The organism is Phycisphaerae bacterium, from assembly GCA_012729815.1.
Classification (GTDB): Bacteria; Planctomycetota; Phycisphaerae; order JAAYCJ01; family JAAYCJ01; genus JAAYCJ01.
Map to the genome: position 1 here is coordinate 1 of JAAYCJ010000348.1, position 44,293 is coordinate 44,293.

The window sequence follows — 44,293 nt, forward strand, 5'->3', positions numbered from 1 at the left end:
TGAAAAATGAAAATACCAAATAGCAAAGTGCAAAACCCGGGTGGGAGCGGCCACAGCGGCGGCAGTTCCCAGAGCTGAGAGCCCAAAGCCTTTCTTTCCGCATGGTCCGTGCCGGTTTCAGGGTTCGAAGCGGTGGGTTTGGAGTTTGAATTGGACGAGGCGGTCGCGTTTTTGCTTGGCGGCGTCGAGGAACTGGCGGATCTGGGCGGATCGGCCGGAGCGGACGGCGGCATCGAGCCGATCGAGCTGCTTTCGGAGGGCGGCGGTGGCGGCCAGGAGGTGGTCGGCGTTGGAGTCGATGATGTCGTGCCAGAGGTTGACATCGCCGGAGGCGACGCGGGTGGTATCGAGTAATCCGGGGCCGGAGACTTCGAGTTCGCTGTCGGTGCAGAGGTTGACCAGGGCGGAGGCCAGGACGTGGGGCAGGTGGGAGATTTTGGCCAGGATCCGGTCGTGGCGGTCGGGCGTCAGGTGCACCAGGCGCATGCCGAGGGCGGACCAGACCGATTCGACGAGGGCGAGGGCGTCGCGGCTGGTGGATCGGGTGGGGGTCAGGATGCAGGTGGCGTTGTGGCACAGGTCGGCGCGGGCGAATTCGACGCCTCGTTTTTCGGAGCCGGCCATGGGGTGGGAGCCGACGAATAAGTTCTTGTTGGGCAGGTACTTAGCGGCAAGCTGGCAGACGCGGCGTTTGGTGGATCCGACGTCGGTGACGACGGCTGAGGGTCCGATAATATTGGCGAGGCGTTGCAGGGTCGGTTGGAAAAGGCCGATGGGGGTGGCGATGAGGATCAGTTGGGCATCGGCCGTTGCGGCCAGGTCGAGGGAGCCGGCGTCGATGGCCCCGATGCGGAGGGCGGTGTCGATGGAGGCCTGGCGGTGGCCGATTCCGGTGATTCGGGCGGTCAGGCCGGCGGACTTGAGGCCCAGGGCGATGGAGCCGCCCAGGAGGCCGGGGCCGACGATCGCGATATGCTGTAAGTCGTTTATTTTGGGGATATTATCAGCCATAACGGGTGCTACGATTGTGGTGGACAGGATACCTGGGGCGGGGTGGCAAGTCCACTTTTTTCTTGAGTTGGGCGGCGGTTGTGGTTATGGTATGGTGAAAATTCGAAGTGTTCGCCGATGAGGTGACCTAGGGCTAGTTTTGGAGTGGGACTTTAGGCTAGCCCTTCATTTTTGGTTTTTGCGGTACGTGTCGCCGCGTGCGGAGCGGGTCGGGCGCCGGCTTGGGTTTGGGTCGGCGGTCCGCAGGGATTTTTGAGGACGAGACGATGACATCATCTGGTGGCAAGCGCCAGTTCAACGGCAACGGCGTGTTGGAATTCGAGCGGCCGATGGCCCAGATCGAGCAGCAGATCCAGGAGCTGGAGGCCCAGACGGACCGGGACTGCAGCGAGGAGATTCGCGAGCTTCGCTCGACGCTGGTGAAGCTGATGAAGAACACGTATTCGAGTCTCAAGCCGTGGCAGAAGGTTCAGGTGGCGCGGCATCAGAACCGGCCGCAGGTGACGGATTACATCCGGATGATCGTTCGGGATTTCTGCGAGCTGCACGGGGACCGTCAGTTTCGGGACGACCGTGCGATCGTGACGGGGTTCGGCCGGGTGGCGGGCCAGAAGGCGTTGATCATCGGTCATCGCAAGGGGAAGGACATCAAGGAGAAGGTGGAGTGCTACTTCGGCTGCGCGCATCCGGAGGGGTATCGCAAGGCGCTGCGGAAGATGCAGCTGGCGGCGAAGTTCGGGCTGCCGGTGGTGTGTCTGATCGACACGCCGGGCGCGTATCCGGGGATCGGGGCGGAGGAGCGCGGGATCGCGGAGGCGATCGCGGTGAATTTGATGGAGATGTCGCGGCTGCAGACGCCGGTGGTGTGCGTGGTGATCGCGGAGGGCGGCTCGGGCGGGGCGTTGGGGATCGGCGTGGGCGACCGGGTGGCGGTGATGGAGCACGCGTACTATTCGGTGATCAGTCCGGAGGGATGCGCAGCGATATTGTGGAAGAGTTCGGAGTACGCGCCGCAGGCGGCTGAGTGTTTGAAGATGACGCCGACGGAGTTGAAGAAGCTGGGGTTGATCGACGACATCATCAAGGAGCCGCTGGGCGGGGCGCATCGCGACCCGATGGCGGCGGCTGCGGCGCTGGAGCATTATCTGGGCGAGACGCTGTCGCAGTTGCGTCGTCTGCCGGTCGAGACGCTGGTGGCCCAGCGGTACGAGCGGATTCGGCATTTGGGGGAGTTTTTCACGACGGCGTCGAACGGGCGCGCGAAAAAAAAGATCGCGAGTAAGGCGAGCAGTAGCGGGTTGGTGACGCCGTCGGCGGCGCCGGCGCGGGCGGCCGGTAGCAGGGCCTAAGCTGCAGGCTTTAGGCTTTGGGGGTCCCTTCGGAGGTCCGGATGGTGAGACGGCTGCGATTCCACAGGAACGTACGGATGGCCTTTGGTGCGTTCCGCCAGACTTTCTTTGGTGATCAACGATCAGGAATATTTCAGATAGTCCTTGACATCCCATGATAGTACTGCTATATTATGGTCGTGGAGCCGTGAGGAACATGGGCGTGGGAGGCTCTAGCGGGAATGGGAGTTGGTAGTGGCGCGAAGATGGCTTGAGATTATTGGCTCCAAGCAAGCGTGTCAGTGCATATGGAAATCGTATCCGCGCTTTACCTGCCTCGGGATATCGTACTCGCAGGCGTAATCGGCTGAGATGCGTTGACTCCCTGATGGAGGAGGCCGATGGCGGTGCGCAGTGAACAAGGCGGATATCCGTTGTCCAAGGCAGCGTCCCGTTCTGCGGCCGGAGTCGCGACTGCGGGGCGAGCGGGTATGGGAGTTGCGGCACAAGCTCCTCCTCGCCGACAGCCGTCAGATTCGCTGGGCCGTCGTGTGGCAGAGGGCAGGGCCGCGATGTGCGCCAGAATGGGTGAGTTGACTTTGATAGGAAGCTGCAATCAAACAGGAGACAGCCATGCGAAGGTATGACGTGTTTTTCGGTTCGGTCGTGTTCGTAGCGGTTCTATCCGTGTCGGTTGTGCTTAGCGGGGTGGTAGCATATGGAGGTATGCGGAAAGGCGAATGCGCAGACGGTCCACGTCTTTGCCCCAGTACGGAGTGTGAAGACTACCCAGGCGGGAACTACGCCAGCGGGAAGTGCACGGGCGTGTTTTTGGTCATGTATTGCGACAACTCAAGTGACAAGGATTGCCCGACTGCCTTCTCGCGGTGCTCAGAAGCCCGGTGCTATAGTGACCCCAACTGCACTGGGATACGGATGTTCCCCTGTGATTTGCCTTGCGGTGTCTGCAACGTATGTGCCGACGTTGCGTAGGTGTTTGCCGCGGATGGCCCTGTGATGGGATGGGACGTCACTGTTTTCAAACGCATTTGGGGAGGAGCAAGATGCTGTTGCGGTTGTGTGGCTATGGGCTGCTGCTGACCATGGTCCTAGCGGGATCGACCGCCCTTGGCCAGGACGCTTGGGGCGAACGAGCCGGGAAAGGTCAGGAGGAGATTGGGGACATACTCTCGAGGGTCCAGGCACACGATGAGACCTGCCGGACGCTGGATGTCACATATATGATAGGGCACCGTTTCGCTCTCGATGTGGCGGCACGGGCCGCCTACTGGAGGCGCCAGGGGCGGGAAACCAGCAGTGTCGAGACGTGGGGTCCGAAGGACAGGGACATGAAGGGTCGATTCCTGATTGACGGTGTTCGGCTCCGCAAGAACGTCACGGCGATCACTCTGGACGAGGATGGTCAGGAGACGGGAAGAGAGACCATGTACGCCTTGTACACGGGAGACTCGGTCAAGCGTCTTGAAGTGGAGAGGAAGCGCGGGTTGGTGGGGCCGCCGGAGGAGCGCAACCCGATCATTCTCCAGGAGCTCCAGCCTCTTCATTGGGGTTCTTCGTACGGCGCACAGCCGCTTGGCGAGTTTCTGGGGGAAGGGACCATCGAGAAGGTAACGCATGACCGTCTCGACGACACTCGGGTGATCATATTGGACTTCGTTTCCAAGTACGATCAGAGGTTCAGATTCTGGCTTGCTCCCGACTGTGGCTACAGGTTCATCCGGTTGGAGCGCTACCGCGAATCGAGGCTGTTCATGCGTTTTGAGGTCGAGTTGGCTGAGCACAACGGCAACTGGTTTCCGAAGCATGGAACTTGGACGGCGTACAATCTGACCGACGACGGAGGGCCCGAGATCGATCAGACCGCGGAACTCACGGTTGAGTCAGTCACCATGAACGAGCCGATCTCCGAGGAGGATATGACCTTCGAGTTTCCCATCGGAACATTGGTGTCCGACATGTTCCTCGGGATCGGGTACCGGACTTCAGACTCCGGGGCGGAGCTTCAGGGGAGTGGATTGGCGGCTGGTTTGCGGGCGCCGGAAGACGGACCGGTCGAGGAGCCCAATGCTTCGCTGTCCGAGGAGACGGTGACGGACGATGCAAACGGCGCGAATGGAGAGCCTGCCCAGGCGGCCCCCGGAAGCAGCTCTCCGGAATCGGCGGGCACCACGAGGTCCCGATCGTGGATTTGCGGAGCGTTGGTTGCCGTTGCCGTAGGAGGCGTAGTCGCGGCGGTCCTCCGGCGGAAGGGAAAGCGGGTGGGTTGATGGCTTGGCTATCGGCGGCACGGAAGGTGGTTCTGACACACTGGGCTCTTCCGGCGGTTCTGGCTGTGGCGGCGGGCGTACCGCTGGGTATGTGGTTTGTCCGCCACGTTGCATTTGCGCGCGAGCCCCTGGTGATTGACGGGCAGACCTGGGCGCAGAAGGATGTGCAACCTGGCGCGAGCCTTTCGCGCCGATTCACGATAACCAACCGGTCGGCATCGCCCGTGCGCATCGAGTCGATCGAGAGGAGTTGCAGATGCACGACGGCTACGCTGGCCCCGAATCCCATTTTGCCAGGCGAAAGCAGCGTGCTCGATTGTACTCTGCATGTTCCTCCCGGCGGTGACGGCGCCAAGGCAACGATCGTCCTGAAGACGGATAACTCGCATCAGCCGACGGTCTCGGTGCATATGGAGGCGCAGACGCGCGATACCCTCACGATCGAGCCGCTTTCGCTGTACTGGCGACAAGAGACGGCTTCGGGTCCGTTTGTTCGTCGAGTGATTCTCAGACGGTTGGATGAGAGAGGTCTCAGCACACCGAAGGTTCATCTCCCGGCGGGCATGACGTGCGAGATTCGGCGGCTATCCGATGAGGCGTGCGAAGCCGTTCTTACGGTGGCGGAGTGGCCGGAGCGGGAGGACGCGGTGGTGGAGTTTCTGACCGATGTTCGCGGTTTCGAGCGGGTATCGCTCCCGGTCTGTTTTGAGGGATTGCCTCCTGTCGTGATCTTGCCCGAGACGATTTTGATATTCGGGCCTGACGGAAGGGGCTCGGTCTGCCTCTATGGGCAGAACGGATTGGCGGTTACGTCGGCGGAAGTCATCAGGCGACCGGAGTTCCTTGCCGTGACGTTTGCGCGCGACGATGGCGCGATGAAGGTCGAGGCCAGCATGAGCGCGAATACCGGGACTCTGAGCAATTCCGATCATATCGTCATCCGCGCAACGACGGATCAAGGCTCGCACGACCTGACCATACCGGTCAGAGTCTATTTGGATTGAGGGAAAAGAGCCTGTTGTTATCTCTGGCGGGTTGGGAAGTTCCGCTCCTTCATCCGCCGAAGGCGGACGGTTCTTTCGGGGGAATCCACGGCGGTTTGCGGGACGGGCGGCTTTCCGAGGCGTCTTGTGCCGGGAGGTGCCAGCCCCGACTATCGGGTTGCGGGGGGTGCGCGGGGTAGAAGAGTCGTTGTGGCGGGTGAACCTCGCCTTCGGCGAAAACCTCCCGCCCTACGGGGAGCGGGTCCAGTTGGCGAGGTTGGATTCTTTGTTGGGGATGAGGACGGTGTCTTTGAGGTTGGCTGGGCGGACGGAGAGGATGCCTGGGGTTGAACCGGCGTGGCCGGAGTAGTTTTCGGGTTGGGCGGTGTAGATGCTGTCGTTGTCGAGGCCGGTGTAGGGGGTGGTGGACCATTGGACGTGGCTGTCGGCGAAGAGGACGTTTTGGCCGTCGCCGCCGTGGTTGCGGCTGTTGACGTGTTGCTTGAGGTCGTCCGTGTTGGGCGGCGTGCCGTTGGCTGCGTAGTTGGGTTTTGGGCCGTCGTTGGCGTCGGCGGCGATGGGCGTGTTGGGATCGAAGCTATCGGTCCAGAGTTCGGCGGAGGTGCGGCCGTCGGGGAACCGGGTCCAGGGCTGGATGAAGGAGTAGGCGATGACGGCGTCGGGGCTTTTCCAGGGGAAGTCGAGGAGCGAGCGAAGGGCGTTCCATTGGGTGTGGTCGATTTCCTGGTCGGCCTGGTCGGAGGCGGGGCAGAGGAACGCAGATGGGACGAGCAGTCTGGTCCGGCAGAGGGGCCAGAGGTTTTCGGAGACGCTGTGATGGTGGTTGCGGGGAGACAGGTCGCTGGTGAAGGCGTTTTCGGCGGCGATCGTGGCTTGGCCAAATGCGACGATGGGGAACGAGCCGCGGTTGGATGACGCGTAGGCACTGAGAGCGGCGCCGATCTGGCGGAGATTGCCGGCGCAGACGGTTCTTGGCGCGACGCCGGTTGGGCGGCTGAGGAGGTCGTGGATCGGCCCCAGGAGCACGATGATCAGCAGGAGGGCGGGCAAGAGGAAGGCTATGTCGATCAGGGCAAGGCGTCGGGCCATGGGTTGGGCTCCGTGTAGAAACTATTGGTGTAGGATACCACATGGGATTGGGATGGGGAAGAGGCGGGTGAAGCGGCGTTGGCTGGGGGATTTGGGTTGGTTTGGGTTATGATGGGTGTTGGTGTGTTGAGGGGGAGGGCAGGCACAAGGGTTGGCCGTACGGGGGAGAGGGCGGGCATGAGGCTTGCACGTACGGGAGATGGGGGAGGTATGAGGGCTGGCCGCACGGTTGATCAGGAAGGAAAGGAAATGAGAATTGAAAACAGCAAATGCCAAGGTGCAAAATGGGAGGGATTAACCGGGGTGGGGGGGGGTATAAAGATCGATAGGCTTGGGTTTTGGCGAGTTTTTGGAAGGAGTTGGCGATGCGCGGTTTGGGATGGCTGATGACGGGCGTGGCGGCGTTGGCGTGGGCTGGGTCGGCGTGCGGCGAGGTGAGCGTGCACGGGATGTTCGGCGATCATGCGGTGCTTCAGCGGGGGATCGCGGTTCCGGTGTGGGGCAAGGCGGCGGCGGGCGAGAAGGTGGTGGTGACGATCGGCGGCCAGACGGCGACGACGACGGCGGGCGCGGACGGGTCGTGGCGGGTGAATCTCGAGCCGATGGCGGCGGGCGGGCCGCTGGAGATGACGGTGGCGGGGACCAACACGATTGTATTGAAGGACGTGGTGGTCGGCGAGGTGTGGATCGGTTCGGGGCAGTCGAACATGCAGATGACGGTGGGAGGAAGCCGGGACGCCGGTCAGGAGATGGCGGAGGCGACGTATCCGATGATCCGGCAGTGTTCGGTGGCGCATCGGCCGATGGCGGAGCCAACGCCGGAGGTTTCGACGTCGTGGACGGTGTGTTCGCCGGAGACGGTGGGCGGATTTACGGCGGTGGGGTATTTTTTCGCGCGGGATCTGCACAAGGCGTTGGGCGTGCCGGTGGGGATCATCAACAGCAGTTGGGGCGGGACGCCGGCTGAGGCGTGGACGCCGCGCGATGTGATGAAGGCGGAGGGGATCAACGCGGGGATGGTGGAGTATTACGAGCAGTGCGTGGCGAACCAGGACGAGATGATGAAGAAATACCAGGAGGACCTGGCGGCGTACGAGAAGCTCAAGGCGGGAGGGAAGATCCGCGACCGTCAGGAGGACCCGGGCGACAAGGGGTTCGAGCAGGGCTGGGCGAAGGTCGATTTCGACGATTCGGGTTGGGAGCGTATCGAGCTTCCGCGGACGTGGCCGGAGTCGATGGACGGGGCGATCTGGTATCGGCGCGAGGTGACGCTGCCGGAGGATTGGGCGGGTCGCGACGTGCAGATCAGCCTGGGTTCGATCGACGACTACGACGTGACATATTTCAACGGCGAGCGGGTCGGTTCGACGGGCAATGAGACGGCGAACTGGTGGGTACACTGGCGTCAGTACACGATTCCCGGGCGGCTGGTGAAGGCGGGGCGGAACGTGGTGGCGGTGCGGGTGTTTGACGACCTGTCGGGCGGCGGGTTTACGGGGATGCCGGAGGACATGTATGTGAAGGCGGCGGGCGGCGCGGAGCGGATTTCGCTGGCGGGGCCGTGGCGGCAGCAAATGGAGTTGAGTTTGCCCGCGATCCAGGTGAGCCGTCCGCCGAGCGTTCCGTTCGGGCCGAAGAATCCGAACGCGCCGGGCACGCTGTACAACGGGATGATTTATCCGCTGGCGCCGTACGCGGTTCGCGGGGCGATCTGGTATCAGGGCGAGTCGAACGTGGGCCGGCCGGGCGAGTACGCGCGGCTGCTATCGACGATGATTCGCGAGTGGCGGCGGCTTTGGGGTCAGGAGGAGTTTGCGTTCGGGATCGTGCAGTTGGCGAATTTCCTGGCGGTGCAGCGGGACGCGAACGTATCGAGCGGATGGGCGGCGCTGCGGGATGCGCAGCTTCGCGTGTCGCAGATGGACGAGAACGTGGGTCTGGCGGTGATTATCGACATCGGGGAGGCGGCGGACATTCATCCGAAGAACAAGCAGGACGTGGGCAAGCGGTTGGGGCTCTGGGCGCTGGCGACGGTGTACGGGCGGGACGTGGAGTACTGCGGGCCGATCTATAGGTCGATGAAGGTTGAGGACGGGAAGGTGCGGCTGAGCTTCGACCACGTCGGCGGCGGGTTGACTGCCAGGGGCGACGGACCGCTGAAGGGGTTTGCGATCTGCGGCGAGGATGGCCAGTTCGTCTGGGCGGAGGCGAAGATCGAGGGCGAGACGGTGGTGGTCTGGTCGGAGCAGGTGGCCAAGCCGACGGCGGTGCGGTACGCGTGGGCGGATAATCCGGTGTGCAATCTGTACAACGAGGCGGGTTTGCCGGCGAGTCCGTTTTGGGCGCGGGAGTGACGGCGACAAGAGTGGTCCGATGAGTATAATGAAAGCTTATTAGTAATTAGTATAATGATACTTGACATTTTTTACCATTATCGGTACCTTAGGGAGAAGGAGAGAGAGTTGGCGTTGCCTATCTGAGTTTTTGAGCGCTACTCTTGGGGTAGAAGGAGGAAGGAAATGTGGCGAGGGCTGGTTGTGGTGGCGGCGGTGGCGGTATTTGTCGGGTCGGCGGTGGCGACTCCCATCAACTACGGTGATTTTACCGGGGTTACGATGCGCTACCAGCAGATCTCGGAGGACTCGGGAACGGATCCACTTCCGCTGTATAATTCGCCGACGTTGGTCGGGGATACGCTGCAGTTTAACAACCTGAGTTTCTACTCCTCCTCGAGCGGCAACGCGGCCGACACGACGGATGGGAACCTGATGGGGTGGATCGAGGCGAAGGTGGGTTCGGTGATCCAGTCGATCGCGTTTGATGAGTACGGGGACGTTTCGCTGAACGGTAGTCCGCTGAAATGGGGCTATGCGAGCGTGACGAACACCATTTTTGTGCAAGTCCACGAGATCGACCGGGTGGCGGTGGCGCCGTTCACGTTTACGATCGACATGGTGATGACCCCGTCGGACGGGGACTGGACGCTGATGGACGACGGCTACGGCAGTTGGGACTGGGAGGGGCATCTGCTGGCCGACGTGACGCAGGCGCTGCGAGACAAAGGCTATGCGACGGGGTACGCGACGAAGCTCTACTTCGAGATGGACAACACGCTGAACACGTCAAGCGAAACGGGCACATCGGCGTACATTGCCAAGAAGCTGACGGATGGGCTGAAGGTGACGGCGTCGGTGGAGGTGCCGGAGCCGATAACGGTGCTGCTGATGGGTCTGGGGCTTGGGCTGCTGCGGGTTCGTCGGGGATAGGCTTGAGGTTTTTGGGTTTTTGAATTTCAGGGTCCGCTTTCGGGCGGACCCTTTTTCTTTTTACGCTTTGCGCGTTTGTGTTCGGTTTGCCTGTTGACCGTCCGGGGTTGTGAGCGTTTGGTCGGTGTTGGCCGAGCCAGTGTTTTGATTCAGCGGGGATCAACAGCTTACGGCGTTCGGTTCCAGTCGGCGAGGCGTCACGAGAACTTCGACGAGGTTGAGGCTGCGTCGCGGCATGGGTCGGCTCCTTGCAAAAGGTGGCAGGGAAAGAATAGCATGTTTGATGGCGATAGTCGAGGGTGATGGCGGTCGTTGTGGCGGGTGAACCTCGCCTTCGGCGAGAACCTCCCGCCCTACCGGTTGTCGGTGCGCGGTGTCGGCTTTCGTGGTGTTCCGCGTGGTCCGTGCCGGCGGGTTTTGGGGCTTGCTGAAATGGGCGGTTGGGTTGAGAATGGTGCTGAGTTTAGCGGTTTGGAAGGAGATGTGTGGCGTGAGCGCGATGACGGTTCTTGGAGCGGTGCCGGTGGATGAGCTGGGCGTGACGCAGATGCACGAGCACGTGCTGGCGAACAGCGACTATGACGGGAACGACTATAACCTGGTGATGGACGACGTGGAGGTGGCGACGCGGGAGGTCGAGTATTTCAAGGCGGCGGGAGGAAACACCATTGTCGATCTGTCGTGCGTGGGTCTGGGACGCGACGCAGCGGGCCTCAGGCGGATCGCGGAGCGGACGGGCGTGCACGTGATCGCGTGCACGGGTTTTTATCGCGAGTGCAGCTATCCGGCGTATGCGCGGGAGGAGACGGCGGACCAGTTGGCGCGGCGGATGATCCGGGAGCATCGGGAGGGGATCGACGATACGGGCGTCCGGCCGGGCATTCTGGCGGAGATCGCCACGGAGTACGGGGTGGGGAAGATGAGCGTGGGGGAGGAGAAGGTTTTTACGGCGGTGGCGTACGCGCAGGTGGAGACGGGCATGCCGGTTTCGACGCACTGCTGGGCGGGCGAGCTGGCGCACGAGCAGATCGCGGTGCTGACGCGGAACGGGGTGTCGCCGGGCAAGATCGTGATCGGGCATCTGGCGGTGGATGGGACGGCGGAGGCGCGGATTCCGAAGATCGCGGAGAAGGGGGTGTTTCTGGGGATCGACTGCATCGGGTACGCGTACGAGCGGGTGGTGGTGATGAAGGACGCGGAGCGGGCGCGGCTGGTGCGACGGCTGATTGACGCGGGTTTTTTGAACCAGATCACGATGTCGCAGGACGTGGCCCGCAAGCTGCTGTTGAAGCACTATCACGGGATCGGGTACGAGTATCTGCTGCGCCGCTTCGTTCCGATGCTGAGGGACAATGGGGTGACGCAGGAGCAGATTCATACGATTCTGGTGGAGAATCCCAAGCGGGCGTTCGCCTGAGAGGGGCGCGCTAAGAAGGTTTTTCGGGGATTCCTTTCTTAGTGGCGGTCGCTAAGAAAGGTCGCCTTCGCTGGGCAGGCGGCCGCTATCATCGGCACTACTGTGTGTTCAGTTATAGTTTAGGCTGTGAAATGCTGGGTGGGCGTTGGGTGGTGCGTCGGAACGACTCACCCTACCGGGAGAGCGGGCGTCTTTGGCGAGCGGAGGGCTGGCCGGAGGGTGGCGTTGCGGAGGCGGGCGCATAGAATATGGATTTGCGGCTTGGTGTGCGTTGGCGGAGACTGGAGCGGACGGCGATGTTGACGGCGGAGACGATAGCGGAGGCGAGGCGGGCGGTTCGGACGGCTCGCGGGCAGGGCCGTCGGGTGGGTCTGGTTCCGACGATGGGGGCGCTGCACGAGGGGCACTTGTCGCTGATGGCGGCGGCGAGGGCGGAATGCGAGTTTGTGGCGGTCAGCATTTTCGTGAATCCGATCCAGTTCGGGCCGAATGAGGACTATCAGCGGTATCCGCGGCCGATCGAGCGGGATCTGGCGGCGTGTCGCGAGGCGGGCGTGGACCTGGTGTTTGCCCCGTCGGCTGGGGAGATGTACCGGCAGGAGCGGCTGACGTCGGTGGTGGTGCGCGGGATGACCGAGGGGCTGTGCGGTCGGCAGCGGCCGGGGCATTTTGAGGGGGTGACCACGGTGGTGGCCAAGCTGTTCAATATCCTGGATCCGGATGCGGCGTATTTCGGCGAGAAGGACGCCCAGCAGGCGCTGGTGTTGCGTAAGATGGTGGTGGACCTGGACTTCCCGATCGCGATGCGTTTTTGCCCGACGGTCCGTGAGGCGGACGGGCTGGCCCTCAGTTCGCGGAACGCGTACCTGTCGGCGGACGAGCGGGAGCGGGCGCTGTGCCTGAGCCGGGGGCTGGAGGCGGGCCGCCGGATGATCGCGGAGGGGCGGACCGAGGCGGCGGCGATCGCGGCGGCGATGCGGCGGATCATCGAGGCGGCTGAGCCTGAGAAGATCGACTACATCGAGATCGTCGATCCGCATACGCTTGGGCCGGTGGCACGGGTGGCGGGGCCGGTGCTGATGGCGACGGCGGTGCGGATCGGGCGCACGCGGCTGATCGACAATATTCTCGTGGACAGCCAAGGGAATAAGATTAGAATGAACGATTTGTTCCTCTAGAAGTGGTTGCGGAGATTTCGTAATGTTGCTGAAGTTCCTGCGGTCGAAGATTCATGGGGCGAAGGTGACCGAGGCGAATATCAACTACATCGGATCCATCGCCATCGACACGCAGTTGATGGAGGCGGCGGGCCTGAGGACCAGCGAGATCGTGATGGTGGCGGACGTGGAGAACGGGAACCGGCTGATGACGTACGTGATTCCGGCGCCGGCGGGTTCGAAGACGATCTGTTTGAACGGGGCGGCGGCGCGGCTGGTGAGCGTGGGGGATACGGTGCTGGTGTTTTCGTTCGCGTATTTGACGGAAGAGGAGGCGGCGCGGCATCGGGCGAGGATCGTGCTGATGGGGGAGGATAATGAGGTCAAAGAGATTTTCGATCAGTGAGGGGGGAGAAGGCTCTAGGCTCTAGGCTCTAGGCTCTAGGCTCTAGGCTCTAGGCTTTAGGCTTTAGGGTCCGCCTTCGGCGGACGAAGTGCAGAATGCAAAGTGCGAAGTGCAAAGTGCAAAATGGGGAGGAGGGGCGGTTGGTCAGGGAGCTTGAGATGGAAATGACAAAATACGGGAGGAGTTGGTAGCTTGCATCCGACACTATTTCACCTGGGTCCGATCCCGATCCGGTCGTACGGTTTCATGATCATGATCGGGTTTCTGGTGGCTGTGCATCTGGCGGGGCGTCGGGCGAGGAAGGTGGGGGCGGATGAGGAGTTCGTGCTGAATCTGGGATTGCTGGCGCTGGTGGTGGGGATCATCGGGGCGCGGGCGTTTTTCGTGATCCACCGGTTGCCGCAGTTTCTGGCCCAGCCGAATCCGGTGTTGGCGATGCTGAACATCATCGGCGGCGGGTTGGAGTTTTACGGCGGGTTCCTCAGCGCGGTGGTCGCGGTGATCATTTACCTGCGGCTGAAGAAGAAGTCGATCCGGTGGTATTTGGACATTCTGGCCCCTTCGATCATGCTGGGACTGGCGTTCGGGCGGATCGGGTGTTTGCTGAACGGCTGTTGCTGGGGCGGCGTGACGAGTCTGCCGATGGCGATCCGGTTTCCGTATTTCAGCCTGCCGTTCCAGCACCAGGTGTTCGAGACGCAGCAGTTGGCGGTGCCGGGCGAGTTTCTGGTGGCCAGTCCGGATCGCAGCCCGGACCTGTTCCACGGCGAGATTCTGGAGATGACGGACGAGGAGTTCCAGGCGGAGCTGGAGACGGCCAAGCCGGACACGCCGCTTGGCGCGATTTACGGCCGGCATCACGGGCACCTGGAGCGGTACGGGGTGACGCTGGCGGATCTGCGCGAATTGATAGAGCGGATGGATTTGCGGTCGCTGCCGGTGCATCCGACGCAGCTCTACTCGTCGCTTAACGCGGTGTTCATTTCGGTGATTTTGGGGATGTATTTCTGGCGGCGGAAGCGTCACGGGATGGTGGTGGCGTGGATGTTCGTGATCTACCCGATCAGCCGGTTTTTGCTGGAGATGGTGCGGACGGACAACGCGCAGGACACGTTCGGGCTGACGGTTTCGCAGGGGGTGAGCGTGGCGGTGATTCCGCTGGCGCTGCTGCTGATGTGGGTGCTGCACCGTCTGCCGGAGGTCTCGCCGCGGGCGAAGGCCGAGATGGAGGCGCATGCGGCGAAGCAGGCCCGGCCGGTTGAGGGGAAGTGAGGCCTGTGGAAGACGTGGCGGGCGAGCAGCGACGATCGCCGCGGGATCGCGCAGCGGTCCAGGGGCTCGCGCCCCTGGCTACACCCCTTCGCCCCGTTGGGGCGACCGCTTTGGCGCGTAGCCATAGTGTGGGACGCCACAGGTCAATCGGAAGGCGGGTCTTGGGTCGGCTTATTGGAGTTTTGGGGAGACCTCGAGGGCGGATGGTGAGTAGAGGTCGAGGCCGCCGTCGGCGAGGTGGCGGGCGATGGCGATGGTTTTTTGGATCGATTCGCGGGTGTAGTCGCCGAGGATGGGGGTGCCGAGGGGTTGGCCGAGGGCTCCCTGGCACTGGTCGCATCCGAGGAGGCCTTGTCCGCCGCAAATTTGGCAGGTGACCACGCCGACGCCCTGGCAGGTGGGGCAGGTTTTTTCGCGGTTTGAGGGCAGGTAGCGGGTTTTTCGTTTGCCCTGGACGGCGATGCGCTGGCGGATTTCGCCGCGGCCTTTGCATTCGGGGCACCGCTGCTGGCCGCTGGCGGAGCAGGCGTGGCAGTCGGCTGATCCGGTTCCGCCGCAGCGGTCGCAGACGTCGGGGCGGGCTTGGCCTTCGCATTGGGCGGCGAGGTCGGCCAGCGCGACGAGCGAGACGTGGTCGGCCAGTTCGACGGTTTGCGGCGAGCGCATAGCGGCGCGGAGGTGTTCAGCGGCTTGGTCGTAACGGCCGGCGAGGTAGGCATCGAGTCCCTCGGCCAGCGCGGCGAGCGATCGGAGGCGTTGTTGGTCGTGGGCCTCGCGGAGTTCGGCGAGGGCGGCGACCTGGTCGGCGTCGTAGGGGTCGGCGAGCACGGCTGCGCGCAGCGACGTGACTTGGTCGATCGGATCACCGCGGCCGTTCTGGCCGGAGCAGATCGAGAGCGGCAGGGCCAGGGCCAACGTCCACAGCGTGATGATGCGTACCGTTCTATCCCGCATGGCGCACCCTCCCGTCGTCTGGCCGCTGGGCGACCCGCGATTCGGCGGCTTTTTGTCTGGCGAGCACGTCGCAGAGGTGGAGGTTGTGGCAGGCGGCGGCGCGGATTTCCTGGAGCACGTCGTCGGCTTCGCGTTGGGCCTGGCGGCGGTCGTCGGCGAGCTGCGCGAGCGGTTCGGCGAGGCGACCGGTCCGGTCGCGGGCCTGGGCCAGGAGTTCGAGCAATTCGCCGGCGGCGTCCATGTTGACGGCGATCCGCTGGAGGACGGTCCGGCAGGCGGCGAGTCGGGCGTGGCGTTCGGCGCGTCGCAGGTCGAGGGCGGCGGCCTGCGGCGAGGCCGGCGCTTCGGTTCGGATCAGGAGTTCCAGTTCGGTGCAGACCTCGTCGAGCGAGGATGCGAAATCGGTTCCGACGTTGCGGCTGCGGAAGATCACGCCGGTCGGCAGGCCGGAGGGTTCGCCCGTTGCTTCGACGTTTCGCAGCAGTTCAGCCATCGCAGCGGAGAGATGGGCGTTGAGGCCCAGGAGCTTGAGCGGCGTCTGGTCCGGTTCCCACGCAGCGGGAGTTGAGTCCAAATTCGGTTCGCCCGGAGCCGGTCCGAGGTTGGTGACGATGGCTTGGAGTCCGAGGGCGGCGCCGGGCGTGCGGGTCTGTCGGCCCCACTGGGCGGCGCGTCCGCCGCTGAGCTGGCTTGTCCACCAGCGTTGGCTGACGAGTCGATCGTGCGCGTTATTGGCGAGGGCGAGGAGGCCTTCGGACCCGGCTGCGAGTCGGACGCCCGAGCCGGCGGCGAGGGTCTGGACGATCTGATGGGCGGCGAAGGGGCGGCTTCGCGCGATCAGTTGCGCCAGGTCGCGCGGGATTCGCGGGTCTTCGATGGTCAGCAGGGCGCGGAGGATGCGGCTGGTCATGCCGCGGCCTCGGGTGCTCAGGTCGGTGCATCGTTGTTCGAGAGCGGACAGGAGCAGGTCGGTCGCTTCGGGCATGGCGGCCTGTCGGAGTTTTTCGACGGCCTGGTAGCAGACGGCGTCGGATGAGGCGAGGTCGTGGGCGGTCTGTTCGAGGTCGATGGCGATTGTCGCTTGGTTCAGGTCGGCGGCTTGGACGGGTCGGAAGCTGATGCGTTCGGCCAGGTCGGTCACGCGGTCGGCCGCGCCGAGCGCAGCGGCCAGATCGTTGGGCCAGCGTTGCGGCGAGTCGTTCATCGAGGCGAGTCGTTCGCAGGCGGCGAGGAGGGCGATGGCGGTGTCGGCCAGGAGTTGATCGGCGGAGTCGGCGGGGCCGAAGGCGGCGCGGATCTGCTCGGTGAAGTCGCTTTGCGGGTCGATCGTCAGTTCGTTATCCGTGGCGATCTCGTCAGCCGCGGCCTCTTGCTCGATCGGGCTGGGCGGCGCAGCCGGCGTGTAGATCGGCGTGGAGGACGGTTGAGGAATTGCCGGCGGGACATCGGTGGGCGTCTCGATGGGCGGCGGAACCGCGGAGCGGGCCTCCGGCGTTCGTTCGTCACCGAACGCGTAGAGGATCGCCAGAAACGCGGCGATGCCGACCAGCGGGATTCCCACCGCGGCCAGCCGGTTGTTCGCGGTGCGGCGCTTTCGGGCCCGCGAGCGGGCCAGGTCGGCGGGCAGGATCGGCAGGCTGTCCGGATCGGATTTCTCCGGCACGTCGATCCGCAGGGCCGGCAGGCGGGGCAGTCGCGGTTCCCCGAGGCACTCTTCGAGAACCTGGCGGGCGGTCTGTTCCTCCAGGCCATCCACCTTGCCCAAGGCGATGAGGCGGTCCCAGTGGCTGTCGCCAGCGTAGCCTTCGGGGAACATCGCCTGGACCTGTTTTTTGAATGCGGCCCGGCGTTTCTGGGCGGTCGTATGACTTTGGTCGTTCGGCTGGGGTATCCGGGCCAACAGGGTCGGCACGTCGCAACGGGGAATGCCCAGGGCCAGGAGGCGTCGGGCCAGGTCGTCGCGTTTCTCAGCCGCCAGCGCACCCCGCTTGTCGACCGCGGCCAGGATGGCGGCGCGGGCTTCGACGACCAGCCGGCGGACCCGCTGGGCGTCATCCTCGGGTTGGGGTGCTTCGATGTCTGGTTTGGCATCGTATTCGCGTCGGCGGGCCGAGTCGCGGAGCACCGCCGCCGCCGGTTCCAACTGCTGCTTTTCAAACTGAAGCAGCAGTGGCAGCATCTGAGGCGAGCGGACCTGCTTTCGCAACAGTTGCCGTCGGCTTTCGAGGGCGGCGTCGACGATCTCAGCCGAGCAATCGCCCCGCTCCAACCCCAGCAGTTGGTAGGGGCTGGGCTGTTCGAGGGTCTCGTCGATACCAAGCTGGCTGTAAAATCCCCGCCACGGGTTCATGGTCGCCTCACTTCGCGGTGGCTATACGTAATTATATCGTATGGATGCGAAGGCGGCTAAAAGTGCAGCTTTACTTATTAAAGTTTGGTTTGTCGAGCGGTTCAGGGCAGGCCAAGGGTTTTGGCGAGCTCGTCGAACCGGCTTTGCCATTGGGCCGGTTCGATCCGCGGGTTTTGTAATCGAAAGTATGCCAGCAACTTACGGGCATGTTCCATCTTACCATCACGGCGGTGGCAGTCAATGAGGTGATACTGGGCTTCGTACCAGCCGTCGGTTTTGGCCTGGAGTCCGGCGGCGAGTTGGGCCCAGGGCTCGGTCGCCTGACCGTAGCGTTTGGCCCGCTCGCAGGCGAGGGCCAGACCTCGCAGGGCCTCGCCCGATTTTTGGCGCGGCAGGTGGGTGACCAGCCACTGGTACTGCTCGATCGCCTCGTTCGGCTGATCGAGGTCGTCCAGGACGGCGGCGAGGCGGCGTCGGACGGCAATGGTCTGGGCCGTCGGGCCGGCCTGCTGCGTGGTTGTGGCGGCGGTCAGCATCTGTCTGTAGATGTTGACGAGGCCCAGGCCCAGTTGTTTCGCCTCGGCGGGTCGGTCGGTCAGGAGTTGGCGGAAGCGCTGCTCGATCGGATCGACCAGGGCGGCGAGGGCGTTCGGGTCGGTGTGGTTGTGGTTGGCGGCCTGGTTGATCCACTGGATGGCCTGCTCGTCGTTGCCGGAGGCGATTTCGAGGCGGATGCGCAGGGCGATGCTTTGGTCGGTCGGGGCCAAGCGATCGATCGCGTCGAGGAGTTGGCGGACCCGGTCGATCGGCGGGTCGGGCAGATCCATCAGTTTCTGGCCGGTCGCGGCGGCCACGTCGGCGATGGCGTCGGTCAGTTGCGATTTGTCCGGGCTATCGGATCGGCTGGCGGTTTCGGCGAATTGCGCGACGGCCTGGGCGGATTGCACGAGGCGTTGGCGGTCGGGCGGTGCGTTCGGCTGGGTGGTTGTGGCCGTTTCAGCCAGGCGGTAGGCGGCCAGGGCGATGCCGTATTGGGCTTCGAGGTGGATCGGCGATTCGGCGGTTAGCGCGGTGAGTTGGTCGAGGGCTTGGGACCATCGGCCGTCCTGGAGCATGAGGTTGGCCCGGTACCACGGGGCGCGGCGGACTTCGTGCTGCTGCGGGAATTGTTGTTCGGCGAAGGTCAGGAAGTCGAGAAATTGCGTTCGGTCGATTGGGGTTTCGCCGGTCAGGGCTGAGAGGCCGGCGCGAACGGCGCGGCTGCACATCGATGGGGCTCGGCGGTCGGCGGGATGGCGGCGGGTGAAGGCTTCGGCGGCGGCGAAGGCTTCGTTCCAGCGGGAAAGGCTCCACAGGGCGGCGGCTCGCGTGAAGCGCAGGTCGGCGGCGACGGTGTCGGGCGTTTCGTTGGATGCGGCGTCGATGCCCTTTTGGGCCTCAGCGGCGGCTTGGTCGAGGCGTCCTCCGGCGAAGGCGTCGCGGGCCTGGACGAGGTGGCGGATGGGGCCGGAACCGCCGTGTCGGCCGAGGATCTGGGCGAGCTGTGAACTCCACGGTTCGCCGTAGCCGTAGAGGCGCTTGGCAATCTCGTCGGTGCGCTGGGTGAACTGGTCTTTGGTTTTGGATGATGCGCCCGCTTCGGCCAATGCGACGAGGGCGGCGGCGCGGGCAAGGGCCATGGTTCGTTCGAGGGCGTCCCACTCACGGTTGGGCGGCACGCGGTCGAAGTAGCTCTTGGCCGTCCGTTCCAGTTCGAGCGGCGAGGTGAGTTGCTGGTGGGTTTTGAGGCGCAGGAGCGTAATCTTTTTGAACGTTTCGGGCGGGGTGTTTTTGTAGGTGAGCGGGGCGAGAAATTCGATGACCTGCGGGTAGCGTTCCAGTTCGTAGAGGCACAGGGCCTGGCCCAGGAAGCATTCGGCGAGGATCGGGTGTTCCTGATAGCCCGAAGCGGTGAAGCCGGTGAACTGCTCGATGGCCGCTTCGAGGTGGCGCCGGCGTTCGGTTGGGTCGGGCGTGACGGAGGCCAGGCTGTACTCGGTCCAGGCGCGGGCGTAGTTGGCCCGCGAGAGCATGGTGGTGGCGTCGCGCCAGTCGGGGCTGTTGGTCGGGTCGGCGGCGGTCAGGCGCTGGTCGAGGACGTCGAGTTCGTGCTCGCACTGGCGGATGAGGAGTCCGTAGGCGTCGAGGGCGAGCAGCAGACTGCGTTTGGCCTGGTCGCGCAGGTCCGAGTCGGCTGGGCGGCGCTGGAATTCGGCGGCGAGGGCTCGGCCTCGCAGGCGGAGGATCTCGGCGCGCAGGAAGGGTTGGGTTCGCTGGTCGATTCCGCCACCGGGTTTGGCGAGCAAGGTTTCGGCCTCCTGAAGTCTGGCTTCGGCGGAGGGCAGGTCGCTGGCGGCTGCGGCGTCGGCCAGCAGGCGGTTGATTTGCGTCTCAGCCAGCGAGCCGAGGGTTGATGAACCGGTGATGATCGTCAGCGCCGCCAGCCATAGCATTGAGTTCAGCCGATGTCTCATGGTCGTTCTCCTATCGGCGCGTAGGCGACGCGGTGCAGGTCGGCGGCGTAGCAGGCGTCGAGGGCGGCGACCATGTGGCGGAAGGCGACGTCGGCTTGGCCGTCGATGATGACGGCGACGTCGGCGATGGCGCGTCGGGCCCGGAGCTTGTCGCGCAGCTCGTCGAAGGTGGCGCACGGCTGGCCGTCGCAGCGGACGAGCACGCCGGCCTCGGATTCTTCCAGATGCACCCGCACCGGCGGAAACTCCTCGCGCGGGCGATCGGCGCCGGCGCCGGTTCGCGGCAACTGGGTCGGCAGCATGGCCTCCGGCGGTCGGAACGACGAGGTGCACATGAAGAAGATCAGCAGCAGAAACACCACGTCGATCATGGCCGCCAGATTCAATTCCGGCCGCCCGACCCGACGACTTCGCCGTTTCAACCGCATTGTGCTCATCCTCCAAAATTAAACTTTCAAGACCTGACCCCATGGGGTCAGGTCTTGAAAGTTTAATTTTCGTTCAGTTGTTTCTCCAGCTCGCAGAGGCGGGAGGCCAATCTTCTGTCCTTGGTTCGCCGGTCGGCGACGGCGTGGACGATGTGAGACACTGCTGCGGAGCGGATGCCGCCGAAGTGTTGCCCGATCTGCGCTACCGGCGTGGTGGTCAGCATGCGGGCCAGGTAGATGGCGGTCGATCGGGCCTCGTTGTTTTGACGGCCCCGCCGCATCAGGATCTCCGGATCACTTCCGAGAAGTTGGCAGACTTCTCGGCTGATTTCCTGCAGAGAGGGTTGGCGGCGGAGGCGTTTGGCCTGGGGGATTTCCGGGTCGGCGGGCCGGCCGGTCAGCAGCGTCTGCATCCGCTCGATGAAGGCCGGCGAGCCGAGCAGGGCTGAGCCGACGGTCGCGGACAGCGGGCAGGTCGGCGGATGAAAGACGCCCTCGTTGAGGAAGGCCAGGTAGGCCCGCCGGGCCGAGTTGATCCCGCGGCCGTGAGACGTCAATACTTCCTGCCAAATCAGCCATTCGGGGGCGATTCGCGGATTCAGGTAGGCGGAGCAACTGCTCCAGGGGTAGACCTCGGGCCGCCCGGCCAGGCCCGCACGCACGGGGTTCAGGTGGATGTATCGCGTCAGTTCCCAGTCGTGCGACTCCTGCTCGACGAGGACGGCTTTGAATCGTCCCTGAAGCAGCGGTCCGCAGCGGCTGTGGCGGCGGTTGAACAGTGTCGCGTAGCCGGCGTTCAGGTCGTGCATGCCGGCGGAGAGGTCCGGCTGCGGAGTTCGCAGGTAGAGGTGGAAGTGGTTGTCCATCAGCACCCAGGCCAGAACCTGCCAGCCTCGGCGGCGGACGACTTGATCGAGAAGCTTGAGCCAGCGTTTGCGGTCGGCGTCATCGCGCACGATCGCCCGCCGCTCCAGTCCGCGGCTGGTCACGTGGTACAATCCATCCGCCACTTCGATTCTCAACGGTCGCGCCATGTTTCACCATCCCTTCGCATGCCTCAGCCAACTGCCCGAAAATTAAACTTTCAAGACCTGACCCCATGGGGTCAGGTCTTGAAAGTTTAATTTTCGATGCGAGTGTCGGGGGAGTCGACGACGGAGACGCGGACTTTTTGGATGTTTTCGGCGGCGCAGAGGCGCATGACGGTGGAGACGGACCGCCAGAGGGCGTCGCGGTCGCCGCGGATCAGGACGGCCGGTCCGTCGGGTCCGGCGGCGGATTTTTCGCGGACGAGGAGGGCTTGGAGCTGCTCGTCGGAGCAGGTTCGTCCGGCGACGACGATTCGTCCGTCGGCGTGGAGGTTGACGATCATGCGGCCCATCGCGGAGTCGTCCTGTCGGCCCTGCTGGGCTTCGGGCAACGCGAGCGGTTCGGCTTCGACGCGGGTGAATTGCGAGACGGTCATGAAGAAGATGATGAGCAGAAACACCACGTCGATGAGGGCGGCGATGTTGATTTCCGTGCCGTAGGTTCGGCGGGTTTTGCGAAGGCGCATGGCCGTCGTCTCCTACTGGGTCGGGTTCTGGCGGAATCGAGCCATGAGCCGTTCGAGCACGCCCTCAGCCTCCGCCACGTACTCATCGATCCGGTTGCGGAACAGCGAGACGAAGAACATGGTGGGAATGGCGACGACCAGGCCCATGCAGGTGGTGACGAGGGCCTCGGAGATTCCGCCGGCCAGTTGCGAGGGTTTGGCGGCGCCTTCGGTCACCGCGATCTGATTGAACGAGCGGATCATGCCGGTGACGGTGCCAAGCAGACCGAGCATCGGCGCGGCGGCGGCGATGAACGAGAGGTAGTCGAGCTTGCGGTACATGCGGGCGATTTCACGTTCGCCGGTCTCCTGCATCGCGTTCTGCATGTCGAAGAATCCGAACATGCCGCCGACCTGTTTGAGTCCGGAGGCGGCGACGCGGCCGAGGAATGATTCGTGTTCGTCGGCCAACCGCTGGGCCTCGTCGTAGCGTTGGGCGGCCAGGTGCTGTTCGAGGGCCCGTTCGAGATCTTCGGGCAGGAACCGCATGCGCCGGATGGTCAGGAAGTGCTCGACGATCAGGGCCACCGAGACGAGGGACATCAGGATAATCAGATAGCCGATCAGGCCGCCGGCGCGGATGGTGCTCCAGAGGGTGATGGTCTGCGGCTGGGCGGCGCCGTCGGGCGTTTGTCCAGCCGTGGCGGCGGCGAGCATCGGGATCAGCAGGACCAACATCAGGGCGATCCAGGTCCATCGCGTCGAGTCAGCGGTTTTGACCATCATCGTTCCTCACATGCTTGTGTTGTCGCGTCGTTACGGTCCACCGCCCGGCCACGGGAGTCCGCCGGGCGGAACGAATCGGTATTGTCCGCGGTTTTCCTCGGCGATCCGCTGAAGGATCGATTCGCCGCTGTTGCTGTGAAAGGCGATGGTGTTGATCTGCACCCTGGCGCCGGGATTGGCGGCGCGGATTTCATCGGCGGCGGCTTCGGCGAACTCGCCGTCGGAGAGCAGGTAGATGGCGTCGGGCCGGAGGGCGAGGGCCTCTTTCATCGCCTCGCGCGGGTCGGTGCCTCCGCCTCCGGCGGCTTGGGCGACCCAGGCGAAATACTTGCGCTTGTTGGCGGATGAGGCGCGGACCAGTCCGCGGTTCGGCATGCGGATGTACTTGTCATCGTAGAAGAAGATGTAGAACCGCGAGGTCCGGCCCAGCGCGCTGATCGAGCGGATCAGTTCGGCTTTGGCGGCGGCCACGCGGTCGCCGTTCATGCTTCCGGAGTAGTCCACGACGTAGACGAAGCTCTCGCCCTTGGCTTGGAGTCCGAAGAAGCTGGCCCCGCCGCGTCCGCCGGGGCCGCCTCCGGCGGTGACGAGAGAGGACCAGTCGCCGCCGACGGCTGATCCGCCGGCGGCGGAGAGCTGGACCGACTCGATGGGATCGGCGCCGGTGGCGCCGGCGGCGCCTCCCAGGTCGGTGATCGGTTCGATCGCGTCGCCGGTTTGGATGGCGGGGGCGGTCAGGTCGGCCGCCGCCGGTTCGATCGGTTCGGCTGGAGTTGAGAGCTCGATGGCGGGTCCGGAGTCGTCCAGGACCAGGCCCACTTCGAGTCCCTCCTGTCCCTGGTCGAGGCCGGAGAACCAGGTGACGCCGGTAAAGCCAATCAGCAACAGCAGATGGAGGAAGACGGAGGCGGACCAGCCGATGGCCGCCGCCCGCTGGCGTCGTGCGGGTTCGGTGCCCGGATCGGTCAAAGCGTTTGGAGCTTTGGGGGTCACCGTCTGGTGCTGTGGGTGCTCATGCGGGTTCATGGTCTGGCCTGTCCTTGGCCGCGGCCTGTGGGGGCGGGGCAGGCCCCGGCCGTGGTTGTTCATTAATCCAAATATCGCAAGATGTTAGCTAAATCGTCAAGTGTTTTTCCGATGTTTGCCGAGGGCGGGGAATCGGCGCGGCGGCGATTGCGGCTGATGAACGGCTGGCGGGACGGGGCCGGCATAGAAAAAACGAAGTCATGTAGGAATTTTGCCGATAATCAGTCTACTGACGGCTGCGCTGTCGCAGCCAGAACATCGAAAGGCACCGGCATGTCGAACTGCCCTTCGGTCACTGCGGGCGAGTACCGGTTTTCGGGTACCGTCGCGAACATCGGTCGGGGTCGATTCGCAGTGAGCAAGCGGATTGTGGATATTGTACTGGGGACGATCGCCCTGATCCTATCCCTTCCCGTGATGGGTCTGTGCTGTCTGATCATCAAGCTCTCGGACCGTGGTCCGACGATTTACAGCCAGATTCGGGTGGGCAAAGACGGCCGGCTGTTCCGGATGTACAAGCTGCGCACGATGGTTCACGACGCGGAGACCGAGTCGGGGCCGGTGTGGGCCCGGGACGACGATCCGCGGGTGCTTGGGGCGTGCCGGTGGATGCGGCGGAGCCACATCGACGAGCTGCCACAGTTGCTCAACGTGATCAAGGGTGAGATGTCGCTGATCGGTCCGCGTCCGGAGCGGCCGGAGATTCTGGCGGACCTGGAGAAGACGTACCCGGAGATCGGGCGTCGTCTGGCGGTGCTGCCGGGGATCACGGGGTTGGCGCAGATTCGCAACGGTTACGATCAGACGCTGGAGAGCGTGCGGTTCAAGCTGGAGGCGGATCTGGAGTACATCGCGACCCGCCGCTGGTCGCGGGAGCTGGTGATTCTGGCGGCGACGCTGCCGAAGTTTTACGACCGCACGGCCCACTGAAGATCGATCCTGCCACAGATTTTTTCCGATGCCACCGAACGTCGCGATACGTTTTGCGCGGGCGAGGTGGTCCGATAAAAAGTCGTGCGGCGTGATGGGGGCGGGGTTTTCGGGCGGCGGCGGCCGGGTGTCGGTCGGAGGCGGGGGCGGGGGCGGCGGGAGCGGCCGGCAGAGAGGCTTTAAGAATAAGGTCCTTTTTGCCGATGAACGAGTTGAAAAAGTTATCGCACCAACCGGTGCAACGGATTGCATCGGGTTAACAACGTGTCTAGTGGGACTCCTGGGGACAAGATGACCAGGGAAGCAAGTCTTGTCCATATCGGACTGGTGGCTGCGCTGTGTCTGGCGATGGCCGGATGCGAGAGCAGTGCGCGGAAAGCGGAGCGGCTCGGGGCCTTTCTTCAGGAGAAGCGTTCTCCGGTGACGGGCATCGAGTACCGCGTCCTGCCGCCGGACGTGTTGAGTTTCTCCTCCCGTTACGTTCGCGAGATCGATCAGGTCAGGCAGAAGGTTCGCCCGGACGGCAAGATCAGCCTGCCGTTGGTGGGCGAGGTGTTCGTGGCGGGCCGGACGCTGCAGGAGATCGGGCACGAGGTGGCGTGGGCCGCGAAGCGTTATTACCAGCGAGTGGACGTAACGGTTTACGTGGAGCAGTACAACTCGCAGCGGATTTACGTGTTCGGCCAAGTGTCGCGGGCGGGCCCGTTGCCGTGGACGGGGGCGGACACGCTGCTGGACGTTCTGGCGCAGGCCCAGCCGAACAACCTGGCCTGGCCGGAGAAGATCAAGGTGGTTCGGGGGGCGCCGCCGAAGCGTGGCGGTTACCTGCCGGGCGGGCAGGACGACTCGGGCGAGTTGGCCGGCGAGCTGATCATCAACCTCAAGGACATGATCGAGAAGGGGGACATGTCGCACAATATTCTGCTGTGGCCGGACGACGTGGTGTACGTGCCGCCGTCGCCGACCGCCGCGGTGGGCCTGACCCTCCAGCAGGTTCTGTTCCCGCTCTATCCGGTGATCCAAGCGACCCAGTTGCCCATCGCCGTCGATCAGGCCGCCGACATCGGCAAGGGAGACGACAAATGACTGAGACGCAGGGGAATCAGCCGCTGAGCGAGATTTTCCGCATGGTCATTCAGCACCGCCGGGTGTTCGCGCTGGGGGCGGCGGTGTTTGCCCTGGTGGTGTTGTGCGGTTCGCACTACCTGCCGCTGAAGTATTCGGCGTCGGCGATGTTCGAGCGTCGCAGCGACGGGGCGGTGGAGAGCGGCAATCCGAAGAAGACGGAGTCGTTCCAGACCGCCAAGCTCACGCTCAAGCATGAGCTGGCGGGGCAGGCGGCGATGGAGCAGGCGATCGAGGACGTGGGGTTGACGCGGGAGATGGAGCGGGACGCGGAGGGGAAGCTGACGGCCCGCGGCCTGCGTCAGCGGGAGCTGATGGCCAAGGGCCTGATGGAGGACGTGCTGATCCGCTGGACGGTCAGCAGCGATCAGGTGGATTTGGTGGAGGTGGTGTTCACGCATTCGGACCGGTCGGTGGCCGAGCAGATGCCCAACGTGTTGATTCGCAACTACATCACCCGGGTGGGCGATCAGATTCTGCACCGGTTGGAGGAGAGCCGCGACTTTCTTCAGAAGCGTTCGGAGGATTCGGACCGGCAGCTCTGCGAGTTGAAGCGCAAGGAGATCGAGTTCACCACGCGGCAGGCGGGCATGCTGCCGGAGAATCCGCAGGATCTCCAGCGCCAGTGCGAGGAGGCCCGCAGCGAATTGAACACCCTTCGCCGGCAGCGCGCGGCGGCGATGGAGCGGGCGGCGACGCTCAAGCGGCTGATCGTATCCGAGCGGGTTCGGGCGCTCCAGGAGGAGCTGGCGGAGTACGAGGCGAAGCTCAACGAGGCGATGACCGACGGTCACATGACGGAGCGGCATCCGCGGGTCCAGGCGATCCGCAAGAACATCGAGCGGATGGAAAGCGAGATCGCCCAGGCTCAGTCACGGACCGATCAGCAGACCCTGGACGACGAGCAGGGCGTGTTGAGCAACCTGTCGGTCGATCTGATCGGAGCGCAGTCGGAGGTGGAGGCCCTGGCCAGGGAGATCGAGCGGCTCGAGCAGCGGTTGGTGGACCACGAGCAGCTGGTGACGAACGCGGCGCCGGTACTCTACGAATACTCGCAGATCAAGAGCCAGGCCCGCAAGGCCAAAGAGGAGGCCGAGCGGTGGGCCGGCCAGCTCGCGGACGTGCAGGTGGCGCTGGAGGCGGAGCGGGCGAATCGTCGGACGCAGCTCAGCGCGGTCCAGGCGGCCCAGAAGCCGAGTCGGCCGCTGTTCCCGCGGATCTGGACGATCATGGGCCTGGCCATTGCGGGCGGGTTGGGGTTTGGGTACATTTCCGCGTTCTGCGTCCACACGGGCAATCCTTCGCTGGCCAGTCCTCAGGAGGCGGCGCAGTTTTTCCAGGTGCCGATCTGCGGGGTGATCGACGAGATTCCCACGTCGCGTTATCCGACGGTGCATCGGATTCGGCAGGGGACGTTGCGGCTGATCGCGGCGCTGGTGCTGGCTGGACTGCTGCTGGCGGCGGCGGGCAGCGTGATGCTGAGGCTCAGGCACCCCGAGAAATTCGAACGACTCGTTTCCTCCGTATCGCGGACCACCGTCAGCCACGCCGGACTGAACGGCCTGATGTCCCTGGAGGAGACGCCGGAATCCGGCGATTAGCGCATCGGAGCCGATTATGGCGATGAAACAGAAAGATCAGAACAAGGTCCGACGGCGGCCGTCGGGCGGCGGCGCGGCGGTGATGGCCGCTGAGGCGTCCGCGACCGAGGCGACGGCCAACGGCGCCGAGGCGCTGCTGGACCAGATGATCCGCGAGGTCGAGGGTCTGGAAGGCCTGGTCGATTCGCCGGCTGACGAACAGCCGGTCGATGAACAGGCCGTCGAGGCCGAAGGCGCGACGATGGGCGCGGCCGGCGCGGACGCCGAGATCGAAAACGGTTCGGCCTCCGACCAGGCCGTCGCCGAGGATCCCAGCGATCAGGTCCAGGACATTATCGATCAGCCGGAGGCGGCGAGCGAAGCTCAACTTGAAGACGCGACAGCCGCGGTCGAGCCGACCGAAGCGACGGAAGCCGATGCGGCGGATGCGGCTCCGACCTCGTCGGACGACCAGACGGAACTCGATCAGTTCATCGAGGAGAAGCTTGCGGACGCAGCGCCGGACGTGGGCGAGACGCCCGATGAGAATGAAGTCGATCAGTTGATCGATCAGGAACTGGCGTCGGCGGAAGAGGAAGCCACTGAGTTTTCCGCGACGGAGGAACCGGCAAGCGATGAGCCGAGTGCTGCGGTCGCCGAGGTGGAAGTCCCAGCCGAGTCCGAAGCGGCGGTCGATACGAGCGAGAGTGAACCGGCTGAGACTCCGGCGGATACGAGCACCGAGCTTCGTGAACCGCCCGCCGTCGAGCCCGCCGAGGAATCGTCGTGGACGGATGAGCCGGTTGAGGAGTCCCGGACGGTTGTCGATCGGACGCCGCTGGAGCGCGAGGAGCCCGAGGCGCCCCCGTTGGACGTCAGACCGGCGGCCGAGGAGGCGGAAGAGGCGTTTGAGCTGCCCGAGCCGCGGCAGGCGTCTGGGAAATCGGAATGCTTGCGACCCCTGGTGGTCTGCCATCAGCCGTCGAGCCGGATCAGCGAGGAGTATCGCTCGCTGCGGACCACGTTGCTGGCCCAATGCCGCGACGAGCGGCTGTGCATGGTGATCACCTCGGCCGAGGCGGGCGAAGGCAAGACGGTCACGGCGGTGAACCTCGCTTTGGCCCTGGCCGAGCGCAACGACAAGAAGACGATCGTGGTCGACGCCGACCTGCGCAAGGGGCGGATCGCCGCCATGCTCGGGCTTGCGGAGTCTCCGGGCCTGGCGGAGGTGCTCAGCGGGCAGGTCGAACTGGATCAGGCGATCCAATCGGCGCCGCAGGCGAATCTGGCGGTGCTGTCGGCCGGGGACGTTTCGCGCGGCCGCGCGGGAGAATTGCTGGCCCGTTCCGGTCTGCCGGCGGTGGTCGAGCGTCTGAGGCGGGACTACGATCACGTGCTGTTCGACACCCCTTCGGTCAACGGGTACGCCGACGCCGGGATGATCGGCCGGGCGGCCGGCGAGGTGCTGCTGGTGGTCAAGATGAACGCCACCCATCGACGGGTCATCGAGCAGGCGATGGCTTTGCTGCGGACCATTCACGTGAAGCTGGCCGGAGTCGTTCTGACCCATCGGCAGCAGGACATGCCCCGGCTGCTGAAGCGATTCTTCTGAGACGAACGTGCGAGTGCTCTTGATCACACATCGACCGCCCTTTCCGCCGGACAAGGGGGACCGGATCCGCGGCTGGCAATGGTTGATCGCCGTGGCGGGGCGGTGCGAGGTGGACCTGCTGACGGTCAGCGACGGACCGCTTCCTTCCGAAACCCGGCTGGCGCTGGAGGATTTGGCCGCCAACGTTCACGTCCACCGGGCGGCTTGGCCGCGCATGGTTGCCGGGCTTGCGGGCGGGACGAGTCTGACCGAGGCGCGGTTCGACGCGGCGGGTCTGCGTCGGCGCGTCGAGGGCCTGTGCCGTCGTCGCGGATACGATGCGTGCATCGCGGTCTGCAGCAGCGCCGCCGCCGGGCTGCTCGATTTGCCGTGCCGGCCTCGAACAGTGGTTGACCTGGTGGATATCGACAGCGTCAAGTGGGCGCGATTCGCCGCGTTTCGGCGCGGTCCGCTCCGATGGCTTTACGCCCGCGAGAGCCGGTTGATCGGCGGTCTGGAGCGGCGCGTGGCGCGGTGCGCGGACGTCCTGGTGACGATCAGCGAGCCGGAGCGAGAGCTTCTGGCGCGACTGACCGGTCGGCGGAGCGTGGCGATTCCCAACGGCTTTGCCGTCGCGGACGAGCCGCCGGCCGACCGCGAGGCGGTCGAGCCGCGGCTGGTGTTTGTCGGGCAGATGGACTACCTGCCGAACGTCGACGCGGTGGAGTGGTTCGCCCGGCGGGTGTGGCCCTCGCTGCAGGGCCGGCGGCCCGCATTGCGGTGGGCGATCGTGGGGCGTCAACCGGTTCGCCGGGTCCGCCGCCTGGCGCGTCTGCCGAACGTGACGGTGACCGGGCAGGTGGCCGACGTCAAGCCGTACCTGGCCTCCGGGATCGCGATCGCGCCGATCCGCCTGGCGTGCGGCCTGCAGAACAAGATTCTCGAAGCCGTCGCGGCGGGCCGTCCGACGGTGGTCTCGCGGGAGTCCGCGCGGGCGCTGGCGCTGGAACCGCAGCGCGACCTGCTGGTGGCGGATCGTCCGGAGGAGTGGCTGGCGGCGATCGGCCTGCTGCTGGACGACCCGCGCCTGGCCCGGCGCATCGGCGAGAGCGGCCGCGAGACGGTTTGCCGCCGTTACGACCCGGCCCGCACCCTCGAAGCGATGCTCGGCTGCGTTGACCGCGACGACGACTTCGCCGCGTTTGCGCGGTTCGAATCGATGACTTGCCCCGGCTCGACGTGAGCCGCCGGGCGACCGCCGGAGTCATGAAAGAAGTTCAACGGACAGTGCGGTCGGACCGGTCGGCCGCGGGGACGTGGCTGATCGCCCTCCTCGCCGCCTCGTTCGCTCTGCGCCTGGCGTTTGTGGCCACGGCGCCCTCGGCGCTGGCGGGCGACGCGGGCCATTACGACCTGCTGGCCAGGGCGATCCTCGATCGCGGCGAGTTTCCCAGCGCGTACCGCAGCCCGGGCTATCCGGCCTTTGTGGCGGCGGTGTACGCGGCGGCTGGACGTTCGCCTTCCGCGGTGTACCTGTTGCAGGCGGTGATTTCAACGGCGGGCGTTTACTTCGTCTATCGTCTGGGTCTGGAACTTCTGGGCCGCGGGCGTTGGCGGGCTGCGCTCGTTGCCGCGGCGTGCATCGGAGCAAACCCGGAGATTGCCGCGTACTGCGCGATGCTGCTTCGCGAGTCGCTGACGATCAGCCTGACCGCGCTGGCCGCGTGGCTGGCGGTGCGGACGTGGTTCGGCGCTTCGCGGGCGGCGTGGCCGCTGGGTGTGGCGCTGGCGGCATTGGTCTACGTGCGGGCCGAGGCGTGTCTGCTCGTGCTGCCGCTTCTGGCCGTCCACGTGCTTCGCCGGCCCCGTGTGAACCTCCGCGCCGGGCTGATCGCGATCGCTTTGCCGTTGATCCTGGCCGGGCCGTGGATGGCCTGCTGCGCGGCGTTCCGCGGCTATGGCGGCATGCAGACGGCCTTCGATTCGTGCCTGTTCAGCCGGGTCTGGTACCTCTCGCCGCAGGGCCGGGTCGCGCCGGAGCTTCGGGCGCGGATCGTCGAGGTGGTGGCGGCTTCGAAGCTGAGCGACCAGGAGGTCCGGCGCTACATGATTCCGCCGCGGCTCGTCGAGCAGCTTCCGTATGGCGACGTCCGGGCCGAGGCGGCGCTGTATCGGCAACTCGGGGCGATCGCGCGGGAGAACGTCGCCGGTCAGCCGGCGGCGTACGCGGCTGACTGCGTCAATCACCTGCGGGCGACGCTGGGAGGATACTGGTTGTTCTGGTGGCCGGATTACTGGAACGCGCCGCCGTTCGCCCGGAACATTCGCGACGGCCAGTGGGTCTATGTGGCGGTGAAGGTGGGCAATCGAATGGTATGGCCGGCGGTGATGATCGCATTGACCGCGATCGCAACGGCTGGGCTCTGGGTTCGTCGCGACCGGGCCGCCGGGCCGCTGGCGCTGCTGGTGCTGGGCGCGTTGGCCGCGATCGCGCTGGTGTGCCTTTGCGTCTGCGGCGATCCGCGTTTGCGGTTGGCGTACGATCCGGTGTTGTACATCGCGGCCGTGGCCGGTTGGCGGATGGCCGCCGCCGCGCGGCCCGTGCAGACGGGTTGGCGGCGCCTGCGGGAGTTGTTGAGCCATCGTCCGGCGGGAGTCGTGCAGGAGACATGATCGTCACCGAGCGTCAACATCGCGAGCGAACGCACTTCGACCGGGTCTATCGCCGGGCCGAACGGACGCAACACTTGCGCATCCCGCCGCATGACCTTCGACGGTACGGCCGGTGTGACGACTGGCGGACCTACGGCAAGGAGTGCGCGTTTCACTACCTCAAGCCGCTGGCCGGCCGCGAGCTGCTGGAGATCGGGTGCGGGACGGGCGTGGATTCGGTGCTGCTGGCGGCCAACGGGGCCCGCGTGTTCGCCTACGACGTGTCGCCCGAGGCGGTTGAGATCGCCCGCAAGCGGGCGGAGGTCAACGGGCTGGCCGATCGGATCACGTTTGTCGTGGCGTGCGATCTGTCGGCGGCGTTCGCGGGCCGGCGGTTCGACCGGGTGTTCGGCAACACCGTTTTGCATCACCTGGATTTGACCGGATTCAGCGAGAAGGTGCGCCGCGTCCTGCGGCCCGAGGGCGTGGCGGTGTTCCGCGAGCCGGTGGTGCTGGACCGGTGGTTGCGGCGGCTGCGGCGGTGCATTCCGTGGTATCCGTCCAATCCGTCGCCGGACGAGCGTCCGTTGGACCGGCAGGACGTGGCGGCGCTGTGCCGCGGTTTTGCCGGCGTGGAGCTTCGCCAGTTCGAGTGCCTGTCGCGGATCTGGCCGCTGCTGCGGAGTTCCTGGCTGATCGATTGCCTTCACCGGTGGGACCGGGAACTGCTCGAGGGGGTTCCGTGGAGCCGCCGGTTCGCTTCGGTGTTGGTCATGCGACTGACCGGTCATTGCCCTTCTGCGAGAGAGACACCATGAGTCGGCTGAACGTCTATGCGCGGAATCTCGGTGCCGTCTGGGTCGGCTACGCGGTCAACCTGGCGGTGATGTTCTTCATGTCGCCGTTCGTGGTTCACAGCCTGGGCGACGCGGCGTACGGCATCTGGACGCTGATGATTTCGATCACCGGGTATCTGGGCCTGGCGGAGTTGGGGATGGGGGCGGCGCTGGGCCGGCACATCAACTTCCACCTGGGCCGCGGCGAAGTCGGGAAGGTCAACGGCGTGATCAGCACGGCGCTGGCGTTTTTCGCGGCGTGCGGCGTTCCGCTGCTGGGGATCGGGCTGCTGTTGACGGTCTCGCTCGGGTCGGTGTTCACGAAGATTCCAGCCGAGTTGCTCGGTCCGGCGCGGTGGGCGATCCTGATTCTGGTGATCGACCTGTGGCTGTCGTTTTTTCGGGCGTCGTTCGTGCAGGTGCTGACCGCGCACGAGCGGTTCGACATCTCCAACGCCATTCAGATCGGGTTTATTCTCGCGCGGGCGGTTTTGACGCTGGCGGCTTTGTCCCTTGGCCGCGGGCTGCTGGAGCTGGCGTTGATCGAGGTGGCCTGCGGCACGGTCGTTCTGGCGGCTACGGCGCTGGCGGCGCGGCGGGTGTTTCCCGCGTTGCGGGTGGGCCGGGCGTGGATTGGCCGCGACCGGTTCCGCGAGCTGTTCCATTTCGGGTTCTGGTCGTTCGTGGGCAACGTGGCGGGGCGGCTGTTGTACTGGACCGACAGCATCGTCATCGCGCTGCTGCTGGGCCCGGCGGACGTGACGGCGTTCGCGATCGCGGCGATGCTGATTTTCTACGCACGGACGATCGTGCACCAGTCGACGGCGGTGCTGGGGCCTCAGGTGATTCAGCACTGCGCGGCGTCGGACTGGCCGGCCCTCCAGCGGCTGTTCTCGTGGGGGACGACGTTCGCGATGACCCTGGCGATTCCGATTCTGGTGGGCATGATCGCGTTCGGGCGGCCGTTCCTGGTGTTGTGGATGGGTCCGGCGTACGAGGGCAGCTATCCGGTGCTGGCGATTCTGGCCTGTTCGCAGATCGTGGCGCTGGCCGGGTCGGTGATCGGGACGTGGGTGTTTTCGGGTTTGAACCGGGTTCGTCTCGGCGCTTCGGTGACGCTGGTGCAGGGGTTGTGCAACCTGGCGTGCTCGGTGGCGCTGGTGCTGGCGGGTTTGGGCGTGGTGGGAGTCGCGCTGGGGAGTTTGGCCCCGCGGGTGATCTTCTCGCTGCTGTGCATGGGCATGGCGATGCGCTGGATCGGATTGGGCATTCCTGAGTTCGTGCGTCGGTTCGCCTCGCGGTGGGTGCTGCTGGCAGGCGGTTTCGCCGTGATCTGCGCGGCGGTCAATCAGCTCCCGCTGCCGTTCGGGTGGGCGGCGCTGGTTCTGAAGGTCGCATTGTCGGTGCTGATCTACCTGCCGGCGGCGTGGCTGGTGGTTCCCGAGCCGGATCGTCGGCGGATCTGGCGGACGACGTTTCTGTCGAAGATTCGGAGGGCCGCGGCGTGATCCGCTGCGCCGAACCGCGTGAGGTGGCGATCCAGTGGCAGTCGCGGCGGTTCTACCCGGACCTTTACGGCGGCTTGGAGGTCCAGGGTTGGGAACTGGCGCGGGTCTGGCGGCAGCTCGGCCGCCACGTGTCGGTCATCACGGAGAACTACCCGGACGGTCCGTTCCGGATGGACACGCTGCCGGACGGCATTCCGTGTCTGCGGATCAGCCCGGTGCGTCGGGCGTGGCCGTGGTCGAGTCTGCCGTGGCTTCGGACCCTGCACTGGGCCCGTTTCCAGCGGCGGTTGGCCCAACCGCACCAGGTGGTGATCGCCTCGTATCCGGAGTGCGTGATCGCCAGCCGGCTGGCCTGTCCGCGTCGGCCGGTGATCTACAACTGCGTGGCGGTCTCGGCGGCGTTGGCCGCGGCGGGCGTGGTGCCCAGACCGGGCGGACCGCAGCAGGCCCTCGAACGGCTTGCTCCGGTTCTGGCCGACCGCGTGACCGTGACGAGCCGGATGGTGAAGCGACAGCTTCTGGACCTGGTCAACCTCCCGCCGGGCAAAATCCACGTGCTTCCGAACGGAGTCGACTTCGATCGTTCCAGCCGGGCGAGGCCGGACGGCGATCTGCTCGAACTGAGGTCGCGCGGGTTCTTTGTGCCCATCTACATCGGCCGGTTGTCCGTCGAGAAAGGGGTGGACCTGGCCCTTCGCGCCGTTGCCCGGATGGCCCACCGCGCCAGAACCCGGTTCATCATCGTCGGCGAGGGCCCGCACGAGCCCGCACTGCGGCGGCTGGCCCGGCAACTGGATCTGACGCGGAACGTGGTGTTTCTGGGCAAGCTCGACCATCCCGAGGGCCGCCTTGCCGCCGCGGACGCGCTGGTGCTGCCCTCGCGGTACGAATCCTTCGGCATCGTCTTGCTGGAGGCGATGGCGGCGGGCGTTCCCACCCTCACCTGGCGGACCGACTATCCACGGGCGCCGGTGGCGTGCTCGGAGATTATCGTTGAAGGCCGCACCGGCCTGTGTGCCGATGCTTTCGATATCGACGACCTGGCCCGGAAGCTCGATTTCCTGGCCGAGCGGCCCGACCTGCGGCGGCGGTTCGGGCAGGCGGGCCGGGCGCATTGCCGCAACAACTACTCATGGGTGGCCAGGGCCACCGGTTTTCTGAATCTCATTCAGACGGGCGAACCGATCAGCCAGACATGTCCGGTCTCTCGCTGAGACAATTCGTGGTGGATCAGCACTGTGTCCCGTGGAAGCTGCGCCTCGCGGTCCGGCGGATGGTGCCGTGGCAGTACCGGCGGCGTCTGCTCCACGGCCGGGTGAACCTCAACACGCCGGCGGCGATGGATCAGCGATATCGCAGCCAGGGGACGGATTTCCGTTCGATGGAGAACCTCTACGGCCGGCTGTTGCCTCTGCTGCCGTCGCAAGGCCGGCTGCTTGACGCCGGCTGCGGCATCGCGGTGCTGCTGCGAACGATCCGCCAGCGGTATCCGCAACTGGAGCTTCACGGGGTCGATTTCTCGCCGGTGGCGGTCGAACGGACGCGCGAATACGGTTTTGCCGCCCAGGTCGCCGTCCTTCCGGACCTCCCGTACGACGACGGGTGCTTCGACGCGGTGACCTGCACCGAAGTCCTTGAGCACCTTGACGATCCAGCCGCCGCGGTGCGGTCGTTCGCCCGGGTGCTTCGCGCGGGCGGGTGGCTGATCGTCTCGGCGCCGCAGGACCTGGATCCCGATCATTGCCTGGAGCACGTCCAGGATTTCGATGAACCGGCATTGCGCGGCTGTCTTTCCCAAACCGGGTTGGACCTGGTCCACCTCGAGTCGGTCGAGCGCGAACCGCACCGCAAGCCCGGGGTCTCGTGGCTGGCCGTGGCGGTGAAGGTGGGGTCCGATGCGGATCGCCGTTGACGCCCGAACCGTTTTTACCGCCCATCGGCGCGGGACGGGCAAGAATCTCGTCGATCTGTACCGTCACATGGCCGTTCTGCGGCCGGCGTGGCGGATTCTGATGTTCCATCAGTACGAGGCGGGCGGGAATCCCTTTGCGGACCTGCCCAACGTGGAAACCCGCCGGATCGATATCCGGGGCGACCGGCTGAACCTCTGGCAGCAGGTTCGGCTGCCGCTGGCTGCGTGGCGGGCCGGCGCATCGGTGCTGCACTGCCCAGCCAACACCGCCCCGCGGTTTCCCCTGGTCCCGATGGTGCTGACCCTTCACGATCTGCTGCCGTTCGACCCGGAACTGGCCACAAAGCAGGACGCCAGGTGGTCCGGCAACATCGCAGCGGCGGCGCGGCGGGCCGCCCGGATCATCGTTCCCAGCCGGTTCACATGCGGCCAAATCGTCAAGAAGCTGGGCGTTTCGACCGATAATATCACTGTAAACCCGTGGGCGGCCGACAGCGGCTGCCGCCGGGTGACCGATCCGGGCGAGCTTGGGCGGGTCCGCGCCAAATACGGGCTGGCCGACGAGCGCCGGTACGTCCTGGCCCTCGGATCGTCCGATAAACGGAAGAATACGGTCGGCATCCTCGAGGCCTGGGCCGTCGTGCCCGACCGTCTCCGCAGCCAAATCTCGCTGCTGGCGGTGGGCATCCCGGACCCGGCTCTCGACGGGTTTGCCCGTCGGGCCCGAGAGCTGGACGTGGCGTCGAGCGTGGTTCTCGGCGGATTCGCCGACGAGACCGACCTGTCGGCCCTCATCAGCGGCGCCGAGGTGCTCTGCTACCCGTCGCTGGGCGAAGGGTTCGGACTGCCGGTCCTCGACGGGTTCGCCTGCGAAACGGCGGTGCTGACGAGCAGCGTCAGTTCGCTGCCGGAGGTCGCGGGCGACGCGGCGTGGCTGGTCGATCCAGCCGACCGGCGGGCGATCGCCGCCGGCTTGGTCCGCCTGTTGGACGACCAGCGGCTGCGAAACGAACTGGTCCAACGGGGACGGGTGCGGGCGAGCGAATTTACCTGGCGGGCCTGCGCCGAGACGGCCTGCAGGGTCTTTGAACAAGCGGCGAGAGAACGGACCTGAGATGACGCTGAACATTGCCCCCGATTGCCGGCACTACCTGGGCGACCGGCCCTGCCCGGTCGGCAACTCGTGCCGGTGCCGGCATTATGCCCCGATGGGCTTCCGCGTCCTGATCATCAAGATCGGAGCGTTGGGCGACGTGGTGCGGACCGCCGCCCTGCTGCCGACGCTCAAACGGACCTGGCCCGTGTCACACGTGACGTGGCTGACCAGCGAGGCGGGCGTCCGCATCCTGGCCCGCCACCCGCAAATCGACCGCCTGCTGCCGTTCGACGCGTCCGGGACCGCAGCCGTGCTCGCCCAGTCGTTCGACCTGGTGATCTCGCTGGACAAGGACGCCGGTCCGGCCGGCCTGTGCCGGCTCGTCCGATCGGCCGACAAGCGCGGCATTACTCTCTCCGAGTGGGGTACGGTCGTTCCCGCCAATCGCGAGTGCGAGGGCTACTTCGCCCTCGGTCTCGATAACCACGCCAAGTTCGTCCAGAACACCAGGAGCTATCCCCAGTTGATCCACGAGGCGCTGGGGCTCGAATATCGCGGCGAACCGTACCGCTTGCAGGTCGACCCGTCCTGGGCCGAGCGGGCGGAGCGGATCTTCCAGCGGCGGCCCGGCGCCGACGGTCCGGTGATCGGACTGAACACCGGGGCCGGACCCAATTTCGCCCGAAAGACGCTCAGCCCGGCCCGGTGGGTCGAGCTGGCCCGCGCGCTGACCGCCCGCGGGTACGCCCCGGCCCTGCTGGGCGGGCCCGGCGAGATCGAAACCAACGCGTGGATCCTGGAGCAGTTGGGGCCGGAGGTCCTGGACACCGGATGCCGCAACCGCGAGGACCTCTTCGCCGCCCTGATCGACCGCTGCGATCTGGTGATCACCGGCGATTCGCTGGGTCTGCACGTGGCCGTCGCCCGCGGCGTGCCGACGGCGGCGCTGTTCGGGCCGACCTGCCCGCAGGAGATCGAGCTCTACGGCCTGGGCCGCAAGCTCGTCTCGCCGTGCGCGTGCGGGCCGTGCTATCGGCGGGAGTGCGCCCGCGAGCCCCACTGCATGGACGCGATCCCCCTGGAGACGATACTCGAAGCGGTCGAAACAATCTGCCCGACCGAACGGACGGCGGCCATCCCAACCCAACCGGCGCGGCGCGTGACGCCGACCGGCACGTCGTAGACGGGCACGCCGTCGGACCGTCGGCGGAAAGGCAGCAACAGACCGATGAAATGGTTGTTCGTGACAAGCCGATTTCCCTGGCCCCTGGTGCACGGGCGGTCCGTCACGCTCTACCACACCATCCGCACCCTCGCCCGCGCCGGCGACCGGACCGCCCTGCTGTGCTATCAGGGCGAGCCCGAAGCCGTCGAGGCCTACCGGCGGTGCGGCGTCGAGGTGCTCGAGGGACCGATCGGCGTTCCGCCGACCAAAGGGCCCTCGCACCCGCGGCTGGCTCCGTTCGTTCACGACGCGGAACTGGCGGTTCGCGTGGCGGCCCGCGCCGGCGGGTTCGACACCCTCGTGCTGATGGGCGCCGAAGGCCTGCAGTACGCCCCGCAGGCCCGTCCGGCCGCCTGTGTGGTCGCCTTCCTGGTCGATGATCCGATGCTCGAGGTGGGCCGGCGACTGACCCGCCAGGGCCATCCGCTCGCCTGGCTTCGCGACGCAAAGTTCCTCGTCGGCCAGCGGATCTACGAAAACGCCTTCGTCCGCCAGATCGATCTGGCGGCGTTCGTCAGCCGCCAGGACGTCCAGAGCTTCGCCCGCCGCCATCCGCAAACGGCGGTGGCGTTCGTGCCCAACGGGGTCGATCTCGACCATTTCGCCCCTCCGGTGTCGCGGCCGGCGGCCGGCGGGCCGACCGTCGTGTTCATGGGCAACCTGGAGCATCCGCCCAACGACGACGCCGCGAGGTTCCTGATCCGGCGGATCGCCCCGCGAATCTGGGCCCGACGGCCCCAGACCCTGGTGGCGATCGTCGGCTGCGCCCCTTCCCCCAAACTGCGGCGGTTGGCCGGGCCGCGGATCGACATCACCGGTTTTCTGGACGACCCGCGCCCGCGGCTTTGGGACGCCGCCGTGGCGATGGCGCCGATGCGGATCGGCACGGGCATCAAAAATAAACTGCTGGAGGCGTGGGCGGCCCGGACGGCGGTGGTGGCCACGCCGCTGGCCTGCCAGGGCATTCCCGCCCGTCCGGAGGCGAACCTGCTGGTGGGATGCACCGCCGATCAACTGGCCGGCCAGGCCCTGCGGCTTCTGGATGACGCCGCCCTGCAGGGGCGGATCGCGGAAGCCGGCCGGCGGACCGTCGAGCAGGAGATGGCCTGGCCGCAAACGGTGGCCCTGCTCCGCCGGGCCGTGCTCGACGTCCGATCCGCACCGTCCATGGGCCCAGACGTTCAATGGCTGTGCCCGGAGGGTCCGCGATGAAACAGACCCTCTTTCTGTTGTTGATGATGTTCTACTTCACCTGCCGCTCGTTCGTCGAACCGTTCTGGGCGGTGTTCCTCTACTACGGCCTGTCCGTGCTTCGCCCCCAGGCGTTGTGGGAGTGGGCGTTGCCCGAAGGCATTCGATGGTCGCTCTACGCGGCGGTGCTGGCCGTGGTGGTCGCGATCCTGCATGGCCGCCCGGTCCAACGCCGGGCCACCCGTCCCCTCTTCCTGCCGATGCTCGCCGTCTTCGCGTTCTGTCTGCTGTGCAGCTACCACCACGCGTTGGACCGCACGCTGGCGTCGGCGACCGGCTGGGAATACGCCAAGCTGCTGACGATGCTGGTCGTGGGGGCGTGGGTCCTGACGGAGCGCCGCCACCTGCGGTACCTGGCGTGGATGATCTTCGCGTGCCTCGGCTACGTGGTCTACGAGATGAACTCGCTGTACTTCTTCAAGGGGATGCTCTACATCTACCATCACGGTTTCGGCGGCTACGACAACAACGGGGCGGCGCTGGCGTTGGCGATGGTGATTCCGTTCGGCTACTTCTTCTGGCTGGCCGAGCGGCGCTGGTGGCGATGGGGGTACCTGGCGGTCACGCTCCCGGCGATGCACGTGGTGATGCTCAGTCTCTCGCGGGGAGCGATGCTCAGCACGCTGGTGGTCATGGTGGGCATGCTGGCGGCGACGGCCCGTCGCCACGCGGGACGGACGCTGCTGGCGGCGATCCTGCTGACGGCGGCGATCGCCGTCCTGGCCGGCCCGGAGGTCCGCGACCGCTTCGCCACGATCGGCGACAAGCTCCAGGACCCCTCCGCCGAGTCGCGGTACCTCAGTTGGCGGGCGGGCTACCGGATCGCCAAGGCCTACCCGCTGTTCGGCGTGGGGCTTCGGAATTCGAATCTGCTGACCTGGGACTACGGGGCGGACCGCGCGGGCCGGACAATCCACAACAACTACCTCCAGATTGCCGCCGACGCCGGCCTGCCCGCGCTGACGGTGTTCGTGAGCCTTCTGGTCGCGTCATTCGGTTGGTTCCATCTGGGGGCTCAGCGGGCGGCGGCGGACATGGACGATCCGGAAATGCGATGGCACCACTACATCTGCCGGGCCGGCGGATGGAGCCTGGCCACCTTCGCGGTCGGATCGGTGTTCCTGTCATTTGAAACGTTCGAGTTGCCCTATCTTCTGATGCTCATGGCGGCGGCCGCTCCGGATCTGGCCGGCGAGCCGCGTCTCGCAATCGCGGACTCGCAGCCGCGCCGGCTGCCTCGCGTCGCCGCCCTTTCGCCCGCGGAGACCCCTGCATGAATTGGCGGCTGACCGATCACCTGGACCGCATCGTTCGCACGTTGAATCGCTGGGCCGAGACCCGGCGCCCCGGATGGCGCCGCCGACTCGCGCTGGGACTGAACCTGCCGCTGCGGGTCGTCTGGCATCTGTGGCGGAACCGTCGCTACCTGACCGCGGGCAAGCTGCTCAACATCGCCGTCGTCAACGTCGAGTACCTGCTTCGGCGAGAGCGGCTCCTGGGATTGCCGTACGACATCAAGATCGAGCCGACCAACCGCTGCGGCGGCGGGTGCCGGTTGTGCCCGACCGGCCAGGGCCTCCAGGGACGGGCCAAGGGCGTCATGCCGTTCGAGCGGTTCGAACGCCTCGTCGAGCAGATCCGCGACCACGCGTACGTCCTGGACCTCTCGAACTGGGGCGATCCGCTGGCCTCGCCCGAAATCTACCGCATGATCCGCTGCGCCCACGACGCGCGAATCTGGACCTACCTCTCGAGCACCCTGGCCCTCTTCGATCCCGCCCGCGACGCCGAAACGCTCATCCGATCCGGCCTGGATATGCTCAACGTCTCGCTGCACGCGGCGACCCCGGAGACGTGCCGCCACTATCAGCCGGGCCGGTGGCTCCAAGCCGACCTGGACAAGCTGCGGGCCTTGCTCGAGACCCGGCGACGCCTCGGTTCGCGAACCCCCATCGTCCGCCTGTTCTTCGTGGTCACCCGGCACAACGAACACGAGATCGAGCCATTCCGGCAGTTGGCCCGCGAGTTGGATTGCCAAGCCGTCTTCGCTCCCGCCTCGCTGAACCTGCGATTCCTGGGCCGGGATCGGAACCTGGCCGACCGGAAGTGGCCGCCCGAGCGAAAACGCCAGGTCGCCCGCGAACTCGCCGAGACATGGCTGCCACGCGATCCGCAGTGGATCGCCCCGTGGTACCGCCGGAGTGTGGAGGAGTTGATCGACTTTCAGCCGACGGGCGCGGGCAAACCTTACCGCTGCGACTGGCCGTGGCGGCGGACGGTGATCAACTGGGACGGCGGCGTGGCCGCCTGCTGCGGAGTCTTCGACCCGCGACACGACCTGGGCAACGTCGGCGAGCGCCCGCTCCGCGAGATCTGGAACGGGCCCGCGTATCGCGCCGCCCGTCGAAGCTTTCGTCGCCCCGTCCGCACCCCCGTCGGCGAATCCTGCGAGCATTGCATGGGAGTGCTGCCCTGACGTCCGACGATGATCCGATCTATCGCCCACAATCCGCCGCGGTTGCGAGTGCTGCACGTGCTGCACAGCCTCGACTGCGCCGGGACCGAGCGACTCGCCTGCGACTTGATGCTCGCGCTGGGCGAGCAGGTGGAGTCCGCCGCGGTCTGTCTCGATCGCCAGGGGCCGCTGGCCGCCCGCCTTCGCGAGGCGGGGCTGGAGGTCCGCTGCACCCAGCGGCGACCCGGCGTCGACCTTCGCCAGATCCCGCGGATCGCCGCGATCATCCGCCGCTTCCGCCCGCACGTCCTGCACTGCCATCAATACACGCCCTTCTTCTACGGCGGGCTGGCCGCGCTCGGCTCGCCCGGCGTCCGCGTCCTCTTCGCCGAACACGGACGGCATTTCCCCGATCGCGTGTCCCGCAAGCGGCGGCTCTTCAATCGGCTGCTCGACGCCCGCGCCGGCAAAGTCACCGCGGTCTGTGACTTCACGCGGCGGAGCCTGGTGGCTAACGAAGGGCTGTGCGCCCGGCGCATCGAGATTATCCCCAACGGCATCGACCTCGAACCGTTCGACCGCCTGCCCGACCGCGCAGCGGCGCGGGCCCGGCTCGGACTGCCCGACCGCGCGGACGTGATCGTCCACGTCGGATCGTTCCGGCCGATCAAGGACCATCCGACCGCCCTGCGGGCGATGGCGATGGTCCTGGCCCGCCGGCCCGCCGCCGTGCTCGTCTGCGCCGGCGAAGGGCCGCAGCTTTCCGCCTGCCAAACCCTTGCCCGCCAGCTGCGCATCGAACGCGCGGTCCGGTTCCTCGGCCGCCGCGACGACGTGCCCGCGATCCTGGCCGCGGGCGACCTGGCCCTCTCCAGTTCGCTCTGCGAGGCGCACAGCCTGGCCATGCTCGAGGCGATGGCGGCGGGATGTCCGGTCGTGGCCACCCGCGTCGGCGGCGTGCCCGAGACCGTTCCCGACGGACGGACCGGCCTGCTGGTCGGCCCGCAGGACCCGCACGCCATGGCCCAGGCTCTCATCACGTTGCTCGAAGACGACGGCCGCCGCGCCGCAATGTCGCGCGCCGCAGCGGAACACGTCCGAACGCATTTTTCGAATCGCACCATGCACCAGCGATACCTCGACATCTATCGCCGCCTGAGCGCGGGAGCGGCCCGGTGAACCCCGATACCGCCTTGAGCATCCTGCACGTGCGAACCGTCCGCGGAAGCGGTGGCGGGCCCGACAAGGGAATCCTGGCCTCCTGCCAACGCCTGCGCCAACTCGGCTGCCGGGCCGACGCGTTCTACGTCCTCGACCGCCGCAGTGACTATCAGCCGTTGCTCGACGCGGCCAGGGCCAAAGGCGTGGACGTGCACACCGCTTTCGAGGACCGACCGGTCTGCCTCGATACGCTTCGGCGCTTCCACCGCTGCCTCGTCCGCGGCCGCTACCGAATCGTTCACGTCCACGAGTACAAGTCGGCCGCGCTGGGCCAACTCCTGCGGCTGTGCCGCAGCTACCGCGTCGTCGCCACCGCCCACGGATACAACCGCACCTCGCGACGCGAACTGCTCTACTACGGGCTGGATCGACTCCTGCTTCGTCAAGCCGACGCGGTGGTCGCTCCCAGCCGGCAGATGGCCGATGAGCTTCGACGCCGCGGCGTGCCCGCGCCGCGAATCCGGATCATCCCCAACGGCGTGGACTGCAGCGGCCCGATGGTCCAGCCGATCGGCCGCAACGGGCGGCTGCGGCTGCTCTATCTCGGCCGGCTCAGTCCCGAAAAGGACCCGCTCAATCTGATCGACGCGGCGGCGCACCTCAAATCCCGAGGCGTCGCGGTCGAAGTGACCATCGCCGGCGACGGACCGCAGCGGGACGTCCTCGCCGCGGAAACCCGACGACGCGGACTCGACAACGCCGTGCGACTGCCGGGTTTCGTCAGCGACGTCCGCTCGCTGCTGGCCCGGACCGACGCCCTGGTCTGTCCCAGCCGCACCGAGTGCATGCCCAACGCCATCCTCGAGGCGATGGCCGCCGGCGTGCCCGTGGTCGCCACCGCCGTCGGCGGCGTGCCCGAGATGATCCGCCACGGCCGCGATGGGCTGCTGTGCCCGCCGCAAAACGCCGAGGCCCTCGCCGACGCGCTGCGGCAACTCGACCGCCAACCCGATCTGGCCCGATCGCTGGCCCGCAGCGCCCGCCGCCGCGTGATCGAGGAGTTCTCTTTCGAACGCCACATCCGCGACATGCTCGACCTCTATCGCCGCGTTCTGGAATCATCATGAAGACGTTCGCCAAAA

At 66.0% G+C, this 44,293-nt stretch carries 36 protein-coding genes; 26 read left to right on the forward strand and 10 right to left on the reverse strand.

Annotated elements, in window-relative coordinates; all coding sequences use genetic code 11:
• Nucleotides 1-117: 117 nt before the first annotated feature.
• Nucleotides 118-1,011 (reverse strand): prephenate dehydrogenase, encoded by an 894-nt coding sequence (locus GXY33_22120; protein NLX07846.1) that lies wholly within the window; start codon nucleotides 1,009-1,011, stop codon nucleotides 118-120.
• A 266-nt stretch (nucleotides 1,012-1,277) separates the two neighbouring features.
• Here GXY33_22120 and GXY33_22125 point away from each other — a divergent pair, with 266 nt between their 5' ends.
• From GXY33_22125 to GXY33_22135, 3 genes are all read left to right on the forward strand, one after another.
• Nucleotides 1,278-2,360 (forward strand): acetyl-CoA carboxylase carboxyltransferase subunit alpha, encoded by a 1,083-nt coding sequence (locus GXY33_22125; GenBank protein NLX07847.1) that lies wholly within the window; start codon nucleotides 1,278-1,280, stop codon nucleotides 2,358-2,360.
• 1,043 nt (nucleotides 2,361-3,403) lie between these two features.
• Nucleotides 3,404-4,627 (forward strand): hypothetical protein, encoded by a 1,224-nt coding sequence (locus GXY33_22130; protein ID NLX07848.1) that lies wholly within the window; start codon nucleotides 3,404-3,406, stop codon nucleotides 4,625-4,627.
• Nucleotides 4,628-4,692: 65 nt separating this feature from the next.
• Nucleotides 4,693-5,631 (forward strand): DUF1573 domain-containing protein, encoded by a 939-nt coding sequence (locus GXY33_22135; protein NLX07849.1) that lies wholly within the window; start codon nucleotides 4,693-4,695, stop codon nucleotides 5,629-5,631.
• A 228-nt stretch (nucleotides 5,632-5,859) separates the two neighbouring features.
• Here the strand turns inward: GXY33_22135 and GXY33_22140 are convergent, their stop codons facing one another.
• Nucleotides 5,860-6,720 carry a hypothetical protein gene (locus GXY33_22140; GenBank protein ID NLX07850.1) on the reverse strand — a complete coding sequence of 287 codons (861 nt, stop codon included), beginning with the start codon at nucleotides 6,718-6,720 and terminating at the stop codon, nucleotides 5,860-5,862.
• Nucleotides 6,721-7,085: 365 nt separating this feature from the next.
• On the opposite strand from GXY33_22140, the gene GXY33_22145 reads away from it, so the two are divergent.
• The 6 genes from GXY33_22145 to GXY33_22170 all read left to right on the forward strand — a co-directional run bounded on the left by GXY33_22145 (nucleotide 7,086) and on the right by GXY33_22170 (nucleotide 14,238).
• On the forward strand, nucleotides 7,086-9,074 hold the full coding sequence (locus GXY33_22145) for a 9-O-acetylesterase (protein ID NLX07851.1): 1,989 nt from the start codon (nucleotides 7,086-7,088) through the stop codon (nucleotides 9,072-9,074).
• Between the two features lie 165 nt (nucleotides 9,075-9,239).
• Nucleotides 9,240-9,986: a PEP-CTERM sorting domain-containing protein gene (locus tag GXY33_22150; GenBank protein NLX07852.1), complete on the forward strand. Its 747-nt coding sequence runs from the start codon at nucleotides 9,240-9,242 to the stop codon at nucleotides 9,984-9,986.
• Nucleotides 9,987-10,476: 490 nt separating this feature from the next.
• Nucleotides 10,477-11,403, forward strand: a complete 927-nt coding sequence (locus GXY33_22155; protein NLX07853.1) for a phosphotriesterase-related protein — start codon at nucleotides 10,477-10,479, stop codon at nucleotides 11,401-11,403.
• A gap of 296 nt (nucleotides 11,404-11,699) precedes the next feature.
• Complete coding sequence (locus GXY33_22160; protein ID NLX07854.1) at nucleotides 11,700-12,581, forward strand: pantoate--beta-alanine ligase; 882 nt, start codon at nucleotides 11,700-11,702, stop codon at nucleotides 12,579-12,581.
• 22 nt (nucleotides 12,582-12,603) lie between these two features.
• Entirely contained in the window at nucleotides 12,604-12,966 is a 363-nt protein-coding gene (locus tag GXY33_22165; protein NLX07855.1) for an aspartate 1-decarboxylase, read from the forward strand.
• Nucleotides 12,967-13,158: 192 nt separating this feature from the next.
• The gene (locus tag GXY33_22170; GenBank protein ID NLX07856.1) at nucleotides 13,159-14,238 is read left to right on the forward strand and encodes a prolipoprotein diacylglyceryl transferase; all 1,080 of its coding nucleotides are present in this window, start codon (nucleotides 13,159-13,161) and stop codon (nucleotides 14,236-14,238) included.
• 171 nt (nucleotides 14,239-14,409) lie between these two features.
• Here the strand turns inward: GXY33_22170 and GXY33_22175 are convergent, their stop codons facing one another.
• The 8 genes from GXY33_22175 to GXY33_22210 all read right to left on the reverse strand — a co-directional run bounded on the left by GXY33_22175 (nucleotide 14,410) and on the right by GXY33_22210 (nucleotide 23,829).
• A complete protein-coding gene (locus GXY33_22175; GenBank protein ID NLX07857.1) occupies nucleotides 14,410-15,192 on the reverse strand; it encodes a hypothetical protein in 783 nt (260 codons plus the stop codon).
• A complete protein-coding gene (locus GXY33_22180; GenBank protein ID NLX07858.1) occupies nucleotides 15,182-17,542 on the reverse strand; it encodes a hypothetical protein in 2,361 nt (786 codons plus the stop codon). The genes GXY33_22175 and GXY33_22180 overlap by 11 nt, the downstream gene beginning before the upstream one ends.
• 101 nt (nucleotides 17,543-17,643) lie before the next feature.
• Nucleotides 17,644-20,055 (reverse strand): hypothetical protein, encoded by a 2,412-nt coding sequence (locus GXY33_22185; protein ID NLX07859.1) that lies wholly within the window; start codon nucleotides 20,053-20,055, stop codon nucleotides 17,644-17,646.
• Nucleotides 20,052-20,483, reverse strand: a complete 432-nt coding sequence (locus GXY33_22190; GenBank protein NLX07860.1) for a biopolymer transporter ExbD — start codon at nucleotides 20,481-20,483, stop codon at nucleotides 20,052-20,054. The genes GXY33_22185 and GXY33_22190 overlap by 4 nt, the downstream gene beginning before the upstream one ends.
• A 62-nt stretch (nucleotides 20,484-20,545) precedes the next feature.
• A complete protein-coding gene (locus GXY33_22195) occupies nucleotides 20,546-21,517 on the reverse strand; it encodes an addiction module toxin RelE (GenBank protein NLX07861.1) in 972 nt (323 codons plus the stop codon).
• Between the two features lie 86 nt (nucleotides 21,518-21,603).
• Entirely contained in the window at nucleotides 21,604-22,038 is a 435-nt protein-coding gene (locus GXY33_22200; protein ID NLX07862.1) for a biopolymer transporter ExbD, read from the reverse strand.
• A gap of 12 nt (nucleotides 22,039-22,050) precedes the next feature.
• Nucleotides 22,051-22,800 carry a MotA/TolQ/ExbB proton channel family protein gene (locus GXY33_22205; protein ID NLX07863.1) on the reverse strand — a complete coding sequence of 250 codons (750 nt, stop codon included), beginning with the start codon at nucleotides 22,798-22,800 and terminating at the stop codon, nucleotides 22,051-22,053.
• 33 nt (nucleotides 22,801-22,833) lie between these two features.
• Complete coding sequence (locus tag GXY33_22210; GenBank protein ID NLX07864.1) at nucleotides 22,834-23,829, reverse strand: VWA domain-containing protein; 996 nt, start codon at nucleotides 23,827-23,829, stop codon at nucleotides 22,834-22,836.
• A 354-nt stretch (nucleotides 23,830-24,183) separates the two neighbouring features.
• Here GXY33_22210 and GXY33_22215 point away from each other — a divergent pair, with 354 nt between their 5' ends.
• The 17 genes from GXY33_22215 (at nucleotide 24,184) to GXY33_22295 (ending at nucleotide 44,278) form a co-directional block, all read left to right on the forward strand.
• On the forward strand, nucleotides 24,184-24,759 hold the full coding sequence (locus GXY33_22215; protein ID NLX07865.1) for a sugar transferase: 576 nt from the start codon (nucleotides 24,184-24,186) through the stop codon (nucleotides 24,757-24,759).
• Nucleotides 24,760-25,050: 291 nt separating this feature from the next.
• Nucleotides 25,051-25,845, forward strand: coding sequence for a hypothetical protein (locus tag GXY33_22220; protein NLX07866.1), 795 nt, complete (start codon nucleotides 25,051-25,053; stop codon nucleotides 25,843-25,845).
• A complete protein-coding gene (locus GXY33_22225; protein NLX07867.1) occupies nucleotides 25,842-27,485 on the forward strand; it encodes a hypothetical protein in 1,644 nt (547 codons plus the stop codon). Before GXY33_22220 ends, GXY33_22225 begins: the two co-directional genes overlap by 4 nt.
• 22 nt (nucleotides 27,486-27,507) lie before the next feature.
• Nucleotides 27,508-29,076: a polysaccharide biosynthesis tyrosine autokinase gene (locus tag GXY33_22230; GenBank protein NLX07868.1), complete on the forward strand. Its 1,569-nt coding sequence runs from the start codon at nucleotides 27,508-27,510 to the stop codon at nucleotides 29,074-29,076.
• A gap of 13 nt (nucleotides 29,077-29,089) precedes the next feature.
• Nucleotides 29,090-30,298 (forward strand): TIGR03087 family PEP-CTERM/XrtA system glycosyltransferase, encoded by a 1,209-nt coding sequence (locus tag GXY33_22235; protein ID NLX07869.1) that lies wholly within the window; start codon nucleotides 29,090-29,092, stop codon nucleotides 30,296-30,298.
• A gap of 23 nt (nucleotides 30,299-30,321) precedes the next feature.
• Entirely contained in the window at nucleotides 30,322-31,728 is a 1,407-nt protein-coding gene (locus GXY33_22240; protein NLX07870.1) for a hypothetical protein, read from the forward strand.
• Nucleotides 31,725-32,525 (forward strand): class I SAM-dependent methyltransferase, encoded by an 801-nt coding sequence (locus GXY33_22245; protein NLX07871.1) that lies wholly within the window; start codon nucleotides 31,725-31,727, stop codon nucleotides 32,523-32,525. Before GXY33_22240 ends, GXY33_22245 begins: the two co-directional genes overlap by 4 nt.
• On the forward strand, nucleotides 32,522-34,051 hold the full coding sequence (locus GXY33_22250) for an oligosaccharide flippase family protein (protein ID NLX07872.1): 1,530 nt from the start codon (nucleotides 32,522-32,524) through the stop codon (nucleotides 34,049-34,051). Before GXY33_22245 ends, GXY33_22250 begins: the two co-directional genes overlap by 4 nt.
• The gene (locus tag GXY33_22255; GenBank protein NLX07873.1) at nucleotides 34,048-35,265 is read left to right on the forward strand and encodes a glycosyltransferase family 4 protein; all 1,218 of its coding nucleotides are present in this window, start codon (nucleotides 34,048-34,050) and stop codon (nucleotides 35,263-35,265) included. Before GXY33_22250 ends, GXY33_22255 begins: the two co-directional genes overlap by 4 nt.
• Complete coding sequence (locus GXY33_22260; protein NLX07874.1) at nucleotides 35,247-35,963, forward strand: class I SAM-dependent methyltransferase; 717 nt, start codon at nucleotides 35,247-35,249, stop codon at nucleotides 35,961-35,963. Before GXY33_22255 ends, GXY33_22260 begins: the two co-directional genes overlap by 19 nt.
• Complete coding sequence (locus GXY33_22265) at nucleotides 35,947-37,077, forward strand: glycosyltransferase family 4 protein (GenBank protein ID NLX07875.1); 1,131 nt, start codon at nucleotides 35,947-35,949, stop codon at nucleotides 37,075-37,077. The genes GXY33_22260 and GXY33_22265 overlap by 17 nt, the downstream gene beginning before the upstream one ends.
• Before the next feature lies 1 nt (nucleotide 37,078).
• Nucleotides 37,079-38,242, forward strand: a complete 1,164-nt coding sequence (locus tag GXY33_22270; protein NLX07876.1) for a glycosyltransferase family 9 protein — start codon at nucleotides 37,079-37,081, stop codon at nucleotides 38,240-38,242.
• Between the two features lie 45 nt (nucleotides 38,243-38,287).
• Complete coding sequence (locus GXY33_22275; protein ID NLX07877.1) at nucleotides 38,288-39,496, forward strand: glycosyltransferase; 1,209 nt, start codon at nucleotides 38,288-38,290, stop codon at nucleotides 39,494-39,496.
• A complete protein-coding gene (locus tag GXY33_22280; GenBank protein ID NLX07878.1) occupies nucleotides 39,493-40,812 on the forward strand; it encodes a hypothetical protein in 1,320 nt (439 codons plus the stop codon). The genes GXY33_22275 and GXY33_22280 overlap by 4 nt, the downstream gene beginning before the upstream one ends.
• Nucleotides 40,809-42,011 carry a radical SAM protein gene (locus GXY33_22285; GenBank protein ID NLX07879.1) on the forward strand — a complete coding sequence of 401 codons (1,203 nt, stop codon included), beginning with the start codon at nucleotides 40,809-40,811 and terminating at the stop codon, nucleotides 42,009-42,011. The genes GXY33_22280 and GXY33_22285 overlap by 4 nt, the downstream gene beginning before the upstream one ends.
• Nucleotides 42,012-42,020: 9 nt before the next feature.
• On the forward strand, nucleotides 42,021-43,169 hold the full coding sequence (gene pelF, locus GXY33_22290) for a GT4 family glycosyltransferase PelF (protein NLX07880.1): 1,149 nt from the start codon (nucleotides 42,021-42,023) through the stop codon (nucleotides 43,167-43,169).
• Entirely contained in the window at nucleotides 43,166-44,278 is a 1,113-nt protein-coding gene (locus GXY33_22295) for a glycosyltransferase family 4 protein (protein ID NLX07881.1), read from the forward strand. Before pelF ends, GXY33_22295 begins: the two co-directional genes overlap by 4 nt.
• Nucleotides 44,279-44,293: the final 15 nt, after the last annotated feature.

Bases quoted from the DNA above. Each gene is read 5' to 3' on its own strand.
- GXY33_22120 (NLX07846.1), bottom strand. From the start codon at position 1,011: ATGGCTGATAATATCCCCAAAATAAACGACTTACAGCATATCGCGATC.
- GXY33_22125 (NLX07847.1), top strand. From the start codon at position 1,278: ATGACATCATCTGGTGGCAAGCGCCAGTTCAACGGCAACGGCGTGTTG.
- GXY33_22130 (NLX07848.1), top strand. From the start codon at position 3,404: ATGCTGTTGCGGTTGTGTGGCTATGGGCTGCTGCTGACCATGGTCCTA.
- GXY33_22140 (NLX07850.1), bottom strand. From the start codon at position 6,720: ATGGCCCGACGCCTTGCCCTGATCGACATAGCCTTCCTCTTGCCCGCC.
- GXY33_22145 (NLX07851.1), top strand. From the start codon at position 7,086: ATGCGCGGTTTGGGATGGCTGATGACGGGCGTGGCGGCGTTGGCGTGG.
- GXY33_22150 (NLX07852.1), top strand. From the start codon at position 9,240: ATGTGGCGAGGGCTGGTTGTGGTGGCGGCGGTGGCGGTATTTGTCGGG.
- GXY33_22160 (NLX07854.1), top strand. From the start codon at position 11,700: ATGTTGACGGCGGAGACGATAGCGGAGGCGAGGCGGGCGGTTCGGACG.
- GXY33_22165 (NLX07855.1), top strand. From the start codon at position 12,604: ATGTTGCTGAAGTTCCTGCGGTCGAAGATTCATGGGGCGAAGGTGACC.
- GXY33_22175 (NLX07857.1), bottom strand. From the start codon at position 15,192: ATGCGGGATAGAACGGTACGCATCATCACGCTGTGGACGTTGGCCCTG.
- GXY33_22180 (NLX07858.1), bottom strand. From the start codon at position 17,542: ATGAACCCGTGGCGGGGATTTTACAGCCAGCTTGGTATCGACGAGACC.
- GXY33_22185 (NLX07859.1), bottom strand. From the start codon at position 20,055: ATGAGACATCGGCTGAACTCAATGCTATGGCTGGCGGCGCTGACGATC.
- GXY33_22190 (NLX07860.1), bottom strand. From the start codon at position 20,483: ATGCGGTTGAAACGGCGAAGTCGTCGGGTCGGGCGGCCGGAATTGAAT.
- GXY33_22195 (NLX07861.1), bottom strand. From the start codon at position 21,517: ATGGCGCGACCGTTGAGAATCGAAGTGGCGGATGGATTGTACCACGTG.
- GXY33_22200 (NLX07862.1), bottom strand. From the start codon at position 22,038: ATGCGCCTTCGCAAAACCCGCCGAACCTACGGCACGGAAATCAACATC.
- GXY33_22205 (NLX07863.1), bottom strand. From the start codon at position 22,800: ATGGTCAAAACCGCTGACTCGACGCGATGGACCTGGATCGCCCTGATG.
- GXY33_22210 (NLX07864.1), bottom strand. From the start codon at position 23,829: ATGAACCCGCATGAGCACCCACAGCACCAGACGGTGACCCCCAAAGCT.
- GXY33_22220 (NLX07866.1), top strand. From the start codon at position 25,051: ATGACCAGGGAAGCAAGTCTTGTCCATATCGGACTGGTGGCTGCGCTG.
- GXY33_22225 (NLX07867.1), top strand. From the start codon at position 25,842: ATGACTGAGACGCAGGGGAATCAGCCGCTGAGCGAGATTTTCCGCATG.
- GXY33_22230 (NLX07868.1), top strand. From the start codon at position 27,508: ATGAAACAGAAAGATCAGAACAAGGTCCGACGGCGGCCGTCGGGCGGC.
- GXY33_22240 (NLX07870.1), top strand. From the start codon at position 30,322: ATGAAAGAAGTTCAACGGACAGTGCGGTCGGACCGGTCGGCCGCGGGG.
- GXY33_22245 (NLX07871.1), top strand. From the start codon at position 31,725: ATGATCGTCACCGAGCGTCAACATCGCGAGCGAACGCACTTCGACCGG.
- GXY33_22250 (NLX07872.1), top strand. From the start codon at position 32,522: ATGAGTCGGCTGAACGTCTATGCGCGGAATCTCGGTGCCGTCTGGGTC.
- GXY33_22260 (NLX07874.1), top strand. From the start codon at position 35,247: ATGTCCGGTCTCTCGCTGAGACAATTCGTGGTGGATCAGCACTGTGTC.
- GXY33_22265 (NLX07875.1), top strand. From the start codon at position 35,947: ATGCGGATCGCCGTTGACGCCCGAACCGTTTTTACCGCCCATCGGCGC.
- GXY33_22270 (NLX07876.1), top strand. From the start codon at position 37,079: ATGACGCTGAACATTGCCCCCGATTGCCGGCACTACCTGGGCGACCGG.
- GXY33_22275 (NLX07877.1), top strand. From the start codon at position 38,288: ATGAAATGGTTGTTCGTGACAAGCCGATTTCCCTGGCCCCTGGTGCAC.
- GXY33_22280 (NLX07878.1), top strand. From the start codon at position 39,493: ATGAAACAGACCCTCTTTCTGTTGTTGATGATGTTCTACTTCACCTGC.
- GXY33_22285 (NLX07879.1), top strand. From the start codon at position 40,809: ATGAATTGGCGGCTGACCGATCACCTGGACCGCATCGTTCGCACGTTG.
- pelF (NLX07880.1), top strand. From the start codon at position 42,021: ATGATCCGATCTATCGCCCACAATCCGCCGCGGTTGCGAGTGCTGCAC.